This is a genomic window from Synechococcus sp. BIOS-E4-1, assembly GCF_014279995.1.
Taxonomy (GTDB): Bacteria; Cyanobacteriota; Cyanobacteriia; order PCC-6307; family Cyanobiaceae; genus Synechococcus_C.
This window is the reverse complement of sequence record NZ_CP047935.1, coordinates 1,229,026-1,281,347: the sequence shown is the minus strand read 5'-3', so window position 1 is coordinate 1,281,347 and position 52,322 is coordinate 1,229,026. Positions and strand designations below refer to the sequence as shown.

Sequence of the window (52,322 nt, the reverse complement as noted above, 5' to 3'; positions counted from 1 at the left end):
TCATGGGCCCACCCGGCTGCGGGAAAACCAATTGGATCCGCGACTCTTTCCTGAAACACCCTGGCAGCTGTGCCTATCTCCGCTTGTGCGGATCCGATCAGGAAGGCCTTGAACAAGGTCACAACGCAGGCATCGACAGCGCCTGGCTCCAAGACCAGATCCCTGAGCTCCTGGATCTTGCGACAACCGCGACTGCTCCGCTGCCATCAGGTCCTCAGCTTTTGCTCATCGAGGTTCAGCAGTTTCAGCCACCGACCAACAGCAGCCCGAGCGGCATTGATCCGCACCTGCTTCGGCAGCTGGAGCGGTTCAATCTGCGGCCGGATCGCACACTGCATTTCGGTCTGGATCCAGAACTGCCGCAAGAGGACGTTCTGGACTTCAAACGCCTTGAATCCTGGCATCGCAATCTTCAAGGCTGTGTCTGGGATCCCAACAGCCTCAGCAGCTTCTGGTTTGAACTGGTGAATGGCGCCTACGGCGACGTGTATCGGGCCAAAGCACTGATGAATCTGCCGGATGGTCGCTCATTCCTCTGCAACTGGGTCGTGAGCCAACAAGGCTCTCAGATTCTTCCCCTGGAGTCGGTGGAGCCGCCGGCAGGCAGGCCGAATCGCACGTCACAGCTGGTGGTGCAGGGCAGAACCCTTGACCCTGCCGGCATTCAGTCAACGATCAATGACTGCCTGCTCACAGACGACGACCTGGAACTGCACCAGGCCCAATTCAGGTACAGAGAACACTCCTTTCAAACCAAGGGATAGCCATGAGCCACGCAGTGATTTCTTGCCTGCACGCCAACCTTGCCGCATGCGAAGCCGTGCTTGCTGACATCGACCGACAAGGCATTAACTCCATCACCTGTTTGGGCGACCTGGTGGGCTATGGCCCGCAGCCCAATGAAGTGATTGAACTGGTACGCGAACGCTCCATACCCACCTGCCAGGGCTGCTGGGATGAAGACATCATCGACGGACTCAACGCCTGCGAATGCAGCTATCCCTCACAGCTGGCCGAACGTCGCGGTCATCGCGCTCATCGCTGGACCGCAGAACGAATCACTGAAGACAACAAAGCCTTCCTGGCAAGCCTGCCCATGACCCTGCGCAGAGAGCGATTGCTGTTTGTACACGGCAGCCCCAACAGTCAGCACGAATACCTGCTTCCAGACATGAACGCCTTCGCCGCACTGGAACGCGTGGCGACAGCCGGAGCGGACACCTTGTTTTGCGGTCACACCCATCAGCCCTATGTACGAGAGCTCAGCGAAGGTTCCATCCGCGTGTCGGTGCAGAAGAATGGCAAAACCTCCGAAAGCGAAGAGGAGATCACCCTGCCGATGCGGCGCATCGTCAATGCCGGCTCAGTCGGCGAACCCAGGCATGGCTCAACCAAAGCGACGTACGTGGTCCACGACGACGACAGCGGAGAGGTATGTGTCCGTGAAGTGGAGTACGACCTGAGCAGAACCTGTCGAGCCATTATTGAGGCTGGATTACCGGAGGTTTTCGCCTGGCGCCTGAGTCATGGCTTCGAGTACGCCGAACGTGCGCAAGATGCCAGCCACGTTTGTGAGCGCTGATCCACCCCGAATAACGACAATATCAGTCAAATCAAGAGGCCAGGACCGTCAGGAATAACATTTGGAGTAACAACAGGACCGAATGGACGAAAAACCTTCAGGCCTGCCATACACACGTACGAACAGGCTCGGAAGACAGCAGTACTAAAGGTGTGCCTTCAGCTAAGCGGCATTTGCTTGATAACAAAGTTGCATACAAAATGCATACACTGCGCGGAACCTGGATTGAGTTGACGAGAAGATCAAGAGTGACGCAAGTTGTGAGGCATGTTATCGCTGGAGATAGCAGCGATGCACGCGAAGTTTTTCATGGCAAGGCATACAACAAATACCTCATATATCTCACACAGAACTCATAAAAAAATTGCAAACGGCTAATCTGAAGAGGCTGCTTCTCCAGGAAGCAAGGACTTTTACTCGCGCAAAAAGAATTAGCAAGAATGAAACAATGGGGATGAATGTGGTCAACAAACTGACCAAGAGTGATCAGTAGATTGCAATTCGAGCATGCGAAGAAGTCTAGGTTCGTGCGAATCAATGAATATCACACCTGCACATCAGTTCTAAGTTGCATTAGTACCACAGTTGCAATCAGAGAAAGCGAATGGATTAGGTGTGAGCTGATGAAAACACAACGGCGTGCAGGAAAGAGCAGGCTGTTATGAATCAAGCCAAGCGAGGACTTGCAGGAAGAAACCACATTACGCTCAGAAAAAATGGGTAGATGGCAATAAAAAGCCTGTGATACAGAAAGAAAAAACCCACCAACAGGATGATCTCAGTTCTTTAATAACCAAGCAATCTTCGATGCAGCAAGCCAAGAAAAACAATTCATCGCATGCACTTTGTTTGTCGGGGTGCTGATTTAATTAATCACAAGATGTTCATCAAACCAGCAACATAGGATGAACTTCAACCCATCACCTATCGCATTAGCTGGTGAAAAGGTGAATGGGCGACATCCCTCAATCTGGTGAAGAAATCATTGATGTGTCTGACGAAATTCAAGGGGCAACACATGACATGGTTGCCACGCACTGCTCAGACCAGAGTGTGCCGTGGAACAGGCCTTGGGCTGAGTAACACAGAAAACGGATGGAAAGGCTGTGCCTTACTCTGAGGAATGAGCTTGCCGTAAGAATCGGCGACGGGAGAACAGGTAAAAGCCCCCGATATCAAGCAAGGGCGTGGAGTTAAAGGATTGAGTGCCCTTCCTGGTATCCAATCACTGTTATCAATGTGATTATCGAGAGAAGTACAATTGTGCCGGACCAATCAACACCAATCATCCGCCTACCTCCAGAACCCTACAGGTCCATTAAAGGACGGATGAGCGATTGGCACAAGGCGAGAGAACCGAACGACACAAGTTCTTCCTGGAGAAGAGAAAGCAATCACGATGAAGCGAGGACTAGCTGTCTTGACTGAGTTGATGACGATGAGCGACTCAGCCGAGGCTTGCAGCGCAACAGAACATGAGGCCAATCAAGCCTTTGACACCTGAGAGGTCGAGCACAGAGGCTTGGTTGAACGTAGCGACTTGCTCAGCGATGCCTTTCCCTGTCAAAGCCTCGACAGCCAAGCCGATACCAAGACCAAGTATTGCTGCGCGGCCATACAACTTCTCACTATAAGACTTGTAGGGATCAGGGATGAACTTACTAGCGGATTCGGACATAACAAAAGAACGTCTGGAGATGTATTAACTAATGCAACGATTCATCGTTGTATCGCAGAAGACCTTCCTGTAAGTGCAGTTAAAGGGAAAGAAGAGGCACCAGCAGGTACTCATACCTATAGCTGTGCACAGTTATGGAACAGCGGCCATGATCAGACGGCCTGACCCAATCGTCATGAGGAAAGTCATCATGATGACTACATCCCAAGCTTTGGATTTAATGAAATAAGGCACAGAAATACTCATTGCCACCAGATGAACAACTACGCCAGTCACAACATCAAGGTGAAGGGTAATAAAATAGGCGGCAATGACCAATCCACTACCGACTACTCTCATTCGTTGAAGAAAGTCCATCATCTTTGTGTCACCAACAAACGATTATGAAAAACCCTATCGCCTGATGCGTAAGTGATTCGGTAGGGGATACCGGCCTCAACAGGGAAAGCAGAAATAGAAGCCTCCGCCCGCGTTAGCGATGGGAAAAAACTGACTTGGTTGACTTGATCTGATCAGGCAGCTGGTCTAATGCATAAAGAGGCACCGCGAAGTTATATTGATCTTGATTCACTTGATCGGGAAATGCTAGAGACCCTAGTGATCCTGCAAAGTGCCGGTGGCCCAGCTCATGCCATCTAGCATGGAACCATAGCCCCGCTAACCTTTGCAGAATTCCACTTTGGCGATGGCAATACGCTGAAGTGATCCGTTTCCACAGAACTGAAATTGACGGATATCGCCTTACCCTTGGTCACCAATGAGATGTTATACTGGTGACCCAACGGTAGAAGCATGAAGTGTATGAAATGATGAAAGAGGCTTGAAACGTACCAGCTGTTAAAACATATCTGATACACATTCAACATACCATCAGCAGAAATGGTCGAAACAAGCAACTTATCAACAAGATCAAAAGACTCATGGATTGGTTCACGTTCTTGAGTTCAACCAATCAACAACAAGATTAAGAGGAATACCGAGTTTAGAGACATCGTCGAGCAACATGTATGCCGCATGGCTATAACTCTCGGAGCAGCGATATACAATCAATAGGGAGGTCATTATTGGCCACTGTAACGGCTCCTGAGACTCGACAGAAAATAAATAATGTTCTGAGGTGTTTTATTGATCCAAGTTTGTCAGGTTGATCAACTGAAATCGTCATAATGATCAAACGATTGAAGTCCTTAAAGAGAGAATATACATGCATAAACTAGGTATTATATGAAATAAAATCGCCTCTATGAGCTGTTAGAAATTCGATACTGAATGGTTTTGATGGGGTATGGGATTCAGCCACCCACTCCTTACACACGGCATCCACAAGCATCGGCTGAGCTGCGACCCTTTGCTGAATGCCAAGGGGTACTTCCATATGACGGTCCCGGGCTGAAAGCTGTGAAAGTTCTGCTTGACGAGCAGCTTGCTTCGCTTGAACGGCTAGGGTCATGTGATCGATGGCTTGCTCGTTCAAGAGGCTGACAAACACAGGGCCCATGTATTGCTCTGGAAACTGACCGGCAGGTACATGACAAGCACCAGAACGGAAGACTCCTTCACGGTAAGTCCGGTTGATGCTCGAACAAGCAGCACGAATGAACGGATCAGCAGTGCTCTTCAGAGACGATCGAATACAACAACAAACGCTGACACCAGAAACAGACAAAATTGAGGTCTCTGGTTTAATGTTTGTTTAACTACTGGCTGGGACGAATTAAATATTTAGGATATCAAAAACTTTATGACAAACTTAGGCTCTCAGAGGACGGCTTAATCATTATTCCTTGCGATAGCCAAGAATACTGCAATCCATACAAAAGCAATTAATGAATAAAGCATGGTCTCTTTGCGTGGAGGCTAAAAGTGGAGAAGTGATGACTGTCTCCCTTGAGTCACCTTCACGAGATAAAGTGGTTCAATCAATCTATGAATCAGAACAGACAATCGTGGGTGGGATTGCCGTACCTTGCAAAAGCAGTTGTCAGCAATTTACGACTGACCCGTAAACCACTTGAACCAGTCCTAATCATGCTGAAAGAAGATGACGACCGTCACGTCTTTTCATTTCCTATTGCGCATAACCAACTCGACAACAATTCCTGCACCTTTGTTGGTGCAAATTGTACTCACTTTACGTCAGAGCTTATATACGGATATAGTTCTACAAAATCAACCTCAGCAAGATTATCGGAAGATCTTCAATTAAATAATACAAGCAAACCAATGCCTAAAAATAAATAAGAAAACAGCAATTACCAGGAAAAGTTGACAACTCATCGTATAAAAGATAATGAACAATCAATTGCGATCGAATTGGGACTCTGTTCAAAGCAACAATGGTGGTGAGACCAACGGGTAAACAGTTACCCAGCTGATATTTCTCCTGTCATGAGCCCGAGCAACTGTGATTTGTTAGATACTGATGGATTAGTCAGAAATAGCCATCAGGGTAAGCGAGTTAGTCTCGTTACTCGTGTCATTAAAAAAGTAGACAGCAGTAAAAACATCCCCTAAAAGGGTCATAGAGACAGTTACTTTATCCCCCATTGGGGGGAGATAGATCCAATATGATAGATCTACACTTAAGCAAGACGTTTTCATGAAATTATGTCAGAAACACAGAACTACGTTCGGTCATCATTTTCTGATGGTGCTACAAAGTTAGCAGTGTCGATCCTGCAGACGGCAAAGGAACCTGACAAAATATTCCAACATGGTCGGTACTTTGCAATACCAGGTGGCATCACACTGCAAAAAGAGTGTTTTGAGAGGGTCCTGACTTCTGCAAAGGTTCAGGATGTACTGTCCAATCGACCCTCACAAACATGGCCAGAGCTTGAGCAGATGGGTGCAATGCCAAAAGGAAGCCTTGGATGTTGCTTGCAACAACGCATGGAGATGCTTGGTCTTTGCTTTTTACCTGAACCAGAACTTCCCGAACCTGAATCTGATGAGGCTTTCTTTATAAGCAGATCAGTGCGTTTGCATGAAATTCACCATACGGTTCTTGGTCTGCCGATCACAGTTGCAGGTGAAGCTGCTGCGTCGGCATTTTATGCCAGTACTGGGTCGATGCCTTTTGACATCAGCGTTTTGGCTTCATGGATGCTGCGCGGTTCCTACGAACCGAGTGAGCGCAGATTGATCTGGGATGGCATCAGTTTCGGTATTGCAGTTGGTCAGAGAGTGCCTGAGCTTTTCTCGCCTCGATGGGAAGAGGGATGGGAAAGATCAATCATCGATTGGCAAAACGAACTGGGCATCACCGAGCTACTGAAGACGTCTCCGTTCCAGGAGTATTTGGCAACATCCTATGCCTAAAGCCTCTGACCTTCGCTCCCTCTTATGGGGGCATTTACACATCAACGGTCATTCTCAAGGGATATAAAAAGTCCCCTACAGTCAGTGAGTATCTCTGACCAGGACATTCGATCCAAGTACACCGGACAGAGCCACCCATGTTAGCAAGGCTATCCTGAAAACGCACAGAAACATGACCGATCGGAGTGATCTATCAACATCACGAAAACAATGAAAATACTGAACCTGGATATTTCCACCACCGACCCAGGACTTGTTGTTACATGCAATATTGACTCCAAACACCAAATCCTATGTTGATACAGCAGACGAAATTACATTAGGCGAATTCATGTATGACCCCAAACCCAAACGCAGAAACAAATCCAAAAACGAATAAAAACTCAATACCATCATCTTCAGTATGTTCTGTGCCTGGCATACAAAAAGGGCGGTTGAATCTACTCAACCGCGAAAAATCCTAACCACCAGCGCCCAGATGAAGAATGAAAGCTATTAATCGTTTCGACAGAGGACGACTTGTGTGATTGAGAGCAAGTTTTCAAACTTGATCATTTAAATAATATATGTATCTAGCTTATGCAGTCGTTGATCATACTCAGATCCGTACGAACAACGGCACTTGACATCCTGAACACTGCAGACGTTGACAAGAACAGGCTTTCACTGAAAAAATTTTGAGTATACCGGTGTGAGTGCCGCATAGATGGGATCTTTGCAAATGCTGACCGCTGTAAATCAACTTTCCCAAGAACATCGCAAATAATGCTTCACTCTTTAGCGAAAAGAACGCCTATGCAAAAAAGATAAGCCTGATTAAATGCTATTGCTATTCAAAAAACAGTAACTTAGCCATCAAGACTAACGAAAACACGCTCAGTCTGTGACAGGCACATCCCCATCCGCAGGTAAATCACCTTGATGTACTTCGCCAAGCATTAGGGCAATGCCACCACCCGTCACTGCCAGTATGGCAAGAACCAAAATTAACACGTTTTTGGCCATCATCAAGAATCTTAGTCAAGCTAAATCTAAGAAAATCAAATCAAAATTTCAAGAATCCAACTTTTCGCTAGGCATCTGCGAACAGCTCAGGAACAGCTCCTTGTTCCTGGACGTCAAACCAGGGATGACCGTCTGTGTGAGGTGTGAATACCTGACCGGCGAGACACCAACGCAGGACTGGTATGTGGGACAAGTACTCCACTGCGGGGGAGCTGCTCGTGATCCTTCGGCGCACAAACTCTTCCAGATTGCTGAAATAGACACGGGAGTCATCCAATGGGTTAATGCCGACCTCGTGACTCACATCGTTCCTGAAGGTTGATGGAATCACCTCTACCCTAAGTGCTCATAGGCAGCCCTTGCGGCAGCTAAGCAATCCGCCACGCAACCCAACTGTCGTTGCTGGGTCTGGTTCCGAGGTGGGCTAAACGAGGATTCCTACTGGGCAAGCGGTGGGTATGGAGCACCTTCGACACTCGGAGGAATCCGTATCGAGAGAGGTGACTACGTGCCCTGTCGTGTGGCTGAATGGCGAGTGGTCTTCTCAGAACCTGCAGACATGAAGGTTGGTCCTGAGATACCAGAAGGAGCTCCATGGAAACTTGTGCCTACTGACCCGAGGTGACTGCTAATACTGGGTAAGCCTTGAAGCAACACCATGGAAGACCCCAAGCAAGAGAAGCAGTCAGCTGAACTCAAGGAAGGAGTGACTGATGACGACTTGATGGCTGCAACTGGAGGAGTACGCCACAGAGATGAGAGAATCAATGGGAGAGATCAACCTTCGGAGCCAACTTGATAACTAATAGTTATTCATCTATCACCATGGAAGACCCCAAGAACACCAAGGACGACAAGAAAGAGAAGGAAACATCAGAACTCGAAGAAGAAGTGACTGACGACGAATTGAAAAATGTCCGTGGTGGCGATGGAGTAGTTACCGATGTTCCTGGAAACACGCTGGGCAGTCTTGAAGAGTTGACTGACGACGAGCTGAAGGGTCTGTCTGGAGGTAATAACACAGATATTACTGCGGATCCCAGACTTCAAAATACCTGACGAAGGTAATTGGCCTACATGGTGACATAAAGAAAGAGGAGGGCAAGAGTAAGACCCTCCTATTTGTTGTGTTTATGAGTTCGTTGCTATGGTTTGAGTAAAACCTGAAGCAACACCATGGAAGACTCAAAGAACATCAAGGACGACAAGAAACAGAAAAAGTCACCTGAACTCAAAGAACAGTTGAGTGAAGAGGAGTTAAAAGGTGTTGATGGAGGAGCTATGGTCGTTGGTTACGAGTTAGAACAAGTTCCCCCAATGTCCGGAATTACGGTTCACGAGGGCATAGGAATAGAGAGGTGAGTCCAATCACATCTCCTTTTACCTCAACGCTGTTGGTGAACCTTGAAGCAATGCCATGGAAGACCCCAAGCAAGAGAAGCAGTCACCTGAACTCAAGGAAGAGTTGACTGAAGCCAAATTGAAGGGTGTTGATGGAGGCGCTCCAATTGGGGTGAATCCACTGCCCTTTCCCCCATCGATAAGAAATCCGGAACACACTGCCCCTTCCGGAGATTTATTGGCAAGTAAATAAATGAAGGCATAAAGAAAGAGGAGGGCAAGAGTTAATACCTCACTCGGTTTGAGAACTTCTCTTATCAACAGCATGGAAGACAAGTAAGCGCTCAGCTTGCAGCCGATTCAGCTTCGCTCTTAAGCTCAATAGCTTTCAGTTGTTCTACTAAAGACTCCCAAGTCTTCAAATTCGTTTCGGAGATAATTCTGTCCTTCAAGTCATATCCACCAAGGTCTGAGTAGTTAGCAAGTAGTGTCTGCCCTGCCAATTGCAGCAGCTGATTCACTGACAAAGAGCCAGTAATGGAGTTGACGTAAAAGCTCTTGAGTGCATCCAGCTGCTCATCGCTAAAGATTTTATCTCCGGACATAGATTTATTGATAACTTTATGTACTTTAAACGATTTGAATAATCGCCAGGACTATAACCATCAACCTCGCAATTGTATCTAATTGCTTGTAGAATAAGTAAAGACGAATAAAGAATAATGACCTCAGCTAGGCCGCCAAAATCATCCACACCACTGCCAGAAGGATTGGATCAGTTCTTTGATGAACTATCGATGGATGTGCTCGAAAACTTTGGCATTGATGGACCAGCGCTTTTGAATCAATACTGCTGTGCCCTTGAAGATGCCCTCATCCAAGTCAATGACGAGCGCACTTACTTACGGCAACATGTGGGGGGCTTGAGACACAGCTAGCCACTTTGGTGGGACTGCTGAGGGAAGAAACCCCAGAGCAGCAGACTCAATCAGACTGATTGTTGTTCAGGTCTTTGAGTACCCCAAGCTGCTGCCCAGATGGCTGTGCCTTGTTGGCATTGAGCTGGAAACGAAGCATCATCTCGCTGCGCTTCTGCTCTGCAGCTAGCCGCTGTGTCGTGTGCTTGCGCCCCTCAAAGGAGTTCCGCCGCTCAAGCCACTTGTCATAAGGCGTGGGCTGCGTCGGTGCGTAATTGTTCTTGGCGAAATCCTGTATTGGCAGCGGGTTCTGGGCAACGTGGTTACGCCAGTTCTCGAAACGCTGAAGCGCTGCAGGTGAATTGATCTGAAGCATCTGTGGCTGTGACATCTCCTGAGCCATCAGCAAATCGTTCTTGTTGAGCCGCAGTTGCTCGGCTTGCGCCACTGAAAGGATGGCTGGATCAATGGCATTCAACTCATCGAGCGTGGTGTTGTGGTCAGCGAGCAGCTGATTCGCACGCCTGCGCTGAGCACGAATGGTCCTACCCGCCAGCTCTGCATCTTGTGTTGATTGCTTAGAAGGCTGAGCCTTCTTAAGTTGTTCGACTTCTGCTTTGGCAATGGCAGCATCGGCCTGGGCTTGGCGTACTGCTCTTCCGAGTGAAATAGAACTCGGGTCTGTGCGTTGGATGTTAGCCATGGATCTTTCTGTACTCCTTACAAAGCTTGTGAAAAGCGGTTAGCTTTTTCTTAATTGTGTCTCTTTCAATAATAAATAGTTGACAGGTATCTGGCGTGCTGTTGATGACTACTCCTGTATGAATATCATCTCCGGTTGTTTGGTTCCAAGCATTGGCATAGGCAGCCACTTGCATTCCAGCGTTGTGATGACGCACCCACTCTGAGTACTGCTTGAACTGCCTGAAGTCATAGTTATCTCTGTATAAATAGTCAGAGGTTTTGAACTCCACAACACAAGGTACACCTCCGATCTTTGCTACAAGGTCTGGGATGCCTATGTAGCGGTACTTGTCACACCACACAGCAGCCGATGGTCCATGCTGAAGATGCTGATACTTATCAAGCATTGGACCCTCTGCCCAATAAGGCTCAAGATCTAAGCGTGAGAGCCAGTCTTGAATGCCCGAGAAGTAATCGAAGTAGCAAGGCTCAAGGTCACATTCACCAGTACGAATGAAGTTGCGAACTGCGCTATGAACAGCAGTCCCTCTTGCGGTTGCTGATAGATGCTTACTACTGTTGGCGGCTTTACCTGCTGCTGCTCTGGACTTCTTACCTTGAACGCTCTTGGTATCAGTTTTAATAATTGATGAGACAGATGTATAAGGAAGCCCGTCAACAGCAAACTTGCCGGAGAACAGGGTGGCGCTAGTCACTTCATAATTCGGACGATTAGAGTCCGTTGGATATACCTAGTCACATACTAAATGATTAGAAAAAGTAATAATTAATTAGGTGTACCCCAAAGCTCAAGGCAATAAAAAGCCTGCTAATTGCGCTCAATCGTGCCAGGCATTGGAGGCTGATTTGTGGGATTAGTCAGGCTATTAAAGCAATAAAAAGCCCTTGCTATTACTAGGGCTTTGGTGAATTACGAGATCAATATTTCCATAGGGTCATCATATGGGGGCTGAACTAATCGTACCAGGGGAGGTTGGCCCATGCTTATTAGTTACGGGATCTGGATTGTTATTATACGGATCAGTGTTAATTCCACTGACGGGGGCAGGGTGGCCGCCGCCTTTACCCCCAGAAATCGACGCCAATTCATCATCGGACAACGCACTCATTTTTGATTTGTAGGCTTCCAGCAACTCCTGTGTGGTTACTTTGTATCCCGCATCAGCGGCAGCTTTTGCTGCCTCTTCTGGAGTTGTGGCGGTCGTCATAGCCTGCTGTAATTCAGCATTGCTAGTAAGAGCAGCCATCAAGTCGTCAATCGCAGCCATTGCACAAGAGGGTATGGGTCTCTCAGCAGTCATAGCACCGGTCGTTCTAGGTGTACCCCAAACCTCAAGGCAATAAAAAGCCTGCTAATTGCGCTCAATCGTGCCAGGTATTGAAGGCTGATTTACGGTGTTAGTCAGACTGTTGAAGTAATAAAAACCCCCTACGGCAGCAGGGGGTTTGAGTGTGTAAGTTTTGAAGCCGAGGGGGAAAAGTTACAGACAGCCACAACAGAAAATTACAGAATAAGCCGAGAGACCAACACCAGTAAACAGCCCACCACCACCAGCCACGCCTTCTAACTCCTCCTCAGAAATCTCGTTCTGAACGTCATCAGCAGAAATACTAAAGCCAGCATCTTTCGCAATCGCAAGAACTGCGTCTGAATCGGCAGCTGCTTTTAGCTTCTCCTGAAGGCTGGGGTCGCCTTTGACCTTCTCTAGGAATGCCTTGAGTTGTTCTAGTGACATGGGTATCAGGTCTGTTCAGCAGTCATAGCAACGATCTGCTGAAGAGTCTTTAGTTGATAACTATTGTGCTAAATGATATCAAGTATTGGAGGCTGATTTGTGAGATTAGTCAGGCTATTGAAGAAATAAAAAACCCCTGCGGTTGCAGGGGCTTTGTGTGAGTAAGTTCAGCAGTCTGACAACTCTAACCAGCTAGAGTTCTCTTCTTTCCCACTACTCTGCACCCCCACGCTCCCCAGCCACCCCAGCCGCCACCCATCACGTCTTCCAGCTCATCGTCTGAAATTTCGGATTGAGCTTGAGTTAGGTCTTGAGCAGAGATACTAAAACCTGCTTCCTTGGCTATCTCCGCAACAGCATTGGCATCAGCAGCTACTTTGAACTTCTCCTGAAGGCTGGTGTTGCCTTTGGCGTTAGCGATGAAAGCTGTGAGTTGTTCTTGTGTCATGGTTCTAAAGAATGAATGTTTGGGGGTGTTGCCCCCTCGACTCCTTCAAGATCACAGCCCTTCTGGTGAACCCCACTACACAGCTCTGGTGTAGACCCCGCGAAGTTCTGGTGAGCAACTGGTGAATCGCTCAGAACTCAGTCACCACCTTTTGAAAAATGTTTTCATCTGCCTGATAACTGCTCAACTGCGCTCAATCGTGCCAGGCATTGAAGGCTGATTGATGGTCTTTTTGGGGTGATTTAAGAAATCAAAACCCCTGCGGAGGCAGGGGCTTTGATGAGTAGACTAAATCTCTTTAATAATCTTTTTCTAAAAAATCAGAGCGGTCTGCTGGTAGAGCATGCTCCTCTAGTACAACACGGCGGCAAACATCCTGCTTCGAGTGAAATATAACCCCCAGCCGCGCCTTCAAGTTCCTCATCTGAAATTGACGTCCGAACGTCATCAGCAGAAATACTAAACCCAGCCTCTTTTGCAATTGCAAGAGCTGCGTCAACATCAGCAGCTGCTTTAAGCTTATCTTGCAGGCTGATGTCTGCTTTGACCTCTTCGATGAACGCTTTGAGCTGCTCTTCTGACATGGGTATCAGGTCTATTCACAAGTTATAGCAACGGTCTGCTGCAGTGTCTTTAGCTAATACTTAACGCACTCAATCGTACGGTATTGAAGGCTAATGTCGAGGCTTTTTAGGGTGATCGAATAAATAAATAGTCTCTGCCAATAATGTAGTAGCTTTTCTGGCTACAAGTCAATTACTATCAAAGCTGGTAGTTAGTTAGCAATTCGAACTGTAGTCATGTGTTGAAAGATAGCAAGTAGCCCCTGCGGCCACTTCTTCTAGCTCTTCGTTGCTAAGTTAGCAAAATTCAGTAATTTTGTCAGCAGTAAATTTATGACCATGTTCTTCGGCAATAGTCACGACGTCTTCAGGTGACTTAGCTAACTTGATCCTCTCCTGAAGGCTGGTGTCTGCTTTGACCTTTTCTAGGAAGGCTTTGAGTTGTTCTAGGGACATGGGTATCAGGTCTGTTCAGCTGTCATAGCAACGGTCGGCAGTTGGCAATTAAAAACCCCGCACTTGGCGGGGCGTAATTGATCTCACTTGGTGAGAGGCCTGCGTTCAGTTCTTACAAGTATCTTCCCAGAGGTGTGAGACAGCGATCGAGTGGTGCCAGGACGCGATCCAGATTGCCGAGGTACATTCCCCCAGCAGCAGCTTCCAACTCTTGATCGAAGAGCGGTTCAAGCTCTGGCTGGGTGGAGGTTGGAATAGCTTCCTTGATTTGCAAGGGAGCATTGAAGATTGAAGTAGTCATTGTTTTAAAGCTGATAAGTGTGTGAGTTGTGTTGGAGGCGTTGCCCCCTCGACTCCTTCAAGATCACAGCCTTTCTGGTGAACCCCACTACATAGCTCTGGTGTAGAACCCTCGAAGTTCTAGTGAGCTTCTGGTGAACCGCTCAGAACTCAGTCACCACCTTTTGAAAAATGTTTTCACCCGCCTGATTACTGCTCAACTGCGTTCAATCGTGCCAGGTATTGAAAGCTAATGGCAGGCTTATTTGGTTGATTGAAGCAATAAAAAGCCCCTGTCAATGCAGAGGCTTTGAGTGTGTAGCCTGTGTCTAAGTCTTTAGCCACAATTTCTATGACATGTGCACCTCGTGCAGCTATCAGCATCTGTATAGTATGGATACCAACCTCCACCTCCAGCCACACGTTCCAGCTCAGCATCTGATAAGTCCGTAGCAGATTGCATCGATTGAATGTCTTCTGCAGTAATTGCAAACCCAGCTTCTTTGGCAATGGCAAGAGCAGCATCGGCATCGGCAGCTGCTTTAAGTTTCTCCTGAAGGGTGGTGTCTGCCTTCACCTTCTCCAGGAAGGACTTGAGTTGCTCTTCTGACATGGGTTTCAGGAGTCTTTAACGGTTATAGCAATAATGTCATGAAGTGTCTTTGGCTAACAATAACCTCGGTCAATAGTGCCAGGTATTGAAGGCTGATTGCGGGCTGTATGGGGTAATTAAAGCAATAAAAAACCCCTGTCAATGCAGGGGCTTGAGTGTGTAAGTTTTGAAGGCGAGGGGAAAAAGGGAACTTCAGATTCAGCACCTGACTTGTGTTTGTTTACCACACCATCCGTTTCCATAGTTCATGGATAGGAATTGGTAGCCTCCAGTCACGCCTTCTAGTTCCTCTTTACTCAGTTCAGTACTATCTTTTTTCAGCAGTGTCTCAGCAGTGAATTCGTAGCCGTATTCTTTAGCGATGCCCACAACGTCTTCAGGTGACTTTGCTGCCTTTAGTTTTTCCTGAAGCGTGGTGTCGCCTTTGACTTTTTCTAGGAACGCTTTGAGTTGCTCTTCTGACATGGGATAGGTGCCAATAGAGCTGTTGTAGCACTGGTTCAATAGTTAAGCCGCTGGTAGTTCAACTAAGTATTAATTAGTGCCAGGTATCGGATGCCGTTTTAAGCGAATATTGAAGTGGTTATAGAAATAAAAAGCCCCTGCTAATGCAGGGGCTTTGAGTGTGTAGGTGCTGCTAGCCAGTCGTATGCTTGTGAGGGCCAGTCGGATCTGTCGGGTCGCAGTGTCGTCTGCATCAACATCTCAGTGCAGTGAATTGGCACATCTCCGCTGGATCGCAAGTCCATCCTCCCAAAGTCCCCAGCCAGCCCCCAGCTGCACCTTCCAGTTCTCTGTCTGAAATCTCGGTCCGAACGACATCAGCAGAAATCTTAAAGCCTGCCTCCTTTGCAATCGCCACAACACCATCAGCATCGGAAGCTGCTTTGAGCTTTTCCTGAAGACTGGTGTCTGCTTTGACCTTCTCCAGGAAAGCTTTGAATTGTTCTTCTGACATAGGTATCAGGAGTCTTTAATGGTTATAGCAATGGTCTACTGCAGCGTCTTTAGCTAATACTTACTGCGCTCAATCGTGCCAGGTATTGAAGGCTAATGGCGGGCTTATTTGGTTGATTGAAGCAATAAAAAGCCCCTGTCAATGCAGGGGTCTTTGATGGTTAGTAGGCTCAATATTCTTAATTACACCGCCTCCCCAGCAGTGCCCATAGCACTGAATACCCTCCGCCAGAGGCTCCTTCCAGCTCATCGTCAGATACAGATTGCGATTGAATGTCATCTTCAGTGATTGAGAATCCCGCTGCTTTTGCGATGACCATTGCTTCCTCAGAGGAGGCTGCCGCCTTGCATTTTTCTTGCAATTCGGTATCGGATTGAACCTTTTCGATAAAAGCTTTGAGTTGTTCTTTTGACATCTGACTTGTGGCTATTTCAGCAGTCATAGCAACGATCTGCTGTAGTGTCTTTGGCTAATACTTAACGCACTCAATCGTGCCAGGTATTGAAGGCTGATTGATGGGCTTTTTGGATAGCAAAAGATGCTCATCAAAAACTCATCTTATCAATTGTAAAATAATGTTTATTGGGCGTCTCATTGTGTCCTCCCTGCTAGCGTTAATAGGCCATATGTTTTGAACATGTCAGCTCAAGAAGATCTTTTAAATTTGGTTTCGACGAACTCCGAATTTAGGCAGTCCATTACCGCCGCCACAACGGCTGAAGAGGCTGTGAAGCTTGCCGCAGATTATGGTATTCAAATCAGTGCTGAGGATCTGCGAACGGCCTTCAAAGCAAAGATGTCAGAGCTCTCACAGGAAGAATTGGAAGCTGTGTCAGGAGGGAAAGAGCCATGGGAAAGGACACACAGACATACAGCATGCGTAATTGATTGTGGATGACCAGGCAAGACGCAAACAATAGATTCAGCATTGTAATTAGGAAACTTTACTGCTTGACAATGCTTTGAGAGCGGGCATGAAGACCTAGTGATAGTAGAAGAAATACTTGAAAAATGTCGGACTCTTTGCTTTAGTCCTTTGGGTGTAACTGAAGAAATAAAAAGCCCGTGCTATTGCAAGGGCTTTGGTGAATTAGGCTTTTAATCTCGTTCGACTATTCAATAGGGAGATTTTATGTATTAGAATTCGTAATATTGTTTGGTTTAGAGTTGCGTCATTAGATTTATGTTCGGCATTTGGTTGTGGTTGATATCTGTTATGTGGGGGGTCACCTTAGATATGTATGGTACGTAGCCCTTTCCCCCAGAAATCGACGCTAATTCATCATCGGACAACGCACTCATTTGAGATTTATAGGCCTCTACTAACTCCTGTGAGGTTACTTTGTATCCCGCATCAGCGGCAGCTTTTACTGCATCTTCTGGAGTTATGGCGCTAGTCATAGCCTGCCGTAATTCAGGATTGCTACTTAGAGCAGCCATCAGGTCGTCAATCGCAGCCATTTTACGAGAGGACATGGGTCTTTTCAGCAGTCATAGCAGCGGTCTGCTGCAGTGTCTTTGGCTAACAATTACTGTGCTCAATCGTGCCAGGTATTGAAGGCTGATTGATGGGCTATTGGATGTGATTGAAGAAATAAAAAGCCCCTGCCGTTGCAGGGACTTTAACGTTTCTGCGATTTGTTATCAAATTAACGCTTGCAATTAGACATTAATCGGCGAAATTAACTGGGCTATTGTTGAGGACCCCAGGACCAGGAGGTGGAGGAGGAGGAACAAATCCACCAGCCACAACTTCTAGCTCCTCTTCACTGAGAAGGCTGAACTTATCTACAGTAAATTCATGACCATGTTCTTTAGCAATTTCTACAACATCTTCAGGTGACTTAGCTGCTTTTAGTTTATCCTGAAGATTGGAATCACCTTTGACCTTTTCTAGAAAGGCTTTGAGTTGTTCTAGGGACATGGATAGCAGGTCTTTTCAGCAGTCATAGCAACGGTCTGCTGCAGCGTCATTGGCTAATACTTACTGCGCTCAATCGTGCCAGGTATTGGATGCCGTTTTAAGCGAATATTGAAGTCGTTGTAGCAATAAAAAGTCCCTGTCAATGCAGGGGGTTTTTAGTACGTAGAGTCAAGCCTTTTATTAAGATCAGTCTATAGAAGTATTGTGGCAAGTGCACTCATAGCTTTCCCACCAACCTCCAGCCGCGTTTTCCAACTCCTCATCAGAAATCTCTGATTGAGCTTTCTTCAAGTCGTCAGCAGAAATACTAAACCCAGCTTCTGTGGTAATCGCTATAACCGTATCAACATCAGCCGCTGCTTTGAGCTGCTCCTGAAGGCTGGTGTTGCCTTTGGCGTTAGCGATGAAAGCTGTGAGTTGTTCTTGAGTCATGGTTCTAAGGAGTGAATGTTTGGAGGCGTTGCCCCCTGGACTCCTTCAAGATCACAGCTCTACTGGTGAACTCCACTACATAGCTCTGGTGTAGAACCCTCGAAGTTCTGGTGAGCTTCTGGTGAATAGCTCAGAACTCAGTCACCACCTTTTGAAAAATGTTTTCACCCGCCTGATTACTGCTCAACTGCGCTCAATCGTGCCAGGTATTGGAGGCTGATTAATGGGCTTTTTTGGGGTGATTGAAGCAATAAAAAGCCCTGTCAATTTCAGAGGTTATTCGAGCGTGTAAGCTGTTGGTGAGTCACTGAGTTGTTAGTGGCAGTTATGGTGGGCAAATGATGATGGGCAGTATTAAAGAGGGGGTGTCAGTGATGGATGGATGTAAAATGCAGTGTCCACCTGCCACACCTTCCAGCTCCTCGTCAGAGAGCTTTGGATTAGTTAGGTCGTCAGCAGAAATACTAAACCCTGCTTCTTTTGCAATCGCAACTACTGCATCAGCATCCGAAGCTGCCTTGAGCTGCTCCTGAAGGGTAGTGTCAGTTTTGACTTTTTCTAGGAAAGCTTTGAGTTGCTCTTCTGACATTGGCTACAGGTCTGTTCAGCAGTCATAGCAGCTGTCGACCTAGGTGTACCCCAAACTTCAAGACAATAAAAAACCCGCCGTGTCTGAGGGCGGGTAGTGAATTAATATCAGTCGAGGGGACTTACATCAGTGACGGCAGAAGTGTTGATGCTATGCCGATGAATGCCCAGTGATCAGAATTCCAGACGATCTAGCTCAGCAGCGCTGGCGGTGGGATCTTTGGTGAACTCAGCAGCAGGCTTAATGAATGGATGTGAGCCTTCAGTCAGAGAAGCCACGTTCATCTCACGAACCTCTGCCATTGCTTCTGTCTCCGCCTTGGTGACCTTGCTTGGCTTGGGCAGAACTGAATAGCTGGTGTCGAGACCAGTGCCACGACGAGAGATCTTCAAAACGAATTCGCAAACCGCGTCATCGTTGAAGCTGTGGTCACCGTCTTGCAGTGCTTCGGTGAAGCCTTCACGCAGACCACGTTGCTCAAAGATCAGCAGCTCAGCACGCTTTCGCTCAGGCGAGCAGAGCATGCTCATCGTTGGGAATACCTCTGCCCATATCCAAGAAGACGTACGGCTCTAGCACCCAACTCTTCTGGCCTCTTTGCGAGAGCAAGCTCCAGTGGTCATTGCTGTCGATCAGCCGCCCCTCCTGCATCTTTCCTTATGCAGTAGTACTTCAGCGCTAGCGAGCAAGGCGAACAAGCGACCATGGGCAAGCGAATGAAGTAACAACGCAAGCCACAACAGCCGTCAATATTCGTCGCTCGAAAAGGCACACAACTGCCGAACACAGCCGCCAACTCCAAGCGTTGCCGTGAGAATCATTCTCACATAAAGTATAATTTGTTTCATGTGTTAGCGCTGATGGAACGCTGGGCACTGGTGAGTGGTCTTCGTGGAGACCTTGATCTGTATGAGCAGATCCAGTCCGATCTGCAGATGCGGAGAGGAACAGCGCATCTGTTCGTTCTCGGCGACATGATCGGCCCCAATCCCAAGTGTGATGCGCTGTTGAAGCGTTTACGCCGACCACAACGCAGTGATCTCCATCCCCACTGCATCTACGGCTGGCTGGAGGAGCAACTGCTGTCCCTGCATGGCTACCGAGGAGAAGCCAAAGCCGAGAAATTACAACGACAGTCCGAAGACTCCCGAGTTCAGTGGTTACGACAGGCAGAGAACCCAGAGCACCTCAACTGGCTGGCATCACTCCAATTTGGCTTGATTGAACTGGACTGTGGCCTGATCCACGGCAGCTCAGCGGATGTGAGCGATGAACTGAAGGAAACCACCTCACCTTTGATCCTCCTCGACCGCCTCACTCGACTGGATGTCAACCGACTTTTCACTGCGCGCGGTGGACGTCAGTTCCGATTGAAGCTCACAGGAGGGCGGATTCGATCAAGAGTGAAAGATCACGTTCGTGAACAGTGTCATGAACAGCCGGTGCCGAGACGCAGCGTGATCGGCATTGGATCTGGGGCCAATTACACCCTCTATGACCCTGCCAGCGATCACGTCGAATTCCTCAGTGTTAATGAGAGAACCAAGTCTTCAAGACAGGTCGGCGGATTCCAAGGCTGATTATTATGTGAATCATGGAATGAAGACATCAAGTGAAGGTCAAGAACCCTGACAAAACTGTGTTTGGAGACTCATATATTTTGCTTCATACTACGACTAGGCTGACGCCCCTTATTCCGTTTATCGGTTTCCCGGTTCTCAGCATGCGCAGATTTCTAACATCCACTAGATTTAAAGCTTTCATTCACACCGCAGAAACATCTTACAACTCCTCTTCACCAAGATAAATTGGATGATCAGCACTGAATTCATGAGCATGTCCTGCAGTGACAGATGCAACTTCGGCAGCTGACTGAGCAGCTTTCAGTTTCTCCTGAAGGTTGGTGACGCCCTTTAACGTTTCTAGAGCTTCGAGTTGTTGCGCGTGCCAGAGACATGGGTATCAGCGGCTCTGCAGACACCATCCTTCCCGGTCTTGCCAGGCGGAGCTCCAATGGTGGCATCGCCAGGGAGACAGAACCAAGAGCTGATGATGAGCACAAGTTGACTCGGCCCTAAACAATAGAAGCAGTATTATTGACGACATTAAAAAACCAGTCAAGAAAAATCTTCATTATCAGCAAAATTCATATGCCTGTCAAGACAATTATTCAGGCATTTTTGATCATCTCTATCACACACAATCATGCAGGTAAAATACTGATCGATTGCCTCATACCTGGAATCAAAATAATCGACTCGAAATGTCGACATACTTGCTGATGATGTTTGAGCAGTCATTGTTCGGAAGAGCGAGGAGCGACGGGAATGAACCCCGATGACTTGAAGATCACAGGGCACTTGGTGATGACTGATAGATTTCCCGGTGGAAACAGGAAGAAGATTTGAAGAATTTCTGGTGAAGCCTGAAAAGCACTGCAACAACTGAAGTTGACGCAGCATCACCCTGTCTCCAAGCATCATCCGACCTTGTCCAGTCCGGCGAGGCTGAGCAGCATTTGCGAATTCTGTCGACCGATGCTTGAACCTCTAATCAATGAACGGCTAACGCGAGCTTGTCGCTTTCATTCCTTTCGTTGGCGTTGGTGATGGTGATGGTGATGGTGATGGTCATCAACAGGATTCAGCAGAGCGCTCCTTCTGGCTATGGCAGCCGCATTGATTCTGTTGATTCGCACGCCAGATCGCGAGATCAGCCCAGGGGAATGAGTCGTGTACAACGATCCCCTCGAGCCATGAGTCGATTGGCATCAGTCTTACTTCCGCGCCCTGCTGCTGAACTGGTTTCTGTTAATGCAAACCGCTGTTGCGCTTTATCGCTTGTTGGTGCGAACGGTTCAGACGCCACCCAGCATGAGTGAACGGCTTCGGAACACGCCTCTGTTTTAAAAGACGTCAATGGCTTTGCATCCAGGGCATGCTGACTACGAGCGAGCACTCGCTGAACTGTTTAACGGTGACGCTGCAGCTTGCGATCCGCTGATGATCCTTCAGCCTCGCAGCGAACAGGATGTGGTTGATGCTGTTCTGCAGGCACGCCAAACCGGCGTGCCTCTGATGGTGCGCAGCGGAGGCCATAGCCGCTTCTGTGCGGCCGATGGAGCACTGGTGCTTGATCTTTCTGCGCACTTCACAGCCATTGAGCTTGAGGAGGATCAGGTGCGGGTGCAGGCAGGCGTGGGTATGGGAGCACTGCTTCGAGCCTTGTCACCCCATCGATGCATGCTTCCTGTGGGCACGCATGCAACGCCCGGCTTTGGTCTGCTCTTGATGGGCGGCATCGGCCATCTCAGCCGCAGCTTGGGCCTCACCCTCGACAGCATCGTGGCGTTGCGGGGTGTTCGCGCCGACGGCACGCCATTTGTCTTGCAGGGGGAGGCGCAGGATCCCACGGGCTGGAGGTTGCTGAGGGGAGCTGCACCCTTTCTCGCCGTGATCACGGAGGCCACGCTTCGGACCCACGCACGACGATCGTTGGATGTGATGCGTTCCCTGCATGCTCTTGAGGAGTTGCAAAACCATCTCCAGGAGGCGGAGGTCATGCCTCGATCCAGGTCGTGCTCATTTGTGCTGGGAGTCCCTCCCGACAGCAAAGAGCCCTCTGTACTGAGCTACGTCGTCAACGTCGCAGGGGATAGCGATGTGTCTCCATGCGAAGCAGATTCCGTGGATGTCTGGCGGGATCGCGTGATGGGCTTGGAGGACTTACCGGACTTCAACATGCCTCTACATGACGGATCCTTTCCGGTGGAGCCGGCAGCAGATACCAATCGGCGACGGCGACTTCGATCCTGGATTCATGCCATCAGCGTGAAACCTGGCCAGACGGAAACTCTGACCAGCATTCTGACCAAAGCGATTCAACGAGCTCCGAATCCTCTCTGTCGGATTGATTTGCAACACATCGGTGGAGCGGTGCGTGATCAAGCGATGCAGAGCTCCACTTACAAAGGGCGAGATGCCGAATGGTCAATTGTGATTTCGGGTCTCTGGCATCCTGACGACAACCTGGCTGGGCCGTTGGTGAGGCAATGGTCTGATGCCCTTTTCGATGCTCTAGCCCCAATCTGTTGCCACGTCTATTTGGTGGAACGCCATCCCGGAACGATTCGCTACGGACGTCAATTGCAGCTGGCCTATGCGGAGGATCTTGCGCTTTTGCGCGAGATCAAGCGCCGGTGGGATCCAGATCAGATCTTGCCGACACTCGACGTACCATCACAGGCTGGCGAGTGATCGCAGAGGAGCCCTCAGAGCTGTGATTCCTGCCATCACGAATGCATGCCGATTGTTCTCCCTGGGTAGTCCAATCCGCCTGTTCAATCATTGATTAAACGACCCTAAGCCGGTGTTCACGATGGTTTGATGTGATGGCGTTCTTGAATAGTTCAGAGGGATATAAGCGGGGTCACTTAATTGCCCTTTGCTTTGTTGATACTGGCTGGAGAGTTTCTGATAGGTTCCACGCAGCGATGTGGCGCGTTGATTGAACGAATATCGATCACTGCTATCGCAATTTTCGATCAGATCGCAGATGCAGTAGCTCGTCCAGTAGTTGTTTGTGCGTGCATATTCTCCCGGATCATGCTTAAAGACCTCTTTGAGGATGTTGAGGTCATGCCCGATCTGGAATGAATCACGGGAATCTTCGTGACTAAAAAAGTAGTAGAAATTGTCAAATCCTGCCCATGTAATCGCAGATGAACAGAGTGTGCAGGGTTCATGTGTGGCCAAGAAAAGAACCTCCTTGGGGTCGACATGCTGCTCGCTTTTTAAGTTGTAGTAGCTGTTGATTGTTTGAACTTCTGCGTAAAACAAGGGATTAAGCGTTTCTTGATTGGTGCCTGCAATGATGGTTGAGAGGTCTTTTTTATTCAGCATCGCTGCGCCGGGAGTGGATGGGTCCTGGGTAAAGCTCTCAAACCAGGATCCTTTGGATTGGGTGCCTGGTCGCAAGGGGGCGAATCTGTGGTCTGCCAAAACGACAGCACCACGAATTGCTTCAGCGAATTGGGTGCATGGGGGGTGTATGCCCTGCTGAATCAACGATTTTCCAGTTTTCGGCCTGAGCAAGACAGCAGTGGGATCAATGGTTTTCTCAGTGCCGGCTGGTCGCCGTCCATCAGCAATCAGATGGGTGCGTCCGTCACGGCAGGGGTGACGGCAATGGGGCCTCTGGAAAGCCGTCCGAACGACAGCATCGGTGTCGGTCTCTCATGGGCAAAAATCAATAGAAGCGAACCATTTTTGGAAGCTGAATTCAATCCCAATGAGCTGATGTTGCAGGGATACGCGCAAATCGCCCTCGCCGATTCGCTGTATTTCCAGCCCACGATCACCGTGCTGCCTCTCGTGGGTGACCGTGACGCAGAAGATGATTCGGTCAGTGGTCTTCTGCAACTCACCATGCTGTTTTGAGAGCGTTATCCAAGTCCGGGTGACAGGTGGGGGAAAGACCGACGAAGTATTGCCGTTGCTTGCGCCAAAGACCTTAGCCCCAGCTTCACTTCGCCCCCTGCTTGCCCTTCAGTGGTTCATGACTGTGATTGCAGTAAGGCCAGCCAGGCGAATGACACCACTCAGGATGGGTATCACCCGTCCCCTGATCAGCTTCGCCTTGAAGCTGCTGCGATCGAAGCTGGTGTTTGATGATTGGCTACCGAAAACTTGTCGTTTTGGTTCCTTTCGTTGTCGTTGGCGACGGTCATCGTCACGATTCAGCAGAGTGCTCCTCCCGGCCATGGCAGCAAAACACGATGAAGCCTTGATGCGTGAAGCGATCCACCAGATGCGTGAGGCAGGGATCGTCAATAAATCAGGGGGCCCCTTTGGAGCTGTGGTTGCCAAGAACGGCGAAATCGTGGCCTCAGCAGGCAACAGCGTCATCAAGGATCTTGACCCAAGCGCTCATGCTGAAGTGAACGCGATCCGAGCGGCCTGCAAGAAACTGGGCACATGGGATTTGTCTGGCTGCGTGATGTACACCAGCTGTGAATGTTGTCCGATGTGTTACGCCACGGCCTACTGGGCTGGCATACGCAACGTGTTCTACGCGGCCTCCTGGTCGGATTACAACGACCTGTTTTCCGATGAAGCCATCAATCACGACATGCAGAGACCAAAGGATCAACGTGAGATCAAACTCACACAGATCCTCAAATGCGAGGCTTGCAACGTGTGGGATGAGTTTCGTGAGCTGCCAGACGGGGCACGCTATTGAGCCTCAAAAGCCAGATCCGCCATGTCTGAGAAAACCGAAAGTCGATTTGTCTACACGATTCACAGCTCCATCGATGCCTCACAGCGTGAGGACTATCAGAACATTCAGGAGCGTATGAATTGTGCTGCTCAGGCTTTCAACGGCTACCTCGGACAGGATGTTGTTTACGAGAATTCAGGCACTGGTTCAGAACTGAAGGTCACCACACATGTTCGCTTTGAGGAACTGGAGCAGTGCCTTCTCTGGCTGGACAGCTCACAGAGAAGAGAGTTGCTCAATCAAGCAGAAAAACTGATCGGCTATCAGTATCGCTTCCGCCTGGATTCAAACTCCTTTGACCAGTGGATTCAGGCAAAGGGGACATCGCGAACACCGATCTGGAAGGTGAATCTGCTTGTCTGGCTGGCGTTATATCCCTCTGTGATGTTGCTGATGTGGCTCGGGGGATCAACCCTTGGCAAGTTATCTTTGCCGCTCAATATGTTGATCAGCAACCTGATCACGGTGTTGCTCACTGGCTACTTGCTGGTGCCATGGCTGAGCCGCCTCTACTCCAACTGGTTGTCCACAGCGTCTCGGCGCTGGACTCTGGTCGGCTGCAGCACCATTGTTGTTGCACAGGGGCTTCTGCTGATGCTGTTCTCCGCTGTTCCAGGCTTTCCGTGGAACACAACCGGGCCATAACGCTCGCACTGTTGACGCGCTGAAGACATTTACTCTGCAAGCTGAAGATCGAGAAGTGCAACCTCTGCACTCAGCCCCGGGCCAAAAGCCAGCGCAAGACAAGGGCCAGCAACCGATCGCTGACGCAGGCGTTCGAGGATAAAAAGGATCGTTGCCGACGACATGTTGCCGTGGTTCTGGAGGACGACTCTGGACTCCTCCAGAAGCCTGGGGTCCAGTGCCAACGCTTCAGCGCAGGTCGAAAGAATCCTCGGACCACCTGGGTGCACGGCCCAGCTGCATATATCCGAAAGATTGACGGCACGATTCTGCAGCCATTCCTGCAACCAGGGCTGCAGTGCTGACCCCACTGTTTCGGGCACAAGAGGCGACAATCCCATGGAAAAGCCGTGATCACCAATCTCCCAGTGCATGAGATCAGCACTTTCGGGAATCACCATCGAACCACTGCTCTGCAGCACAAGGTCCCGATCGGAGGATGGTGGGCCAGATGAGCCGACAACAGCTGCAGCTCCATCGGCGAACAACGCATTGGCCACCACTTGTTCAGGATGCCAGCCATACGACATATGCAGGCTGCAAAGCTCCACGGCGCAGAGCAGAACCACGGCGTTGGGATCCATCTCGGCATAAGCATGGGCAACACGTAAACCGTTAAGCGCTCCATGACAGCCCATGAATCCAACATGGGTTCTCTGCACTGCAGCGGACAGTCCAAGCTTGTCCATCAGGAAAAGATCGACGCCAGGGGATTGAAAACCAGTGCAGCTCACGGTCACCAGATGGGTGATCGTTGACGGCGGCAAACCGGAATCATCTAACGCCTGACGGACAGCCTCCAGGGCAAGCCAGCCGGCATGATCATCGAAGGCTTGCATCCGTTCCGCAGTGCCAGGACTGTCGGGTCCGTAAAAGCTGAGACGCTCCTGGCTGGTGGCATGGTCTGCATCATTCCCGAGCAGCACACTTCCACGGTTGAGCACCTTGGTCTTCTGATAGATCCGAGCCATCAGCCTTGCCTTATCTGGACTTTCGGCATTGATCCGATGCGCCACTTCCACAGCTTCCGCTTGACTCAGCCTCTGAGTGGGCACTGCAGTACCAATGCCATGGAGTGTCAGAGGCATGGATCAGGGCTAGCCGTATGAGAAACATCCCGATTGAGAGCGCTGATGACACGCTCAGGTATTTCTGGCCAGTGGCATGCCAACCTGAATACGGCGGCGGTGGCGAGCGGTTGACGCAACAATGTCGACAACAGTCGGCAAAGACGCTGACGGCTCACCGTCAGTTCCTCCAGTTTCTGTTGCCAACGCCGCTCAAGAGCACCGCTCCATGCTCCCTGGGCCTCCTCCACGAAAGGAGCCACCGCCGCTCCGGCAGCGAGAGCCCAGGCCATGCCTTCACCAGTGAAAGGCTCCACATAACCGGAGGAATCGCCCAGCAGCAAAAAGCGTTCACCGGCAAACACACCGGATCGGCGTGTCAGCTCCGGAGTCAGCTGCCAGCGTGATGTCTCCAGAGCTCGCGGAACGGCGAAACCGGCCCGACGCAGAACCAGATCCGCCGCACAGGACGCTCCACCTGCAGACCTGAGTGCAGCGGGGTCGAAAGCAGCTGCCAGGTTAAGCGCTCCATCCTCACGTCGCACCAGGCCAACGTATCCATGTCGGCAGATAGCCATGTGGATCGCACCGGATGCGTAAACATCATCGTCGTCGTTGATGAGACAACCGGCTCCGACCCTTGATCTCTCGGCGATCCGGGGCCTCGAATCATCGCTCGACGCCAGAACCTGATGCTGCAAACCAGCTGCGACCAGAACAACACGGGCCCGAACCCGCTCGGCTGGCGCACCGCCGGAAGGACGCAGTCGCACCACTCGCTCACCGGCGGAAGTCTGCTCAAGAACGGCACTGGTCTGAAATCTCAGCGTGGCTCCTGCCGCTTCAGCTGCATGGACCAAGGCCTGGTCGAAACGCTCCCGGGAAAGGGCCCAGCCACCGGGCAACCCCAGATTCAGCGAACTGCCGTTCCAGCCAAGACGCACTTGATCGAGAGCCACACCTCCCTGATCACCGATGAGGTCCGGCAGCCCAACCGCAGTCAAGGCGGCCAGGGCATTGGCATTGAAGCAACAACCGCAAACCTTCCAACGCGGGAAAGAACGCTTCTCAACGAGCAGAACAGTCAGACCGCGACGTGCACAGTCGTAGGCGGCCAGGCCACCAGCGACTCCTGCTCCGATCACAACAACGTCCCAGCTCCTCTGCATTTCAGTGGGGTCTCCAGCAAAGCCGGTATCGCTCAGGCCAGGTGCGTTCCAACACGGGATTGTGCAACCCGGCCTGGGCCGCGAGCTCGAGAATCTCCAAGGGCGTGTATGCCGCCTGAACCGACAGCGGACCGTCGTAATGCACCACCCAGGATCGGCTCAGCAAGCGGGTTCCGGCCCAGGCCAGCGCGTACCCCAGGCGGCTGCGGATCAGATCATCCACCAGCACAAGACGACTTGCCCGGGCAGCCATCACGGCCAGCAGTCGCACCACATCGACAGGATCCAGGTGGTGAGCGAAAAGGGTGCAGTAGACAACATCGAATGGTTCTGACTCGGGGGGAGTCAGAGCGTCGGCAACGAACAGACCAACACTGCTGTTGTGCCTGGCGACATTGCGACGGGCGATGCGAATCGCTTCTGGGTTCAGATCGCAGGCCTGGATCGACCAGTTCAGCTGTCGTCGTTGTGCCATTGCGGCCAGCTCGATGGCTGTGTCGGCCCCTCCACAGGCCAGTTCCAGCACAGTCAGAGGCTCTGCAGGAGACTCAAGCGACAGCGCTTCCAGATGGCGAAACAGTCCTGGAACACAACGACTGACTGCATTGATTCTGCGCAGACCACGAAGCGCCCGGTCATGTTCGGCGGGATCCAGACCAGGCTGATCCATCACCTCAGGCCTGCGATCACGCAGCATCGGGGCCTGACCCGGAATCATCGGTCTGAGATCAATGGCAGCTAAAGCTAGGCGCCAGACGACGCCAACTGCTTTGCGTTGATTGGATTCAGGAGCTTGAATCCCAATTGTGCGAGATGAGCTTCGCGGCGAGAAGCGAAACAAAGAAACGAGCTATCAGAACAACAAACGCCTCTCGCTCTGAACATGACAGGCACCGTTGGGAACCTTTCCTGCCAATGGCTACGGCCTCTTCGATATGGAGGGAAACGTCTGGGAGTGGACGGAAAGTTCCTGGCAGGACCATCCGGGAGTGCACTGCTGCTGCTCAGGATCCGAAGCCGGAGGCGACCTGAAAATCATCAAGGGTGGTTCGCACCTCTGCTCGCCTCAGTACTGCCTCCGCTTCCGCCCTGCTGCCCGCTCTCCTCAGGAAGCCAGCGAAAGCACAAGTCACCTCGGCTTCCGCTGCATCTCGCGCAACTGCTGAACGCAAGGGTGTTTCTGGTCGCTCAGATCTCCCAGAGCAAAGCCTTCTCACTGACCACTTGGAGGATGTTGTTCCGTGCCTTCGCCTGCAGCTCGGCCGGATACCAGACGCCTGCAGGAATGGTCTGCTCAGCGGGAGAGAGGCCTGGGCGTCCGCGCAGCATCTCGATCGCGAATGCTGCTGTGGCCTGACCGACGCAATCTTCGAGATCCGCATGCACGCAACGCAACGTGACCTTGGCGGGCAGACCTGAATCGCAATCACCCTTGCTGACCGCATCAACACGCATGGCATTGGTGGCGCCGACAAGCTTGTCGACCACCCGGATGATCGGCATCGAAAACAGGGCCAGACCCTGCATCGCAGCGCGATTGACGAGCAGATCGCTCGGCAGCAGTTTCATGGCAGCGAAAAGACTGTTCCAGATTCCCGGTGCAGTGCCAAAACGCGAAGCGCAGTTGGCAACGGCCAACGCTTCAACGGTGGATGGCACATCCGGATTGTCGAGCAGAAAGCAGGCATGGCTACCCACGCCTGCACCGAAGTCAACCACGCGACGCTCGGTCCATGGCTCTTTGAACGTGAGCCAGCCATTCACATAGTTCAACACCCTGCTGGCCAGAAGCAGAAAGGTGGCACTCACGATGGTGGGCCCAGCACCACCGGTTCCAGCCGTGAAAAAGCTGAACTCCACGCGTTCACAGACCTCCGGGCCGCCAAGCTTTTGCACCGCTTCAGCCGCCATCAGTGCACTGACTCCAGGCCAGATTCCGCAGGACACCACGGCAGGAATCCCTGCCGCCACAGCATCTCCCGAGAGGTCCTTGGCATGTCGACTGAGGCTGAACTCATCACAGACATCGCAATACGGCACCCCTGCATTGATGCAGGCTCGCAGCAGATCAGGTTGCGTTCGCCCCTGGAACGGTCCCGCCGTATGCACAACCAACTTGACCCCACGAACAACGGCGACGAGCGACTCAAGACCAGCCTCGAGATCCACCGGCCTGAAGACGAGCTCCGGGAGATCGAGTCGCTTGCTAACAGCCTCAAAATTGGCCCGGCTGCGACCGCCGATGGCAAGCCTGAGAGGCGTGCACTCTGCGTCACGGCGGGAGAGCCGGTTGAGCCAGCGCACTGTTGAGGCTCCGACGCGCCCGTTACCACCGACAACGAGCACATCAACGGTCGATGGCGTCTCCTTCACTGCTGGTACCTGCCTGTTCTCAATGACTCAACAGAATGCCTTCCTCATCTCGCGGCTTGGTGTCCTGCACAAGAAGACTCAGGCCAGCCGCGGCCAGCATCCCCACCACCACAACGGCATATCCCTGCAGCTCCTGGATGGATGAGGGTCGTGTTCCCGCCGGCAGCCCCCATTGGGAAAACAGACCCACGGTCGGCTGCACAATCACCGGGAAAAACATCACGATGAAATTGAGGAAGGCAAGCGTGATCGCTCGCGTATGCCGCTTGGCGGTATCGGCCACCATCACAAAGGCCAGAGCCTGACTTCCCGAGGTGAGCCCCAGAGCGGCCACCAGCACAGCCACAAGGCTGACAGGAAGACGACTTGTGAAACAGAGCAGCAGAGCAAAGCAGGCTGCACTGACGGCACCTGATGTGAACAGAACCTTGCGGCGACCAATGCGATCGGACCAGTGGCCGGAGACCACACCGCCGATAGCGAAGCCGATGAACACCAGGGTGGTGATCAGACTGGCTTGATCATCAGGAAGACCGGCCTCGATACTGAAGAAGGACACACCCCAGAGATCACCGATCACAGAAACCGGCAGATAAACACCCGCGGCGGCGAGCGAAAGAATCCACAGATTGCGGATGTGCAGAATTCTGTTGAGCTGAAATCCCATCGGTTCAGGGCTGTTCGGATCGAAGCCGTCCTCTCGCATCAACTCGATGAACCAGCTCGGTCGTCTCGGTAAATAGAGCCAGATCAAGCAGGCGATGATCATGCCAGCCACGGTGCAGATCAACAGCGGCATCCTCCATCCGAAGTGATCTGAAATCAGCAGCAGGGGAAACTGCGCTGTCGCAGCCCCCAGCGTGCCGATGCCGGTGACCATCCCAGGAACCATGCCGTGACGCTGAGGCGGCAGCCAGATCAGTGAGAGATAGATCACTCCCAGATAGGCCACGGAACTGCCAAGCCCCTGGAAGAACCGTCCCAGACCCATCAGGACAATGTTGTCTGCTGTGGCGAAAAGGAGGCATCCGAGCGCAACAAGCACCGCTGCCGGAGCTGCAACGGCACGAACACCATGGCGATCCAGCAGACGGCCAACAAGCAGCTGCGCAGGCGCATAGGCCAGAAAATACAGACTCATGGAGAAACCGAACACACCTTCGCTGGCGCCGGAAACCTTGATCAGCTCAGAGTGCAGCACGCCGGGAGCGACCCGTGCAAAGAACTCGTAGAAGTAGAAGAGCGATGCGATACCGAACAATATCCAGGGCCGCCAACCCTGCCGGGCACGCTTGGCGCGCAGATGGCAGGCCTTGAGATGGCGTTGGGCCGCATCATGTGCTGGTCTGCCTCCGGGAGGGCGTGGTGACATATCTATCGACGCAAGAATTGATCAGCGGTGGGACGTCGCTGATGAATGAGCTGCATCCTTTGCTAGCCACGGTTGATCAGGATGACTCCTGAATGTTCAGAGGGTTGCATCAGCAAGAAGCCTGGATCCAAATCGCGCGTACAGGGCCGGAATCACAACCAGCGTGAGCAGGGTCGACGTGATCAAACCACCCAGCACCACAATCGCCAGCGGCTGCAGAATCTCGTTGCCGGCGCCAAAGGCCAGCGCTAAAGGCAACATCCCCAGCGATGAGGTGAGGGCGGTCATCAGAATCGCGTTGAGACGGTCAAGGGTGCCGGCCCGGATCAACGCCTTCAGGCTCTCACCTCTCTGATGACGTCGGTTGTAGTTGTCAACCAGCAGAAGGCCATTGCGGACTGCCACGCCGAACAGGGTGATGAATCCGATCAGTGATGCCACGGAAAGCACACTGCCACTGAGCAGAACCGCGACAAGACCCCCAACCAGCGCAAGCGGGAGATTAAGCAGAATGGCAACCGTGGCAGGCAGCGAGCGAACAGCCACCACCATCACAGCCGCGATCACTCCAGCAGCAAGCAGGCTGTAAAGCACCAAGGAACGGGTGGCACGCTGTTCAGACTCAAACTGCCCCCCATAGCGCAGGGTGTAGCCGGGAGGCAGTTTCACCGACTGCTCTACGCGCCGACGAATGTCATTGACCACAGGCCCCAGGGGGCGACCGGCGACGTTGGCGGATACGACGATTCTTCGGGAGACATCCTCGCGATTGACCTCGTTGGGACCCGTCGTCTGTTCAAAGGTCATGAAATCGCCGAGCGGCTTCAACGCCCCAGATGCGGTTCGGATTGGCAGCTCGCTCAGCGACTGCAGGTCGCCCTGCTGCTCTGCAGGAAGCGTCACAACAAGAGGGGCCGAAGAAACGCCGGAGGATGGCGCTTGGCCAACGGTCGTTCCATGCAGAGCCACCTCAGCGGCCCGCGCCAGTGCGGCGACGCTGACTCCGTCGCGCAGTGCCGCCTCGCGATCGATCCGCAGTTGGACCTGAGGCACCGGCAACTGCGGCTCCAGCTGCAGATCAACCACTCCGGAAACCTCACCAACCGCATCGCGGACCTGCTCGCCAAGATCACGCAGTTCCAGCAGATCGGGGCCGGCGATCTTGATCGCGATGGCACTGCGCACACCTGACAAAACCTCATCCATTCGGTGTGAGATGAATCCACCCACGTTGGGTGCCACTCCAGGCAGATCAACAAAAACTGCGCGGATACGGGCGATCGCAGCGGGACGGTCTCGCATCGCCTGATCACTCAATTCCAGATCCACATGGCCGATGTTCACCCCGGCGCCATCGGCATCGCCCGGTGCACGGCCGGCTCTGACCTGCACCCACTCCACATCGTCGCTGGACTGAAGCTGTTGGGAGAGCAGTCGACCCGCTCGGCTGGTCATCTCCAGAGAGACACCGGGGTAGAGCACCATGGAGTTCACCAGTGACTGCTCCCGGAACTCAGGCAGGAAAACCCTGCCCAGACTGGGAAGAATCAACAGGGTTGCAATCACCACAGACACAGCCAGCACAAGCACTCGACGAGGTGACCTCAGGACAAACTCGAGCAGGGGTTGGTAAACAGCCTGTACATGAGATTCCACCCATGACGCGGCAGCCGGCAAGGGAGCACGACTCAGAAGCAAGGCGCAGAGTGCCGGTGACAAGGTGAGCGCAACTGCTGTCGAGGCAACGATCGACAGGACATAGGCGATCCCCATCGGCATGAAAATACGCCCCTCCACGCCACTGAGCGTGAAGATCGGTGCAAACACCACAACGATGATCAAGGTGGAGAACAGCACGGGCTGTCGCACTTCAACGGAGGTTCTGAACACCACATCAAGAGGATTCAAGGGCTTGTCCTGAAGCCGGTTGCTGCGCAAACCCCGATAGCAGTTCTCCATATCGACGATGGCATCGTCGACAACGGAACCAATTGCCACCACCAGACCGCCAAGGGTCATCGTGTTGAGCTGGAGGCCGAGCCCGCGCATCAGCAACAGCCCAACCAGCAAGGAAAGAGGAATGGCACTGAGGGCAATCAAGGCCGTTCGCCAGTTCATCAAAAACAGCAGAAGCACCACCGCAACAATCACCACTCCGAGCAGGAGCGATTCACTGACGTTGCGGATGGCGATCTCGATGAACTTCGCCTGACGGAACGTCTGAGTGACCGAAACATCCGCAGGAAGCGACATCTGAAGCCGACGCATGCTGTCTTCAACAGTGCGCGTCAGCTGAGGCGTATCCACATCAGGCTGTTTGTTGATCATCAACACCACAGCCGGTTGTCCGTTCAGACTGGCGGCTCCGCGGCGCATCGCTGCTCCGGATCTCACCTCTGCGATTGAGCCGAGGGGAATGGCACGACCATCACCAGCACGGACCACGGAACGCGTGATGTCGTCGTCGTTGCTGATGGCATGGTCGCTGAGGATCAGACGCTCCTGACCACCGGAAATCTGCACACCACCGCGACCATTGAACTGAGCGTTGCCTGCGGCTTCTACAACTTCATTCAAGGAGACATCCTGATCCTTCAGAGCCCTGAGATCAAGCTGCAGCTGGGTCTGTGGACTGTCACCCCCATAGATCGTGACCTGTGCCACACCGGGAATAGCCAGCAGCGGATGTTCAAAAGTGCGCTGCACGAGAGTGCGAAGTTGCAAGGCCTGCTCGCGGGAGGCGTTCTCCGGAAGCGTGAATGCGTATTGAAGAATCGTTCCCAGAGGAGACAGCAACGGCGAAATTTCCGGAGCTTCCGCCGATTCAGGCAGCTTCATCCGCACTTGCTGCAACCGTTCCGACACGGCCGTGCGGGCACGCTCCAAGCTGGCCGAATCACGGAACACCACCTGCACCATCGACAGGCCTGGCTTGGATGCGGATCGAACTAGATCAACCCCTCCCAGTCCATTGACAGCCGCCTCGATCGGCTCACTGATCTGATGCTCGACCTGCTCGGGCGCCAGACCGGGCGCGATGGTCTGAATCTCAACCTGAGGTGGTGCAAAAGGCGGGAACACATCCAGCGGCATCTGCAAAACATTGATCACGCCGAGGAGACTGATCAGCAAAGAGCTGATCAGCACGAGCCATCTGCGGGTGATCGACCAACGCAGAATGTTGTTCAGCAGATTATTGAACATCAATGAACCGTGGAATCGCTGAAGGTCAGACTGAGAATGAGCCGATTCAGCGCTTGTTTTTCTGCGATTCAGCGAAGATCGACAATGCACCGGAGAGGACAATCTGCTCGTCTGAAGTCACACCGTCGAGAACCACCGTGCGGTCAACGGAAACGGTACCTGGCTTGATCACGACCGGGTCATAAGTGGTTCCGCTGAACACGAAGACATAGGGCTGTCCATTCGCCTTGACAATGGCAACGTTCGGCACACTCAACTGTCCATTGGCCTCGACCTTGGGCTTTTCAGAAACGATCCCGAGCATCTGATCGCGCTTGGGGTTGGCCTTCACCTGGCCCACAGAACCAGTCTGAACAAACTCATCGCCATGACCAGCGTGAGCCATCACTGGAGCCGCGTAGAAGGCACTGATACCGGCCATCGCAGCGATACACGTGAAAGCAAAAGCGCGCATGCACAAATTGTGATTGCTCCCATTGTGGTGAGAATGGTTATCAGCTGCCACCGTTGTGACACCAATTAGACACCTGAATGCTTCGGCGCTGAAGGACTGATGCTCGAGCTGCGACAAAAGACCTCAAAGCGACTTCAACCACAACCAGCGCGCACTCAGCAAAGGCAAGATTGGTTCACTCCCAGTCAAATCCACTCTGCGTGAGGGTCTGAGCCTCCACTCGAATCATGGTTTTTTCAGCTCTTGCGATTGCATGCACAACAGTTGTGGGAATTTCTGGTGTCGCGATATCCGGGGTGGTGATGTCGAACCCTGCACTGGCCCACAGCAAGGGCCTCTACGCAACAGAAGCCGAAGCACGCCAACGCGCTGAAGAGATCGGTTGCAACACAGTGCATAAAAACAACGGTCGTTGGATGCCTTGCGCGGATGAGCGTGAACTGCATCAACAGCTGCGAAAGCAATGAAGCGCGGCCCTGGTCCACAGCGTCAGGCTCGACGCATTCACCGCTGGCTCGTTCCGATCGCTGCAGCGCCATTACTCATCACAGCGATCAGCGGCTCTCTGTACAGCGTTCTGCTGGAACAAGGAATTGATGCGTTCTGGTTACTCAAGATCCATACCGGCAGGTTCGGCATGCTGAACCTGCAGTCGTTCTATCCAGCGCTGCTGGGAGTTCTCACTGTTGTGATCACAGCCTCAGGAGTCACACTGCTGATCAAGCCACGTGGCTGACAATCCATTGTCGACAAATCTGCCCCATTCCCGTCTCATCTCCTCGGGTCAGATTCAAGGCGTCTGATCCATTGAGTGCAGACCTCAGGATCGGATTGTTGTTGCTGATCCTGAAGAACTGCTAACCCGTTAACGAACGAACAACAACCATCAATGAGTCGATTCGCGTCCAGCTGCGCTGCTGTGGGATTGATTGCTGGCATCAGCTTTGCAGGCCTGCCGGCGGGAGCACAGACACCGACTTACTGCGAACCGGATATTGGCTCACCAGCGAATCTAAAGACAATCAAGCATGGGCTTCTCGAGGGCTATCTGGCATCCGATTCCGTACCTGACTCCCTGAAACTGCTGCCCCCACACCCCAAACAGGGTTCCCTGGCCTACGACCTCGATGTGGCCACTGCCGAGTCGACCTTTCCGCTCCAGGGAGGTCCACGCTGGGAGGTGGCGGCCATTGATGCCGATCTGAATTTCCCTGAAGCTGCAGCGATTTACTCCTGCACCCTTGGGGTTCCGATCACCAAGGAAGGAACACCAAGGCTGTACACCCTGTTGCGGCGAACCCTGAGCGATGCCGGTCTGGCGACCTACAAGGCCAAAATCAACTATCAACGCCCCAGACCATTCATGGTCAACGGCAAGCCGATCTGCACCCCGGATCAGGAAACACTGCTCAGAGGTGATGGCTCATACCCCTCCGGTCACACCGCTGCCGGATGGGCTTGGGCACTGGTTCTCAGCGAGATCGCACCGGAACGTCGCGATGCAATCCTGACGAGGGGCATCGAGTATGGAAAGAGCCGTTATATCTGCAATGTGCACTGGTTAAGCGATGTGCAGGCAAGCCAGCTGATCGCCTCAGGCACCGTGGCTCAATTGCACAACGATCCGGTCTTCCGCGCTGATCTGAGAGCCGCAAGAGCGGAAGTCCAGGCCATGCGCCGTCAGGGGCTTTCTCCTAACGGAAACTGCGACCTGGAGAGAAGAGCCTTTCAACCCTGAGGTTGGGCGCGACATTGGAACCGATCCGGCCTCTCCAGCCTTGGGGGGCCTTCCGATCCAGAGACGCGGATAGAGAGGTTCGGCAAATCTTTGCAACATCCATCGGGAGTAACCGGCTGCAGAGCAAAGCTGGAACCATCCAATCAGCAGATGACATTGACGTCACCATGAGCCTTCATTCCCGGATCGGCGGTGTCCCCGAAAATCTCCAGATCAACCTGAACGGCCGCGACGTTCGCATCACGCTGGAACGTCGTGGTCCGGAGAACGGCGACCTCTGGCTGCTGCTGCCAGCCCTGAGCACCGTTTCGAGCCGAGGCGAGTGGCATGAATTTGCCGATGCCATGGATGAACATTGCCAATTGGTGAGCTTTGATTGGCCAGGATTCGGCGACAGCGAGCGTCCGGCGATTGCTTACGACGCGAACGCACTTCGCCAGGTTTTGCCCGCCATTCTTCGACACCTTGATCGAGCTGACCAGGCCAAGATCAATGTTGTAGCCGCTGGCCACAGTGCTCCTATCGCTCTCGGATTGGCCGAACAATGCTCACGGCACTGGGCACAGATCGTGGTGGTTGCACCCACGTTCCGTGGTCCGCTTCCAACCATGACAGGCCGATCAGGGAAGAGCTTCAACTGGGTCAGACAGCTGGTTGAGCTGCCACTGGTGGGACCGCTTCTCTATCGACTCAACACCAGTCGACCAATCCTGAAACTGATGCTGCGTCGGCACGTCTGGGTCAATCGCAACCTTTTGACGCCTGAACGTCTGCGTGAACAACAAAACATCAGCCGCCAGCCTGGAGCTCGCTTTGCGAGCGTCGCTTTCGTGAGCGGGGGCCTGGACGCAGCCTCAGACTCGCGCTGGTGGCTGGCACAGACTCAGAAATTGCAGTGCCCTCTGCACGTGGTGCTGGCCAACGAAGCACCTCCTCGCTCAAAGCAGGAGATGTTGACGCTGGCAGACAAGGCAGATCGTGTCTCTGATATCGATGGACGCCTGGGATTGCATGAGGAATTCGGTCGCCTGCTGGCACAGACCATCAGTGCCAGCTGAGAAGCAGACAATGGCCGCGATGCCAATGGCGTCAGCACTACTGAGACAAAAGCCTTAAAGTCATGTCAAATCTGCACTGACGCAGCACTGGTCCACCCTCTTCAGAAAACCCCATGGCCTCCTTCACCTGGAACGAATCCACCCTTTCCGCAGATTGCGGAACCCTCGAGGACATGGCTGAACGATTCGAAGACACAGCTGCACTGATGAGGCGTCTTGCTCAGACAGGTTTCGCTGTCAAGCAGCAAGCAGGCGCCAGGAAAATCATCCATACAAACGACGAGATTTTTAAAAGCTTCGGATTTGTGATCGAGGAGTGATCGTCAGTTCTCAAACTTAGAGATCAAATCAAATCATTCCTGACCACCCAGCAGGTCTTTCTTCAGTAATGCGATCCGAGCAAACACTTCCGCTCGTCGATGTTGCAGCAACAAATTCGATGTAATAAACCGCACAACCACGACCAGACCGACCAGTTCAGATACCCCCTGAAACAAACCACCAAAAATCGGTAGATGGTTCATTGAACTCAGGAATGTGGCAACAAAAGACAACAACAAGCCAAGAATGACGGAACCGAAGACAACAAGAAAGATCGGATAAATCTGCTTGAAACCCTGGAGATTCAACTGTTTCAGTGAATCCAAGCCGAGCGAGAGCTGCTGGATGAGGTGAGACACCGACAGTTCATCACCATGATCTTCTGACTGCATCGACGATGGTGCTTCAACAACACTCGCCGGGGACTTGGCAATTTCAGCGGTTTGAACCTCATCACCCCCAGTGGGGTCAGGGGCGAGATTCAGTTCAGATGCATCAACAGGCTCCTTGAATGGCAAGTCACCACTGTTGCCAGCACTATCACCCACCTGCACACCTCAGAAATGAAGTTGCCAATATGAGGTAGATGAACAGGCGCACAACAATAAATTCAGCAAACAAAAACTCTCACAACAAATCTCATCAAGGCCAAACGATTGGAACACAATACTCAACAATTATCGCAACAAATATCCATCCTGCTGGCTCGAGCTGGCGCGCTGTGCAACATCAAGCAACTGTAGATGGCGATGTTCAGGTCCAGATCGCCACAACTGCCATCACTGCGAAGCCTCCAACTGCAGCGATGAACTCACGCTGGTTGCAGCAGCGGTTGATCATGGGCGAGGAAGCCAGCCCATGCAAAGTGCCGAAAAACAGAAATGTTCCTGCTGCTGCAGCGCTGATCGATGCCTCAACCAAAGGATGGGCATCAGAAGCCGTACTCAGCGCCTGGCCAACAAGCGCGCCGAAAGGGAACATCACGACGAACACCAGGAATAGCCTCCAGGCGGAACGCTTTGAAAACTCGGAGCGACCTAGTTCCAGGCCGAGCGCAAAACTGGCAGAGCCTTTATGGGCCAGCACAGCGATGAAGATCACCACCGTTAACGCCACTGAGGACGACACCCCAAAGGCGGCACCCATCAGCAGGGAGTGAATCGACAACATCGCAACAGCCGTGAGCGGCAGAAGCCTGCTGTTGCCTGACGGGGAGCCCATCCCGTGATTCGCCAGATGTTCAACCCACAGAAGCAGGAGCATCACGGATCCACAGATCACCATCGCAAACGGATAGTTGATGTGAGCCGTGTCGAACGCCGACTGTGAATCACCGAGCATGTGAATCAAACCGGCACCCAAAAAGATTCCAGCTGCAAAGGCTTCACCAAACCCAAGAGCAGGCAGAGATCGATCAGAACGCATGGCCATCAAAGCCGGCCGACCTGTGGCAAGAGAGATGACCACCACAACAGCAACCATCACCAACTTCAGAACTTGATCCGACATCCCCGCAGCACGAACGCGGCTAATCAACCCGAAAGCTAAGAATGATTCTCATTGCCGGCCAGTGTGTGATCCGCAACTGGATAAGGAGTCGACCGGCGAGCCGCGGTTACTCCGTGAACGACGCCGTGTGGAAATTCCAGCTGTCACCATCCTCCAGCCAAAGCTCCCAGGTCATCGCCGTTCCATCACGGAGACGCAACCGACCGCCAAAACCGGCGGGAGAAGGTTGGTAGAGATCAGCGAGCTCCATAACAGCTTCACCATCCCTGGTAAGCAGCAGTTCAACAGGCCGACCGATTCGTTGAGACAGGTCCTGACGCAGCTCGTCAACGGTCATCAATCAGGAACACTGAAATCAAGCACCAGGTCACCGAGATCTTCACGGCTGATCGTGAAGGCAAAGCCATCAACCTTGCCGCTCCAGACCCCTATCGCAGCATCGGCGGCCGTGCCCTCAAGCTGCTCAACCTTGTGATCAAAGAGAACGGAGAAACAGTGAGCCGCCACACGGGCGGCCTGATCCTCATCCATCTCATCAAGCTCATGCGCCTGCACAGTGCATCCTTCAAGCAGTTCGGCATCAATCACATTGCCGCCGCCGACGTCGGCGACGAGAGCCTGCAGTCCGGCAAGTTCGCTGTTGTCTGTCATGTCGTCATTGTCCACGGAGGACAGGCATTAACAATGAAGTGCAACAGGGTTATAGCCATCAGATGAGTTGAATATCAGCCAAAGACGAGCCTCCTGCAATGTGCACGGCAGCAGAAACGATTGATCAGACACGGGAACGGAGAGATCCGTTCGACCAGTTCAACGCACAAACCCCAGCACACCAGCAAGGCCACAGATCCCAATAAACACAAGCGGTGAAATCTTTGTCTTCAAAACGAAGAAGCAGACCATGAAAGACAGTCCATAGGCGATCAAGCTGTGGTTGGCTGTTTTGAGGATGGTGACGCTCACTGAGAACAGAATGCCAAGCGTTACCGGCCCAAGACCGCGTTCAAAAGCCATCCGCCACGGGGAGTCGCGCCAGCGGTTCCAGTAGACGGAAGCAATCAGCATGACCACTGTGGAGGGCAGCAAAATGGCGATCTCTGCGGAGTATCCCGTGATCAGGGCCCAGAGCGGTCCGTGCTTCCAGCCCGCACCAAGACCGAGAAGACCCACAAACATGGAACTCGGCCCTGGCGATGCCTCCGCCAGACCATAAAGATCAGAAAATTGACGGTTTGTCAGCCAGCCGAAGGTCTCAACCGCTTCATGGTGGTAAGCCTGCAGAAGAGTGTTGCCACCACCAATGGAAAACAACGAGAGCTTCAGAAAGGTGAGCACCACCTGCAACCAGGTTTGAACCGCAGTCATCGCTTTTGCCCTCGAGGCCAGTACAAACTCATCGAAATCGCACCTGCCACCAGAACCACTGGAATCAGGGGGAACCTGAACCCCTGAAGACAGACAAAAACAATGACCGCAATGGCTAGGGCGAGATGATCTTTTTTATAGACATCCAATATCTTGAATCCCATGGACAGTGCCATGCCTGCAGCTGCAGCGGCAAGACCAGCAAGAAGACGATTGACTTCAGAAATTGCACTGACCTGGAAGTAGATCAGACCCAACAGCATCAACAACGTAAAAGGTAGAAGAATGATTCCAGCTGTAGCCGCCAGCGATCCAGGAACACCTTTGAAAATTGAGCCGATATACACCGACATATTGATCTGATTCGGGCCTGGGAAGAGACGAGCAACCGTCAATCCCGTGACAAACGCTTCAGACGTCATCCAATGACGTCGCTCAACGATGATCCTGTGACTCCAAAGAGACATTCCTCCACCAAAAGCAGAGAAAGCAACTTGCATCATGCACACAAAAAGCTCATGCAGACCCGGGTTGGCAGCTGGATCTGACTGCAACCCGGTACCAGTATTCTCACTCATGAATAAAATTCGGATCCGGTGACAACTCTCCATGATCATGCAAGGAAGGATCAAGAGGATCCGGAGCTAAATAGTCCTTGGCTTCATGCCAATCAGACTCAAACTTTTCACAACACCGTGCAATCACCTCTGGTGCATCGGTCTCCATCCCCAACTCGCGACGAATATCGAAAGCGCTTCTATCAATATTCATGGAACCAATCACCGCCGCTTTCTTATCAACAATGATCATCTTGGTGTGCAGCTTTAGATGTTTCTGACGACGAATTTTGACCCCAAACCGCGACATCACGCGAAGATTTCCGAACGTGTCGTAGATATCCCAGTCGGAAATGCCGTGCTTACCACCACACAACAGGCGAACCTTGACACCCCTGACACAGGCTTCAACAATCCGATCGAGGATGACAGCATCCACAAACTTCGGGTGCTGAATCCATAAATGAGTTGTTGAAGAGTCAATCAGTTTCGCCAGTTGCCCGCGACTGTGCAGATTGCTCCAGACGAGACCGACCGTGAGATCAGGCTTAAATTCAAGGTTATTCCAATCAGCCTCAAAACCAGCAATCACTTGCTTGACCGCATCTTGATTATAAGTCACAAGCCCATGATCTCTGGTCAGAGTGAAATATTTTTCAGCCAGATTAAATGTGGCAACCAACGCACATTCATCATCAATACAAATTGATTTTTCATGCGTTACGGGGAAGGATTCACTCGTCCAGCGCACATCGAGACCTGATTTCTTAAACAGCTCAAAAGCCTCGTCGTTCCACCGATCACCCCCGGATGTATGAGGGTTCAACATGATCTGAACTTTGACCCCACGTTCATGGGCATCCTGGATGGCCTTGATCACCGCAGGAGCCTGCAGCTTGAATTGCTTGATACGCAGGCTCTTTTTCGCCGACGCCAGCAGATCAAGAACCGCTTGCTCTCCATCATCAGGCATCACCAGCAGACGTTGTTGATGACCGAGACTTGTGACTCCAGTAGCCATATCGCCTTCCCGTTAAACCCTGCAGTATTGACTCTTGCAAACTAGCCAGAACAGGAACATTGGCCAAGCATCATTGGGAACCAGAAGAATTCGTGCACTACATCATGCCTTGAAATGATATCCATAGCCCCAATGCAAATCAGATGACAAAGACATTTCAATCACAACGATCAACCAACAACAATTTGATCACCGAAAGCCCAGACCAGAAACAATTAAATCATGAATTGAATCCCTAGGCACATCAAAGCGGCAGTCATCATCAGGGGATGAATCACTTCAATGAAGAGGACAACAACATCCCCATGAGCAACCAAAACATGAACTCATTGTGAACACAGCATCAAGAAACAACCAATCACGAATTGTGCTGCCAACTTGAACCAACCACCTGGAAGGAACTCATGACAACTGTTTCCTGTCTGTATAGCGGTGAACTGCGCTGTAGGGCCACACACCATGGCTCCGGTGCCGTGTTGATCACCGATGCCCCTGTCGACAACGCCGGACAAGGTCAACCGTTCTCCCCCACTGACCTTCTGGCCACATCCGTAGCGACCTGCATGCTCACCATCATGGGAATCACTGCCAAGAGCAGGTACTGGTCGATTGAAGGGAGCACTGCCGAGGTGAATTAACACATGACCGAGTCAGGTCCCCGCAAAGTGAAGAGGCTGCGTCTGCATCTGAAACTTCCTCAGCACCTCAGCGACGAACAGCGTTCACTGCTTCAACGCGTCGCGGAGCAATGCCCTGTGAAGCGAAGCCTCGATCCATTGATGCAACTGGAGTTGATCTGGAGTTGATCCCAACGTTCAAGCGTGAACCCGCATCAGCTGGGCGACACCCCGATCGCCGAACCCAGTGCCAAGACCGCCGGCAGAGCAGTATCAACACTGAGGATGCGATCGCCCAAGTGGACTCGATCTGCCGCGACCGTGGTCGCAAGCTCGATTTCGAAGGGCACAAATCCTCCCTCCGGACCAATCATCACCAGCGCAGGACTCGCAGGGGTCTGCGAAAGGGCGATCGGCGCTCCCTTGTCGGTGATCCAACAGGAGCGACCGTTGCAAAGTTGGGGAAGCTGGTCCTCGACAAATGGTCGAAAGCGTTGATGACAGTGCACCGTCGGGGCGATCGTGTCCTGTGAGCGTTCCATCCCAGTAAGCAAGGCTTCTCTGAGCTTGGCCTGTGACAGCAGAGGTGACTGCCAGTAACTCTTATCGACCCTGGCACTGTTGATCAGATGAAGGTTACTGACACCGAATTCCGCGACAGTACGCAGGATCCGCCGCAGCATTTTTGGCCGGGGCAGTGCCAAAACGATGTCGAAACGATGCCTCGGCGGCGGTGATTGCGTCAACTGCACCGACAGCGTCACACCCGCTTCGTCGATGACATCAACCCGAGCCTTTCCATGAGCACCGCCATATAACCCAACCCGAAGCGTGTCGCCGACCACGGCGCGCAGAACGGAGCGGATGTGTTCGGTGCGCCGATCATTGGCCAGAAAGCAGCGTGTTCCAGTCCAGACGTCGTCGGCATAAAGCAGGATCAGATTCATGCTGCTGATCGTTGCTTAAGGATTTTGACCTTCGCATACTCAGCCATGGAATGCATGCCGTCCGACAGTTTCCGGCCAAGAACAAAAGCGGTGAACCGAACATTTCAGCTCGGCAATCACACCCTTCATTGAGTTGATGATCTGGTGTCAATGACGGACAGTGACACTATGCAGAATACGAAAAACAACAACAGAACAAACACGATCAACGACTCTGAATCACTGCTGCAATTGCTCAGTGAACGCCTTCTGCTCTGGGATCAGCAGGAGGAGGCTCAAGCAGCCGGTGAATGGCATCAGGCACTCGCTCTGGAGCAATCCATTCGATCCATCTCCCCCCGCATCCGACAGGCCATGGGACTGCTCGTGCCCTTGAGACAGGGAGGCTCTGAACGATGAAACTGAGTGACGTTGTTGCCAATCATGGCTTTGCCCCCTGCAACCTGGCCACGATCGAGAATGCACGTTTATACCAACGCGAGCACGACGATGGGGTTCTCGAACTGCTCTGCGTTCAGAAAATCGGTCCCGAAATGCGTGTGGATCGTCAACCGTTGATTCCACTTGTGATCGATGGACAACTCACCATGCCTGTGTTTCTGCCGTTGGGAGATGCGGTCTCAGATCAACGCATTCCCACAGATCGGCTTGAGGACTATCTGAACACCACTCTATAAATCAGTCTGTAAACGCGTTAACGGCAGTACGCCGCGATTCCTGTTGTTGGTGCACAAATAGCCCTCAGGGACGTTCCTTGTTCCAGACCCTCACGCAGCGCGGTAACGACACGCTTGGCAATCCTGTCCAGGGTCAGCTTGCGTTGTCGTGGATCACGCAGTCCCCGCTCCAGAGCCCCCTCAAGCATGCCGATTTCAAGCATCGAAACACCCCTGCGAGGTGCCCCCAACATGCCGCGATAGTCATAGGGGTAAGCGCCGAATTCCTTGGCCAGAGCTTCATCCATCACGGAAAAACCGAATGCGACAGCGGGAATGATTCCTGCACCGATGCCATGGGGTGAGTAAGCGTCGTAATGAATTTCCACGACATAGCCCCCCTCTGACGCATGTTGCTGACCGACGGACCAGTTGGTGCGTGGATCCTGCACGTTGCGAATGGTGCGCACACCAGGGTCATAGAAGCTGATGTTCAAACCCTGCTTCTTACCCTCCGCCACCACGGCCCTGGCAGTACGCAGGTTCCAGTAGAGCTCATCCGTCATACCCGCTTGCATCGGAGCGGCTCCAGCGACACCGACCGCCCAGCCTGGTGTTCCAGATCCATACATCCGCTGCGAATCGGCGTGACCTGCCAGAACCAGAATCGACGTTCCCTCCCTGGGCATCCGGTCACCGACCCAGTTCTTGCCACGGCCTGGCGTCAACGGAAGCGACGGAAGCTGCAACGTCGACCGTTCAGGTCGAGCCGGTTTCATGCTGTCAAGCAGCTCCATCAAACCTGCACCTGACACAGGCAGAGCAAACAGAAGACAGCCCCCTAGGAGCCAGGCGATGCGACGCATGGGATTCAACATGGTCGACCATGGTGCCTGACCTGGCTCAATCCGTCACCCCCCGGCGCAGATTCAGAGACTGAAGCCAGCGAAGCAAACAGGCATCACGGCCAAAATTGCTATTTCAAGGGCAGGAACCAACCGGATGACCATGGCTGATCTGACCGCGCTTTTGATGGCCTTGCTCTGGCCAGGCGCCCTTGTCATCTCAGTGTTAGCCATCAGCCGGACGCTGATCGTTGTGGCCCGGAGTGGAATCCGTGTCGAGATCTTCACCCGTCAGCCGATTCTGATCGGCACAGGAGGCGCACCTCTTCGCGCGGAAGTAGGCAAGGTCAGAATTTGATCCAGTTGATTCAGAGCGGTCAAAGCCCAGCCTGCACAACCCAAAACCACGGGAAGGTCGTATCAAACAACACGCTTCACAGGCACGCCTGCACTGTTATAACAACTAAAAATGAAGGTGCAGAAAGAATCTCTGTACCAGTCACTGTCATGACGCAGGTCGAAAAAAATCAAGCGACGTTGGTTACATCGGTCATCACACTGAGGAAATCAAGTCAACATAGAATTATCACAAACGAAAGCGAGAACAGAAGCCTTCAATTGAACATCATTGAAGGCTTTATTCGTCTTTACTGCGTCAATGAAGGCCAAAGCAATACGACCGAGTCCACATTGGCATTGATTGATGCTGGAACAAGCAGTTCATTTTATTGGAACAATCAGCGGAGGCTGATGATTGAAGCGCTTGAACCATCCAAAGTTGAATTCAACCCGAAAGGTCAACCGGTCGACACCAACAATTTTCTAGAAAACTGGATTCTCGACCTCTACGAAATCAAGCAGCCCGCAGACAGCCTGGAACGATTAATCAAACTGCTGTTACTGCTCGCCAGAACAAGAGGCAATCAGGATTCTGCAGCTGATCAATCCCTGATTTCAGGCCTGTCCCACCGCCGCATCGGCGAAATCATCAGCAGCACCAGACCCACGATCAGCAGGCACCTGGGCTGGATGCAACGCCAGAATCTGATCGACGTGGATGTCGCAACAAAAACGATGCGACTGAACCTTCTGCAGCTGCAGGCCAAACAGGATGAGCTTTTCGCTCAACCGCGACCGCACTTGCACTGACCACCCTTCCACTTCGAGCACTTGGACTTCTTGCAACCTTTCTTTTTCTGAGGCTGATGAACCGGCACGACCCAAGCTGCTGAGAATGCATCTCATTATACAGCCCAGATCAATCACGACGCCAACAGCCATCGAAAGGCTCGACAACCCGTGTACATTTGATACACAGGCGCCACGGTTTCATGCTTTCAGATTCCTCAAAGCACCTTGAGGTGCAAGTCGGGCCTTCGGGTCGAGCCATGGCGGAATCGATGGACCCGGCCTTGCTGGAGGGTTTTCAGGCACACTTCAACATGGAGCGACAGGCTCATGCGACCTACTTTGGCGCTGCCATCTGGATGGGTGAACGGGAATTGCGCGGGTTCTCCAAACACTTCAATGACGAAGCCAGGGGAGAACAGGAGCATGCAGCCAAAGTTGCGGACTACCTGATCGCAAGGGCACAATCGCCCGAACTGCAGGCTCTCGAGGCTCCTGATCAATCCTGGAAATCAGTTCTCGACGTGATGAGCACTGCATTTCTGACTGAACGGGATGTGACCACATCACTCCAACAGCTGCTGGTGGAAGCAGAACGTGTCGGTGACTCCCGTAGCACCGTGTTTCTTGAACCGATGGTGGAGCAACAGATCAAAGCCGAACATGAAGCCGCTCATCTGCTCGGTCGAACCAGGTTTGCGGATGGACAGGCTGCTGCTGTACTGGTGATTGACAACGAACTGAGAGAAGGTGTCGCACACCCTGCCCAGCTTCAGTGATCAATTCACCGAAGAGCGAATTTTCACCAGCGCCCGCCGGGCAACTTCACCGGCGAAATTCAATGCCAGGGGATCGACAAGCAGCTCGCGATCCATCCCTGCAATCAGCTTCTGAAGCTCTCTGAGGCGCAATGCAATCTGAGCCTGCTCAGTACGTAATCGCTTGATCAACGTCTGATTCAGGCACAGATTGCACTGTTGATTGATCTGAAGGCTCCGCCTGGAACAACGCTCTGCATCACGACAGAGCGTTGCCATGAGATTGCTTCCCTGGCGGTAGATCAAAGCCATCAGAGATGGGTCAGGGGAGCGGTGCTGATCATGTCGATCGAGAAGTTCATGGTGAATTCACCACCCGAACAGTTCATCTGATCCACATTTCTCCACTTGGAGACCTGACGTGTGGTGGTGACGCGCGTGGCTCCGATCAGCTCACCAAGACGATCATGGGTCAGGCGGAATGGCAACTGGAAGCAATCGCTGCAGCGCTTACCCAGACGATTGACCAACAGCGCGAAGAGAGCATGAAGCCTCTGCTCTGCCTGTCCGAGGTGACGAATGCGCAGCAGCTGCAAGGTCCATTCATTCACTGCGTCCATGCCGACTTCATCGTCAGATGAAACGCTGCGAGCAAGACGAAGGTCAGTGAGAGCTTCGACGCAAATGCCTTCGCTGCAAAGGCGATCAGTCCTCAGGCGATCGCCAGCCTGCAGGAAGGCCAGAGTCATGCCCTCTGTCTCCTCGCAGGGGCAATACACACGGCAGAAGCCTTCATGGACTTCAAGAATGCTGCCTTGGCCAGCAGAAGCCGGGTCGATCAACACGGTCTGGTGACGAGGCATCGTCATCAATGCCACGGGAGCATCGGGAAGAAACCGGTAAGCCGAGAGAGTCATGGACGGAAAACGTCCTGCTATTGAGAATCGATCTCGACTCTAGAAGCAAAACTGACCTTCATGCAAGCGATTCTCAGAAGCAGTAGGGGGTTCCTTTGAGCCATTTGCTACCAGAAGACCCCGCAAGACGTCATCCCCGAGGTACAGAAGGCAACCATTACAACCGACCAGATCCCACTGGATAGCTGAAAAAACCGTTGTTGAAGCGACCGACGGAAGGGTACGGGGAACACCGGCTAAGTCTTTGCCAGAAGCTATCGATCAGCCGTAGCACCTCTTCACAAACGAGCCTCAGGCATCGGCAAACGACCATCCGCACAACGCGAGCACACCCGACGTTTGCTCACAGAAAAGCTGTCACCAGAGGACCCAAGGGCATCAGCTCTCGCAGCTGTTCGGTTGCTGCTGTTCAGTTACAGCTTTTCGATTGCAGCTGTTCGGTTGCAGCTTCGCAGAGGAACCTATTTGTGGCATCACACGGCCAGCAGCACCTGCGGGACATCGACAAGGAGGAGCCCGCACCGGGAAACAGGCCGAAATAAGCAATCAAAGCAATGATGTCTTGATCGCAAATTGCTTGTGGCCGCAATCAGAATTACTGCAAGGAACTTGCAACATCAACACCAAAGAACGTGTATTCAACAAAGCACGAATCCACCCATTTGATACCGGAACAACAGTGAGGTGCATTTCGCTACGTGCAGATGTTGAGCTTGAATCCAAACGCATTGCTTCGCACAAGTAGACAACTTGCAACGAATCCAGCTCAATGGATCTGCCGGAACAATGCCATCAGGGATGCCGCAGAGCCCAGGCAGCTGCATTACAGAACTGGTGCATGGGTCAACTCTCCAAGCTCACACTTCAGGGTCGAGAAAATGATGCTCGAGCACTAACGCAGGAACACCTGGAGACCTTGATCAAGATCGACGTCAGCACAATCATGTGGATGCAGATCAGAAAAGTCAGCTGAAGAGCACGAAAAAGAACAACCACAGAACAAAACCAACAGTCCTTAAAAATTGTTATTTAAGCTGATTAATCACTCATAAAAAAATCAAGCGAGTCACTCTTATCAATACTTGATGTTCAGACATCAACTCAATGGAGATTGATTACACCAGCAAAACTGAACCAATCTGCTCTGTTCGATCGTCCAGATCAAAACCATGCCGAGCATGTTGCGTCATCAGGCTGAAGCATCACAGAGTCAACACTCCAGTAACAGAGGCAAAAACATAAAAAGACTGCCTACAGCATGGATATGCAGACAGTCTTTTATCGCTCAGAACGAGAAGGTCACACCAGTGCCGATATGGTGGTTCCACCCTTTGCCACCCTCAGAACCCCAGTCTTCGGTGCTGTAAACAGGCTCCCAATGAGCAAAGAGAGCAATTTTGTCCGTGATGGGATATTCAAGCTCAAGCTCACCGCCCCAGTCGGTGCGTGATGAAAGACCTGAGTAGCTTCCAGGCACATAGAAACGAGGACCACCGGAAAGTGTGATGTTCAGCAGGTCAACATTGAAACCAAAACCTGGCCAGACGTCGGTGTAGTTACCGATGTAGGTGCTGTCTGATTCCCAGCCAGTGCGATTTTCAACGGAAATGAACACACCGTCAATCACATCTTCCAGCCCGTCGCCGAGCGCAAAGTTCACGTCACCATCACCGAAGGCGTAGGTGACATTGACGCCCACTTCATTCTTGAGACCTTCCCCGAACTCCTCACCTGGGCCTGTCACGTAGTAAGGCATCCAGGAGACCTGGAAAGCCAATTGTTCATTGGGTTGATAACGGGCTGCTAAGTAGCCCCTGACATCGGTGCGCTTGAAAGGGGCTCCTGATTCATGCGCATGACCATGGTGATCATCATGACCATGCTCGTCGTGGTCGTCATGGTCTTCATGGCCATGGTCATCGTGGCCATGGTCATCGTGGTCTTCGTGGCCATGCTCATCGTGGTCGTCATGGTCTTCGTGGCCATGCTCATCATGCTCATCATGCTCTTCATGGTCTTCGTGGCCATGGTCTTCATGCTCGTCATGGTCTTCGCGGCCATGATCGTCATGATCACCGTGGTCGTCATGATCGTCGCCGTGAGCATGCACGACTCCATAGAAGTGTTCGGCCTCTCCGTAAACAACAGAAGGTCCGATGGTTGCTTCAATGGCAAAAATACCGTTGTTGGGAAGACCCCACTCGAAGACGTAACCGAACTGTCCATCGATGGCGTAATGCTCAGGCTTGCCATCGAGGTTGGTCTCAAAACCACCATGCCCCTCGATTGTGATCACGGGAGTGGCGCGGAATTCACCATCTGGAAGTTGTTCACCGCCACCATGGCCGCCATGGGCATACACGCCTCGAATTGCAGCGTCACCGGCGCACAACAAGGCAAGCCCAGCAGCGGCATTCAGGAACGAAAGACGAGAAAAAATCATTGGATCAAAAATTCAAAAATGTGTACAGATCAATCAGCGGATTGAGGCCCAGCGCTGCTGAAGCTGAGCTGCACCGTTCTCATCACAACGTCCACCCTGGGCAACAACGAACGTGCAGATGTTGCTGGTAGCTGTCTGAACAAGACTTTTCCCTGGAGCCTGGCCGTCTGCAAACAAGGGCTTGCTGGCGAGGGGAACGCCACTGGCTTTGCTGATCCGGCGCATCGTCTTGGACGGAGGCAGCGCCTCTGGAAAAATCACCTTGGTTCCAGATTTCTTGATCGCCTTGCTGATGGCACCCAGGCTGGAGGGGCGCATCCGTCCTCCGGTGGCGTATTCGTCAACAACAGGGAGTTCACGGATGCCGAACCGACGCGCCAGGAAGGAATAGGCACGGTGTCCTGTAATCAGAACCCGCTGTTCAGCAGGAACTGTCTGAATCTGCTGGCCCGTCCAGGTTCCGAGCGAACTGAGCACTGAATCCATGGCGGCCCTGCGTTGATCAATCGCTGCGTCCTGCGTTCCGTTGAACACGGGCTTGAGCTTCACCGCAACCGCATTGGTCATGGACGCCGCAATCGCAGGGTCGTGCCAGAGGTGCGGATCATTCATGGGATTGCTGGGAACAGCAATTTCACCAACGGAGACCACCGGGCCACCGGCTTTGACGCCCTTGAGAGCAGGGGTGAGGTTGTAACCGTTCAGCAGCACAAGCTTGGCTTTGCTGAGATAGCTGCGGTCAGCAGGCCTGAGGGCCATGGTGTGCGGGTCTGCACCCGCCGGGATCAGGCAAATCACGCGACCTTGATCAGCCACCAGCTTCTTGGTGATGTCGCAAAGAACGCCGTCAACTGCAACAACCGTTGGGGCTGAAGATGCAGCGGCCAGCAGGGTTCCTGCTGCTGCCGTGACGAGAGGGAAAGGCAAGATGCGACAAAATATCTCCGGAAATGATAATCATTCTCATCGGCAGCGCAAGTCATGTCGCGCTGGCAGATCGCAGTCTCGGGATACAGAGCAAAACCATGCAGACAACACCGATCAGGGGGCCGGGAGGCAAGTTGAGAGCAAGAGCCAACAGGAAACCCACGGCACTGAGGGCCAGGCCCACCAGCGACGACTGAAACATCGCGGCACGCAGACTGCTGACGCGCCAGAGACCCGGAAGCACCGGTGCGCAGAGCAGGCCAATCACCAGGATCACTCCCACAGCAGCCATGGAACTGACGATCACCATGGAAGTAACCAGCGCCTGCACCAGCTGCAGGCTCCTGATCGGCAAACCCGAAGCCT

The 52,322-nt window shown here is 52.3% G+C and carries 71 protein-coding genes (2 of these 71 only partly in view); 28 read left to right on the top strand and 43 right to left on the bottom strand.

The genetic code is table 11. From position 1 onward, the window contains the following. On the top strand, positions 1–764 hold the 3' portion of the coding sequence (locus tag SynBIOSE41_RS06760; RefSeq protein WP_186540912.1) for a GTP-binding protein. Its footprint begins 19 nt before the window's first position; the window shows 764 of its 783 coding nt (coding positions 20–783); its start codon lies off the left edge, out of view; the stop codon is at positions 762–764. 2 nt (positions 765–766) lie between these two features. Further along, a complete protein-coding gene (locus SynBIOSE41_RS06755; protein ID WP_186540131.1) occupies positions 767–1,582 on the top strand; it encodes a metallophosphoesterase in 816 nt (271 codons plus the stop codon). A gap of 1,447 nt (positions 1,583–3,029) precedes the next feature. Here the strand turns inward: SynBIOSE41_RS06755 and SynBIOSE41_RS06750 are convergent. Both SynBIOSE41_RS06750 and SynBIOSE41_RS06745 read right to left on the bottom strand, forming a co-directional pair. After that, complete coding sequence (locus tag SynBIOSE41_RS06750) at positions 3,030–3,260, bottom strand: hypothetical protein (protein ID WP_186540130.1); 231 nt, start codon at positions 3,258–3,260, stop codon at positions 3,030–3,032. Positions 3,261–3,392: 132 nt separating this feature from the next. Further along, the gene (locus SynBIOSE41_RS06745; RefSeq protein ID WP_222930588.1) at positions 3,393–3,578 is read right to left on the bottom strand and encodes a hypothetical protein; all 186 of its coding nucleotides are present in this window, start codon (positions 3,576–3,578) and stop codon (positions 3,393–3,395) included. A 1,608-nt stretch (positions 3,579–5,186) separates the two neighbouring features. On the opposite strand from SynBIOSE41_RS06745, the gene SynBIOSE41_RS17805 reads away from it, so the two are divergent. From SynBIOSE41_RS17805 to SynBIOSE41_RS06715, 6 genes are all read left to right on the top strand, one after another. After that, on the top strand, positions 5,187–5,501 hold the full coding sequence (locus tag SynBIOSE41_RS17805; RefSeq protein ID WP_222930587.1) for a hypothetical protein: 315 nt from the start codon (positions 5,187–5,189) through the stop codon (positions 5,499–5,501). A 366-nt stretch (positions 5,502–5,867) separates the two neighbouring features. Next, entirely contained in the window at positions 5,868–6,581 is a 714-nt protein-coding gene (locus tag SynBIOSE41_RS06735) for a Coq4 family protein (RefSeq protein WP_186540128.1), read from the top strand. Positions 6,582–7,527: 946 nt separating this feature from the next. Next, positions 7,528–7,908 carry a DUF3104 domain-containing protein gene (locus SynBIOSE41_RS06730; protein ID WP_255475988.1) on the top strand — a complete coding sequence of 127 codons (381 nt, stop codon included), beginning with the start codon at positions 7,528–7,530 and terminating at the stop codon, positions 7,906–7,908. A 503-nt stretch (positions 7,909–8,411) separates the two neighbouring features. Continuing rightward, positions 8,412–8,645 (top strand): hypothetical protein, encoded by a 234-nt coding sequence (locus SynBIOSE41_RS06725; RefSeq protein WP_186540127.1) that lies wholly within the window; start codon positions 8,412–8,414, stop codon positions 8,643–8,645. Between the two features lie 117 nt (positions 8,646–8,762). Beyond that, the gene (locus SynBIOSE41_RS06720) at positions 8,763–8,948 is read left to right on the top strand and encodes a hypothetical protein (RefSeq protein WP_186540126.1); all 186 of its coding nucleotides are present in this window, start codon (positions 8,763–8,765) and stop codon (positions 8,946–8,948) included. A 55-nt stretch (positions 8,949–9,003) separates the two neighbouring features. Continuing rightward, complete coding sequence (locus tag SynBIOSE41_RS06715) at positions 9,004–9,180, top strand: hypothetical protein (RefSeq protein ID WP_186540125.1); 177 nt, start codon at positions 9,004–9,006, stop codon at positions 9,178–9,180. Between the two features lie 91 nt (positions 9,181–9,271). On the opposite strand, the gene SynBIOSE41_RS06710 is transcribed toward SynBIOSE41_RS06715, so the two are convergent. The 13 genes from SynBIOSE41_RS06710 to SynBIOSE41_RS06650 all read right to left on the bottom strand — a co-directional run bounded on the left by SynBIOSE41_RS06710 (position 9,272) and on the right by SynBIOSE41_RS06650 (position 16,017). Beyond that, positions 9,272–9,532, bottom strand: a complete 261-nt coding sequence (locus SynBIOSE41_RS06710) for a hypothetical protein (RefSeq protein ID WP_186540124.1) — start codon at positions 9,530–9,532, stop codon at positions 9,272–9,274. A gap of 379 nt (positions 9,533–9,911) precedes the next feature. Beyond that, on the bottom strand, positions 9,912–10,547 hold the full coding sequence (locus SynBIOSE41_RS06705; RefSeq protein ID WP_186540123.1) for a hypothetical protein: 636 nt from the start codon (positions 10,545–10,547) through the stop codon (positions 9,912–9,914). After that, complete coding sequence (locus SynBIOSE41_RS06700; protein ID WP_186540122.1) at positions 10,540–11,244, bottom strand: hypothetical protein; 705 nt, start codon at positions 11,242–11,244, stop codon at positions 10,540–10,542. The genes SynBIOSE41_RS06705 and SynBIOSE41_RS06700 overlap by 8 nt, the downstream gene beginning before the upstream one ends. Positions 11,245–11,487: 243 nt before the next feature. Further along, positions 11,488–11,817: a Nif11-like leader peptide family RiPP precursor gene (locus SynBIOSE41_RS06695; RefSeq protein ID WP_186540121.1), complete on the bottom strand. Its 330-nt coding sequence runs from the start codon at positions 11,815–11,817 to the stop codon at positions 11,488–11,490. A 213-nt stretch (positions 11,818–12,030) separates the two neighbouring features. After that, positions 12,031–12,285, bottom strand: a complete 255-nt coding sequence (locus tag SynBIOSE41_RS06690) for a Nif11-like leader peptide family natural product precursor (RefSeq protein WP_186540120.1) — start codon at positions 12,283–12,285, stop codon at positions 12,031–12,033. 184 nt (positions 12,286–12,469) lie between these two features. Then, on the bottom strand, positions 12,470–12,733 hold the full coding sequence (locus tag SynBIOSE41_RS06685; RefSeq protein WP_186540119.1) for a Nif11-like leader peptide family natural product precursor: 264 nt from the start codon (positions 12,731–12,733) through the stop codon (positions 12,470–12,472). A 320-nt stretch (positions 12,734–13,053) separates the two neighbouring features. Continuing rightward, complete coding sequence (locus SynBIOSE41_RS06680) at positions 13,054–13,317, bottom strand: Nif11-like leader peptide family natural product precursor (RefSeq protein ID WP_186540118.1); 264 nt, start codon at positions 13,315–13,317, stop codon at positions 13,054–13,056. Between the two features lie 276 nt (positions 13,318–13,593). Continuing rightward, entirely contained in the window at positions 13,594–13,752 is a 159-nt protein-coding gene (locus SynBIOSE41_RS06675; protein WP_186540117.1) for a Nif11-like leader peptide family natural product precursor, read from the bottom strand. A gap of 112 nt (positions 13,753–13,864) precedes the next feature. Further along, positions 13,865–14,053 (bottom strand): hypothetical protein, encoded by a 189-nt coding sequence (locus SynBIOSE41_RS06670; protein WP_186540116.1) that lies wholly within the window; start codon positions 14,051–14,053, stop codon positions 13,865–13,867. A gap of 315 nt (positions 14,054–14,368) precedes the next feature. Further along, the gene (locus tag SynBIOSE41_RS06665; protein WP_186540115.1) at positions 14,369–14,644 is read right to left on the bottom strand and encodes a Nif11-like leader peptide family natural product precursor; all 276 of its coding nucleotides are present in this window, start codon (positions 14,642–14,644) and stop codon (positions 14,369–14,371) included. A 198-nt stretch (positions 14,645–14,842) separates the two neighbouring features. Next, positions 14,843–15,109, bottom strand: coding sequence for a Nif11-like leader peptide family natural product precursor (locus SynBIOSE41_RS06660; RefSeq protein WP_186540114.1), 267 nt, complete (start codon positions 15,107–15,109; stop codon positions 14,843–14,845). 232 nt (positions 15,110–15,341) lie between these two features. Then, positions 15,342–15,602, bottom strand: coding sequence for a Nif11-like leader peptide family natural product precursor (locus SynBIOSE41_RS06655; RefSeq protein WP_186540113.1), 261 nt, complete (start codon positions 15,600–15,602; stop codon positions 15,342–15,344). A gap of 178 nt (positions 15,603–15,780) precedes the next feature. Further along, on the bottom strand, positions 15,781–16,017 hold the full coding sequence (locus tag SynBIOSE41_RS06650) for a Nif11-like leader peptide family natural product precursor (protein ID WP_186540112.1): 237 nt from the start codon (positions 16,015–16,017) through the stop codon (positions 15,781–15,783). A 222-nt stretch (positions 16,018–16,239) separates the two neighbouring features. Here SynBIOSE41_RS06650 and SynBIOSE41_RS18340 point away from each other — a divergent pair, with 222 nt between their 5' ends. Further along, entirely contained in the window at positions 16,240–16,500 is a 261-nt protein-coding gene (locus tag SynBIOSE41_RS18340; protein ID WP_186540111.1) for a Nif11-like leader peptide family RiPP precursor, read from the top strand. A gap of 263 nt (positions 16,501–16,763) precedes the next feature. Here the strand turns inward: SynBIOSE41_RS18340 and SynBIOSE41_RS06640 are convergent, their stop codons facing one another. From SynBIOSE41_RS06640 to SynBIOSE41_RS06620, 5 genes are all read right to left on the bottom strand, one after another. Beyond that, complete coding sequence (locus SynBIOSE41_RS06640; RefSeq protein ID WP_186540110.1) at positions 16,764–17,063, bottom strand: Nif11-like leader peptide family RiPP precursor; 300 nt, start codon at positions 17,061–17,063, stop codon at positions 16,764–16,766. Between the two features lie 208 nt (positions 17,064–17,271). Next, the gene (locus SynBIOSE41_RS06635) at positions 17,272–17,526 is read right to left on the bottom strand and encodes a Nif11-like leader peptide family natural product precursor (RefSeq protein WP_186540109.1); all 255 of its coding nucleotides are present in this window, start codon (positions 17,524–17,526) and stop codon (positions 17,272–17,274) included. A 186-nt stretch (positions 17,527–17,712) separates the two neighbouring features. Continuing rightward, on the bottom strand, positions 17,713–17,958 hold the full coding sequence (locus tag SynBIOSE41_RS06630) for a Nif11-like leader peptide family natural product precursor (protein ID WP_186540108.1): 246 nt from the start codon (positions 17,956–17,958) through the stop codon (positions 17,713–17,715). A gap of 325 nt (positions 17,959–18,283) precedes the next feature. Continuing rightward, positions 18,284–18,547: a Nif11-like leader peptide family natural product precursor gene (locus SynBIOSE41_RS06625; protein WP_186540107.1), complete on the bottom strand. Its 264-nt coding sequence runs from the start codon at positions 18,545–18,547 to the stop codon at positions 18,284–18,286. Positions 18,548–18,720: 173 nt separating this feature from the next. Then, positions 18,721–19,077, bottom strand: a complete 357-nt coding sequence (locus tag SynBIOSE41_RS06620; protein WP_186540106.1) for a hypothetical protein — start codon at positions 19,075–19,077, stop codon at positions 18,721–18,723. Between the two features lie 330 nt (positions 19,078–19,407). Here SynBIOSE41_RS06620 and SynBIOSE41_RS06615 point away from each other — a divergent pair, with 330 nt between their 5' ends. Then, entirely contained in the window at positions 19,408–20,127 is a 720-nt protein-coding gene (locus SynBIOSE41_RS06615; RefSeq protein WP_186540105.1) for a phosphoesterase, read from the top strand. Between the two features lie 537 nt (positions 20,128–20,664). Here the strand turns inward: SynBIOSE41_RS06615 and SynBIOSE41_RS17800 are convergent. Further along, positions 20,665–21,009 (bottom strand): hypothetical protein, encoded by a 345-nt coding sequence (locus SynBIOSE41_RS17800; protein WP_222930586.1) that lies wholly within the window; start codon positions 21,007–21,009, stop codon positions 20,665–20,667. Between the two features lie 456 nt (positions 21,010–21,465). On the opposite strand from SynBIOSE41_RS17800, the gene SynBIOSE41_RS06610 reads away from it, so the two are divergent. Continuing rightward, the gene (locus tag SynBIOSE41_RS06610; protein WP_186540104.1) at positions 21,466–22,803 is read left to right on the top strand and encodes an FAD-binding oxidoreductase; all 1,338 of its coding nucleotides are present in this window, start codon (positions 21,466–21,468) and stop codon (positions 22,801–22,803) included. Positions 22,804–22,890: 87 nt separating this feature from the next. On the opposite strand, the gene SynBIOSE41_RS06605 is transcribed toward SynBIOSE41_RS06610, so the two are convergent. Further along, positions 22,891–23,523, bottom strand: a complete 633-nt coding sequence (locus SynBIOSE41_RS06605; RefSeq protein ID WP_255475987.1) for a nucleoside deaminase — start codon at positions 23,521–23,523, stop codon at positions 22,891–22,893. A 12-nt stretch (positions 23,524–23,535) separates the two neighbouring features. Between SynBIOSE41_RS06605 and SynBIOSE41_RS06600 the strand changes: the two genes are divergently transcribed. From SynBIOSE41_RS06600 to SynBIOSE41_RS06590, 3 genes are all read left to right on the top strand, one after another. Continuing rightward, complete coding sequence (locus SynBIOSE41_RS06600; RefSeq protein ID WP_255475986.1) at positions 23,536–23,985, top strand: carbohydrate porin; 450 nt, start codon at positions 23,536–23,538, stop codon at positions 23,983–23,985. 322 nt (positions 23,986–24,307) lie between these two features. Next, the gene (locus SynBIOSE41_RS06595; protein WP_066909647.1) at positions 24,308–24,787 is read left to right on the top strand and encodes a nucleoside deaminase; all 480 of its coding nucleotides are present in this window, start codon (positions 24,308–24,310) and stop codon (positions 24,785–24,787) included. A gap of 21 nt (positions 24,788–24,808) precedes the next feature. Continuing rightward, positions 24,809–25,471 (top strand): hypothetical protein, encoded by a 663-nt coding sequence (locus SynBIOSE41_RS06590; RefSeq protein WP_186540103.1) that lies wholly within the window; start codon positions 24,809–24,811, stop codon positions 25,469–25,471. Between the two features lie 29 nt (positions 25,472–25,500). Here SynBIOSE41_RS06590 and SynBIOSE41_RS06585 read toward each other — a convergent pair whose 3' ends face one another. From SynBIOSE41_RS06585 to SynBIOSE41_RS06575, 3 genes are read right to left on the bottom strand one after another with little or no spacing between them, the layout of a single operon-like run. After that, the gene (locus SynBIOSE41_RS06585) at positions 25,501–26,598 is read right to left on the bottom strand and encodes a type III polyketide synthase (RefSeq protein ID WP_186540102.1); all 1,098 of its coding nucleotides are present in this window, start codon (positions 26,596–26,598) and stop codon (positions 25,501–25,503) included. After that, complete coding sequence (locus SynBIOSE41_RS06580; protein ID WP_186540101.1) at positions 26,589–27,746, bottom strand: NAD(P)/FAD-dependent oxidoreductase; 1,158 nt, start codon at positions 27,744–27,746, stop codon at positions 26,589–26,591. Before SynBIOSE41_RS06580 ends, SynBIOSE41_RS06585 begins: the two co-directional genes overlap by 10 nt. Before the next feature lies 1 nt (position 27,747). Next, positions 27,748–28,464, bottom strand: coding sequence for a class I SAM-dependent methyltransferase (locus SynBIOSE41_RS06575; RefSeq protein WP_186540100.1), 717 nt, complete (start codon positions 28,462–28,464; stop codon positions 27,748–27,750). A gap of 178 nt (positions 28,465–28,642) precedes the next feature. On the opposite strand from SynBIOSE41_RS06575, the gene SynBIOSE41_RS06570 reads away from it, so the two are divergent. After that, the gene (locus tag SynBIOSE41_RS06570) at positions 28,643–28,912 is read left to right on the top strand and encodes an SUMF1/EgtB/PvdO family nonheme iron enzyme (RefSeq protein ID WP_222930585.1); all 270 of its coding nucleotides are present in this window, start codon (positions 28,643–28,645) and stop codon (positions 28,910–28,912) included. Between the two features lie 22 nt (positions 28,913–28,934). Here the strand turns inward: SynBIOSE41_RS06570 and SynBIOSE41_RS06565 are convergent, their stop codons facing one another. The 4 genes from SynBIOSE41_RS06565 to SynBIOSE41_RS06550 form a co-directional block, all read right to left on the bottom strand. After that, positions 28,935–30,119 carry a saccharopine dehydrogenase NADP-binding domain-containing protein gene (locus SynBIOSE41_RS06565; protein ID WP_186540099.1) on the bottom strand — a complete coding sequence of 395 codons (1,185 nt, stop codon included), beginning with the start codon at positions 30,117–30,119 and terminating at the stop codon, positions 28,935–28,937. A 19-nt stretch (positions 30,120–30,138) separates the two neighbouring features. Continuing rightward, complete coding sequence (locus tag SynBIOSE41_RS06560; RefSeq protein WP_255475984.1) at positions 30,139–31,491, bottom strand: nitrate/nitrite transporter; 1,353 nt, start codon at positions 31,489–31,491, stop codon at positions 30,139–30,141. Positions 31,492–31,587: 96 nt separating this feature from the next. Beyond that, positions 31,588–34,695 (bottom strand): efflux RND transporter permease subunit, encoded by a 3,108-nt coding sequence (locus SynBIOSE41_RS06555; protein WP_186540098.1) that lies wholly within the window; start codon positions 34,693–34,695, stop codon positions 31,588–31,590. Positions 34,696–34,741: 46 nt separating this feature from the next. Then, positions 34,742–35,149, bottom strand: a complete 408-nt coding sequence (locus SynBIOSE41_RS06550) for an efflux RND transporter periplasmic adaptor subunit (protein WP_186540097.1) — start codon at positions 35,147–35,149, stop codon at positions 34,742–34,744. A 302-nt stretch (positions 35,150–35,451) separates the two neighbouring features. Between SynBIOSE41_RS06550 and SynBIOSE41_RS06545 the strand changes: the two genes are divergently transcribed. The 5 genes from SynBIOSE41_RS06545 to SynBIOSE41_RS06525 all read left to right on the top strand — a co-directional run bounded on the left by SynBIOSE41_RS06545 (position 35,452) and on the right by SynBIOSE41_RS06525 (position 38,265). Further along, the gene (locus SynBIOSE41_RS06545; RefSeq protein WP_156486709.1) at positions 35,452–35,616 is read left to right on the top strand and encodes a DUF3721 domain-containing protein; all 165 of its coding nucleotides are present in this window, start codon (positions 35,452–35,454) and stop codon (positions 35,614–35,616) included. After that, on the top strand, positions 35,613–35,885 hold the full coding sequence (locus tag SynBIOSE41_RS06540; RefSeq protein WP_066909613.1) for a fumarate reductase: 273 nt from the start codon (positions 35,613–35,615) through the stop codon (positions 35,883–35,885). Before SynBIOSE41_RS06545 ends, SynBIOSE41_RS06540 begins: the two co-directional genes overlap by 4 nt. Positions 35,886–36,038: 153 nt before the next feature. After that, positions 36,039–36,887, top strand: a complete 849-nt coding sequence (locus tag SynBIOSE41_RS06535) for a phosphatase PAP2 family protein (protein ID WP_066909610.1) — start codon at positions 36,039–36,041, stop codon at positions 36,885–36,887. A gap of 2 nt (positions 36,888–36,889) precedes the next feature. After that, a complete protein-coding gene (locus tag SynBIOSE41_RS06530) occupies positions 36,890–37,945 on the top strand; it encodes an alpha/beta fold hydrolase (protein WP_186540095.1) in 1,056 nt (351 codons plus the stop codon). Positions 37,946–38,058: 113 nt separating this feature from the next. Next, positions 38,059–38,265 carry a hypothetical protein gene (locus SynBIOSE41_RS06525; RefSeq protein ID WP_066909607.1) on the top strand — a complete coding sequence of 69 codons (207 nt, stop codon included), beginning with the start codon at positions 38,059–38,061 and terminating at the stop codon, positions 38,263–38,265. A 33-nt stretch (positions 38,266–38,298) separates the two neighbouring features. Here SynBIOSE41_RS06525 and SynBIOSE41_RS06520 read toward each other — a convergent pair whose 3' ends face one another. From SynBIOSE41_RS06520 to SynBIOSE41_RS06490, 7 genes are all read right to left on the bottom strand, one after another. Further along, complete coding sequence (locus tag SynBIOSE41_RS06520; protein WP_186540094.1) at positions 38,299–38,814, bottom strand: CAAD domain-containing protein; 516 nt, start codon at positions 38,812–38,814, stop codon at positions 38,299–38,301. Between the two features lie 205 nt (positions 38,815–39,019). Continuing rightward, positions 39,020–39,802, bottom strand: coding sequence for a ZIP family metal transporter (locus tag SynBIOSE41_RS06515; RefSeq protein WP_186540093.1), 783 nt, complete (start codon positions 39,800–39,802; stop codon positions 39,020–39,022). Positions 39,803–39,881: 79 nt separating this feature from the next. Then, positions 39,882–40,112 carry a hypothetical protein gene (locus SynBIOSE41_RS06510; protein WP_186540092.1) on the bottom strand — a complete coding sequence of 77 codons (231 nt, stop codon included), beginning with the start codon at positions 40,110–40,112 and terminating at the stop codon, positions 39,882–39,884. Then, positions 40,112–40,426, bottom strand: coding sequence for a hypothetical protein (locus SynBIOSE41_RS06505; protein WP_066909796.1), 315 nt, complete (start codon positions 40,424–40,426; stop codon positions 40,112–40,114). Before SynBIOSE41_RS06505 ends, SynBIOSE41_RS06510 begins: the two co-directional genes overlap by 1 nt. A gap of 159 nt (positions 40,427–40,585) precedes the next feature. After that, positions 40,586–41,140 carry a chromate transporter gene (locus SynBIOSE41_RS06500; protein WP_186540091.1) on the bottom strand — a complete coding sequence of 185 codons (555 nt, stop codon included), beginning with the start codon at positions 41,138–41,140 and terminating at the stop codon, positions 40,586–40,588. Further along, a complete protein-coding gene (locus SynBIOSE41_RS06495; protein WP_255475983.1) occupies positions 41,137–41,757 on the bottom strand; it encodes a chromate transporter in 621 nt (206 codons plus the stop codon). Before SynBIOSE41_RS06495 ends, SynBIOSE41_RS06500 begins: the two co-directional genes overlap by 4 nt. Further along, on the bottom strand, positions 41,711–42,718 hold the full coding sequence (locus SynBIOSE41_RS06490; RefSeq protein ID WP_186540090.1) for a phosphatidylserine/phosphatidylglycerophosphate/cardiolipin synthase family protein: 1,008 nt from the start codon (positions 42,716–42,718) through the stop codon (positions 41,711–41,713). The genes SynBIOSE41_RS06495 and SynBIOSE41_RS06490 overlap by 47 nt, the downstream gene beginning before the upstream one ends. A 404-nt stretch (positions 42,719–43,122) precedes the next feature. On the opposite strand from SynBIOSE41_RS06490, the gene SynBIOSE41_RS18335 reads away from it, so the two are divergent. Beyond that, positions 43,123–43,356 carry an OsmC family protein gene (locus tag SynBIOSE41_RS18335; protein ID WP_370594191.1) on the top strand — a complete coding sequence of 78 codons (234 nt, stop codon included), beginning with the start codon at positions 43,123–43,125 and terminating at the stop codon, positions 43,354–43,356. Positions 43,357–43,359: 3 nt separating this feature from the next. Continuing rightward, positions 43,360–43,524, top strand: coding sequence for a hypothetical protein (locus SynBIOSE41_RS18330; protein ID WP_370594190.1), 165 nt, complete (start codon positions 43,360–43,362; stop codon positions 43,522–43,524). Positions 43,525–43,550: 26 nt separating this feature from the next. Here the strand turns inward: SynBIOSE41_RS18330 and SynBIOSE41_RS06480 are convergent, their stop codons facing one another. After that, the gene (locus tag SynBIOSE41_RS06480) at positions 43,551–44,282 is read right to left on the bottom strand and encodes a 16S rRNA (uracil(1498)-N(3))-methyltransferase (protein ID WP_186540089.1); all 732 of its coding nucleotides are present in this window, start codon (positions 44,280–44,282) and stop codon (positions 43,551–43,553) included. A gap of 231 nt (positions 44,283–44,513) precedes the next feature. Here SynBIOSE41_RS06480 and SynBIOSE41_RS06475 point away from each other — a divergent pair, with 231 nt between their 5' ends. Beyond that, on the top strand, positions 44,514–44,681 hold the full coding sequence (locus SynBIOSE41_RS06475) for a hypothetical protein (protein ID WP_222930584.1): 168 nt from the start codon (positions 44,514–44,516) through the stop codon (positions 44,679–44,681). Continuing rightward, positions 44,678–44,959 carry a hypothetical protein gene (locus SynBIOSE41_RS06470; protein WP_186540087.1) on the top strand — a complete coding sequence of 94 codons (282 nt, stop codon included), beginning with the start codon at positions 44,678–44,680 and terminating at the stop codon, positions 44,957–44,959. The genes SynBIOSE41_RS06475 and SynBIOSE41_RS06470 overlap by 4 nt, the downstream gene beginning before the upstream one ends. Before the next feature lie 17 nt (positions 44,960–44,976). Here SynBIOSE41_RS06470 and SynBIOSE41_RS06465 read toward each other — a convergent pair whose 3' ends face one another. Continuing rightward, positions 44,977–45,804: a dehydrogenase gene (locus SynBIOSE41_RS06465; protein ID WP_066909788.1), complete on the bottom strand. Its 828-nt coding sequence runs from the start codon at positions 45,802–45,804 to the stop codon at positions 44,977–44,979. A 142-nt stretch (positions 45,805–45,946) separates the two neighbouring features. Between SynBIOSE41_RS06465 and SynBIOSE41_RS06460 the strand changes: the two genes are divergently transcribed. From SynBIOSE41_RS06460 to SynBIOSE41_RS06450, 3 genes are all read left to right on the top strand, one after another. Continuing rightward, positions 45,947–46,141 carry a hypothetical protein gene (locus SynBIOSE41_RS06460; protein ID WP_186540086.1) on the top strand — a complete coding sequence of 65 codons (195 nt, stop codon included), beginning with the start codon at positions 45,947–45,949 and terminating at the stop codon, positions 46,139–46,141. 5 nt (positions 46,142–46,146) lie between these two features. Then, a complete protein-coding gene (locus SynBIOSE41_RS06455; RefSeq protein WP_186540085.1) occupies positions 46,147–46,932 on the top strand; it encodes a helix-turn-helix domain-containing protein in 786 nt (261 codons plus the stop codon). A gap of 182 nt (positions 46,933–47,114) precedes the next feature. Continuing rightward, positions 47,115–47,690 carry a ferritin gene (locus SynBIOSE41_RS06450; protein ID WP_186540084.1) on the top strand — a complete coding sequence of 192 codons (576 nt, stop codon included), beginning with the start codon at positions 47,115–47,117 and terminating at the stop codon, positions 47,688–47,690. Here the strand turns inward: SynBIOSE41_RS06450 and SynBIOSE41_RS06445 are convergent, their stop codons facing one another. Both SynBIOSE41_RS06445 and SynBIOSE41_RS06440 read right to left on the bottom strand, forming a co-directional pair. Further along, positions 47,691–47,981 carry a hypothetical protein gene (locus SynBIOSE41_RS06445; RefSeq protein WP_186540083.1) on the bottom strand — a complete coding sequence of 97 codons (291 nt, stop codon included), beginning with the start codon at positions 47,979–47,981 and terminating at the stop codon, positions 47,691–47,693. After that, positions 47,981–48,586, bottom strand: coding sequence for a Crp/Fnr family transcriptional regulator (locus SynBIOSE41_RS06440; protein WP_114992061.1), 606 nt, complete (start codon positions 48,584–48,586; stop codon positions 47,981–47,983). The genes SynBIOSE41_RS06445 and SynBIOSE41_RS06440 overlap by 1 nt, the downstream gene beginning before the upstream one ends. Positions 48,587–49,355: 769 nt before the next feature. Here SynBIOSE41_RS06440 and SynBIOSE41_RS06435 point away from each other — a divergent pair. Continuing rightward, complete coding sequence (locus SynBIOSE41_RS06435) at positions 49,356–49,559, top strand: hypothetical protein (RefSeq protein WP_186540082.1); 204 nt, start codon at positions 49,356–49,358, stop codon at positions 49,557–49,559. A 312-nt stretch (positions 49,560–49,871) separates the two neighbouring features. On the opposite strand, the gene SynBIOSE41_RS06430 is transcribed toward SynBIOSE41_RS06435, so the two are convergent. The 3 genes in view from SynBIOSE41_RS06430 to SynBIOSE41_RS06420 are tightly spaced (at most 52 nt apart) and all read right to left on the bottom strand, a layout consistent with a single transcriptional unit that may run on beyond the window. Further along, positions 49,872–51,029, bottom strand: a complete 1,158-nt coding sequence (locus SynBIOSE41_RS06430) for a hypothetical protein (RefSeq protein WP_186540081.1) — start codon at positions 51,027–51,029, stop codon at positions 49,872–49,874. Between the two features lie 33 nt (positions 51,030–51,062). After that, positions 51,063–51,956 (bottom strand): metal ABC transporter solute-binding protein, Zn/Mn family, encoded by an 894-nt coding sequence (locus SynBIOSE41_RS06425; RefSeq protein ID WP_186540080.1) that lies wholly within the window; start codon positions 51,954–51,956, stop codon positions 51,063–51,065. A 52-nt stretch (positions 51,957–52,008) separates the two neighbouring features. Then, positions 52,009–52,322: the 3' portion of a metal ABC transporter permease gene (locus SynBIOSE41_RS06420; RefSeq protein ID WP_186540079.1), read on the bottom strand. The gene runs 478 nt beyond the window's last position; only the last 314 of its 792 coding nucleotides appear in the window; its start codon lies beyond the right edge, outside the window — the gene reads right to left on this strand; its stop codon occupies positions 52,009–52,011.

Excerpts from the sequence above, each read along its gene's own strand:
- SynBIOSE41_RS06590 (WP_186540103.1), top strand. The coding sequence starts at position 24,809 with ATGTCTGAGAAAACCGAAAGTCGATTTGTCTACACGATTCACAGCTCC.
- SynBIOSE41_RS06575 (WP_186540100.1), bottom strand. The coding sequence starts at position 28,464 with ATGATTCCGGGTCAGGCCCCGATGCTGCGTGATCGCAGGCCTGAGGTG.
- SynBIOSE41_RS06670 (WP_186540116.1), bottom strand. The coding sequence starts at position 14,053 with ATGACTACTTCAATCTTCAATGCTCCCTTGCAAATCAAGGAAGCTATT.
- SynBIOSE41_RS06695 (WP_186540121.1), bottom strand. The coding sequence starts at position 11,817 with ATGGCTGCGATTGACGACTTGATGGCTGCTCTTACTAGCAATGCTGAA.
- SynBIOSE41_RS06655 (WP_186540113.1), bottom strand. The coding sequence starts at position 15,602 with ATGTCAGAAGAACAATTCAAAGCTTTCCTGGAGAAGGTCAAAGCAGAC.
- SynBIOSE41_RS06525 (WP_066909607.1), top strand. The coding sequence starts at position 38,059 with ATGGCCTCCTTCACCTGGAACGAATCCACCCTTTCCGCAGATTGCGGA.
- SynBIOSE41_RS06710 (WP_186540124.1), bottom strand. The coding sequence starts at position 9,532 with ATGTCCGGAGATAAAATCTTTAGCGATGAGCAGCTGGATGCACTCAAG.
- SynBIOSE41_RS06445 (WP_186540083.1), bottom strand. The coding sequence starts at position 47,981 with ATGGCTTTGATCTACCGCCAGGGAAGCAATCTCATGGCAACGCTCTGT.
- SynBIOSE41_RS06495 (WP_255475983.1), bottom strand. The coding sequence starts at position 41,757 with ATGATCATGGAGAGTTGTCACCGGATCCGAATTTTATTCATGAGTGAG.
- SynBIOSE41_RS06465 (WP_066909788.1), bottom strand. The coding sequence starts at position 45,804 with ATGCGTCGCATCGCCTGGCTCCTAGGGGGCTGTCTTCTGTTTGCTCTG.
- SynBIOSE41_RS06650 (WP_186540112.1), bottom strand. The coding sequence starts at position 16,017 with ATGTCAAAAGAACAACTCAAAGCTTTTATCGAAAAGGTTCAATCCGAT.
- SynBIOSE41_RS18335 (WP_370594191.1), top strand. The coding sequence starts at position 43,123 with ATGACAACTGTTTCCTGTCTGTATAGCGGTGAACTGCGCTGTAGGGCC.
- SynBIOSE41_RS06720 (WP_186540126.1), top strand. The coding sequence starts at position 8,763 with ATGGAAGACTCAAAGAACATCAAGGACGACAAGAAACAGAAAAAGTCA.
- SynBIOSE41_RS06750 (WP_186540130.1), bottom strand. The coding sequence starts at position 3,260 with ATGTCCGAATCCGCTAGTAAGTTCATCCCTGATCCCTACAAGTCTTAT.
- SynBIOSE41_RS06595 (WP_066909647.1), top strand. The coding sequence starts at position 24,308 with ATGGCAGCAAAACACGATGAAGCCTTGATGCGTGAAGCGATCCACCAG.
- SynBIOSE41_RS06585 (WP_186540102.1), bottom strand. The coding sequence starts at position 26,598 with ATGCCTCTGACACTCCATGGCATTGGTACTGCAGTGCCCACTCAGAGG.
- SynBIOSE41_RS06675 (WP_186540117.1), bottom strand. The coding sequence starts at position 13,752 with ATGTCCCTAGAACAACTCAAAGCCTTCCTAGAAAAGGTCAAAGCAGAC.
- SynBIOSE41_RS06615 (WP_186540105.1), top strand. The coding sequence starts at position 19,408 with ATGGAACGCTGGGCACTGGTGAGTGGTCTTCGTGGAGACCTTGATCTG.
- SynBIOSE41_RS06580 (WP_186540101.1), bottom strand. The coding sequence starts at position 27,746 with ATGCAGAGGAGCTGGGACGTTGTTGTGATCGGAGCAGGAGTCGCTGGT.
- SynBIOSE41_RS06490 (WP_186540090.1), bottom strand. The coding sequence starts at position 42,718 with ATGGCTACTGGAGTCACAAGTCTCGGTCATCAACAACGTCTGCTGGTG.
- SynBIOSE41_RS06680 (WP_186540118.1), bottom strand. The coding sequence starts at position 13,317 with ATGTCAGAAGAGCAGCTCAAAGCGTTCATCGAAGAGGTCAAAGCAGAC.
- SynBIOSE41_RS06625 (WP_186540107.1), bottom strand. The coding sequence starts at position 18,547 with ATGTCAGAAGAGCAACTCAAAGCTTTCCTAGAAAAAGTCAAAACTGAC.
- SynBIOSE41_RS06725 (WP_186540127.1), top strand. The coding sequence starts at position 8,412 with ATGGAAGACCCCAAGAACACCAAGGACGACAAGAAAGAGAAGGAAACA.
- SynBIOSE41_RS06620 (WP_186540106.1), bottom strand. The coding sequence starts at position 19,077 with ATGAGCATGCTCTGCTCGCCTGAGCGAAAGCGTGCTGAGCTGCTGATC.
- SynBIOSE41_RS06430 (WP_186540081.1), bottom strand. The coding sequence starts at position 51,029 with ATGATTTTTTCTCGTCTTTCGTTCCTGAATGCCGCTGCTGGGCTTGCC.
- SynBIOSE41_RS06470 (WP_186540087.1), top strand. The coding sequence starts at position 44,678 with ATGAAACTGAGTGACGTTGTTGCCAATCATGGCTTTGCCCCCTGCAAC.
- SynBIOSE41_RS17805 (WP_222930587.1), top strand. The coding sequence starts at position 5,187 with ATGAATCAGAACAGACAATCGTGGGTGGGATTGCCGTACCTTGCAAAA.
- SynBIOSE41_RS06535 (WP_066909610.1), top strand. The coding sequence starts at position 36,039 with ATGAGTCGATTCGCGTCCAGCTGCGCTGCTGTGGGATTGATTGCTGGC.
- SynBIOSE41_RS06755 (WP_186540131.1), top strand. The coding sequence starts at position 767 with ATGAGCCACGCAGTGATTTCTTGCCTGCACGCCAACCTTGCCGCATGC.
- SynBIOSE41_RS06545 (WP_156486709.1), top strand. The coding sequence starts at position 35,452 with ATGTCGAACCCTGCACTGGCCCACAGCAAGGGCCTCTACGCAACAGAA.
- SynBIOSE41_RS06665 (WP_186540115.1), bottom strand. The coding sequence starts at position 14,644 with ATGTCAGAAGAGCAACTCAAGTCCTTCCTGGAGAAGGTGAAGGCAGAC.
- SynBIOSE41_RS06435 (WP_186540082.1), top strand. The coding sequence starts at position 49,356 with ATGGATCTGCCGGAACAATGCCATCAGGGATGCCGCAGAGCCCAGGCA.
- SynBIOSE41_RS06555 (WP_186540098.1), bottom strand. The coding sequence starts at position 34,695 with ATGTTCAATAATCTGCTGAACAACATTCTGCGTTGGTCGATCACCCGC.
- SynBIOSE41_RS06690 (WP_186540120.1), bottom strand. The coding sequence starts at position 12,285 with ATGTCACTAGAACAACTCAAGGCATTCCTAGAGAAGGTCAAAGGCGAC.
- SynBIOSE41_RS18340 (WP_186540111.1), top strand. The coding sequence starts at position 16,240 with ATGTCAGCTCAAGAAGATCTTTTAAATTTGGTTTCGACGAACTCCGAA.
- SynBIOSE41_RS06440 (WP_114992061.1), bottom strand. The coding sequence starts at position 48,586 with ATGACTCTCTCGGCTTACCGGTTTCTTCCCGATGCTCCCGTGGCATTG.
- SynBIOSE41_RS06735 (WP_186540128.1), top strand. The coding sequence starts at position 5,868 with ATGTCAGAAACACAGAACTACGTTCGGTCATCATTTTCTGATGGTGCT.
- SynBIOSE41_RS06630 (WP_186540108.1), bottom strand. The coding sequence starts at position 17,958 with ATGACTCAAGAACAACTCACAGCTTTCATCGCTAACGCCAAAGGCAAC.
- SynBIOSE41_RS06480 (WP_186540089.1), bottom strand. The coding sequence starts at position 44,282 with ATGAATCTGATCCTGCTTTATGCCGACGACGTCTGGACTGGAACACGC.
- SynBIOSE41_RS06505 (WP_066909796.1), bottom strand. The coding sequence starts at position 40,426 with ATGACAGACAACAGCGAACTTGCCGGACTGCAGGCTCTCGTCGCCGAC.
- SynBIOSE41_RS06610 (WP_186540104.1), top strand. The coding sequence starts at position 21,466 with ATGGCTTTGCATCCAGGGCATGCTGACTACGAGCGAGCACTCGCTGAA.
- SynBIOSE41_RS06560 (WP_255475984.1), bottom strand. The coding sequence starts at position 31,491 with ATGTCACCACGCCCTCCCGGAGGCAGACCAGCACATGATGCGGCCCAA.
- SynBIOSE41_RS06660 (WP_186540114.1), bottom strand. The coding sequence starts at position 15,109 with ATGTCAGAAGAGCAACTCAAAGCGTTCCTAGAAAAAGTCAAAGGCGAC.
- SynBIOSE41_RS06685 (WP_186540119.1), bottom strand. The coding sequence starts at position 12,733 with ATGACACAAGAACAACTCACAGCTTTCATCGCTAACGCCAAAGGCAAC.
- SynBIOSE41_RS06450 (WP_186540084.1), top strand. The coding sequence starts at position 47,115 with ATGCTTTCAGATTCCTCAAAGCACCTTGAGGTGCAAGTCGGGCCTTCG.
- SynBIOSE41_RS06715 (WP_186540125.1), top strand. The coding sequence starts at position 9,004 with ATGGAAGACCCCAAGCAAGAGAAGCAGTCACCTGAACTCAAGGAAGAG.
- SynBIOSE41_RS06510 (WP_186540092.1), bottom strand. The coding sequence starts at position 40,112 with ATGACCGTTGACGAGCTGCGTCAGGACCTGTCTCAACGAATCGGTCGG.
- SynBIOSE41_RS06500 (WP_186540091.1), bottom strand. The coding sequence starts at position 41,140 with ATGACTGCGGTTCAAACCTGGTTGCAGGTGGTGCTCACCTTTCTGAAG.
- SynBIOSE41_RS17800 (WP_222930586.1), bottom strand. The coding sequence starts at position 21,009 with ATGCTGCGTCAACTTCAGTTGTTGCAGTGCTTTTCAGGCTTCACCAGA.
- SynBIOSE41_RS06635 (WP_186540109.1), bottom strand. The coding sequence starts at position 17,526 with ATGTCCCTAGAACAACTCAAAGCCTTTCTAGAAAAGGTCAAAGGTGAT.
- SynBIOSE41_RS06540 (WP_066909613.1), top strand. The coding sequence starts at position 35,613 with ATGAAGCGCGGCCCTGGTCCACAGCGTCAGGCTCGACGCATTCACCGC.
- SynBIOSE41_RS06640 (WP_186540110.1), bottom strand. The coding sequence starts at position 17,063 with ATGGCTGCGATTGACGACCTGATGGCTGCTCTAAGTAGCAATCCTGAA.
- SynBIOSE41_RS06460 (WP_186540086.1), top strand. The coding sequence starts at position 45,947 with ATGGCTGATCTGACCGCGCTTTTGATGGCCTTGCTCTGGCCAGGCGCC.
- SynBIOSE41_RS06550 (WP_186540097.1), bottom strand. The coding sequence starts at position 35,149 with ATGCGCGCTTTTGCTTTCACGTGTATCGCTGCGATGGCCGGTATCAGT.
- SynBIOSE41_RS18330 (WP_370594190.1), top strand. The coding sequence starts at position 43,360 with ATGACCGAGTCAGGTCCCCGCAAAGTGAAGAGGCTGCGTCTGCATCTG.
- SynBIOSE41_RS06730 (WP_255475988.1), top strand. The coding sequence starts at position 7,528 with ATGCCACCACCCGTCACTGCCAGTATGGCAAGAACCAAAATTAACACG.
- SynBIOSE41_RS06705 (WP_186540123.1), bottom strand. The coding sequence starts at position 10,547 with ATGGCTAACATCCAACGCACAGACCCGAGTTCTATTTCACTCGGAAGA.